At 71.9% G+C, this 57671-nt stretch carries 46 protein-coding genes and 2 pseudogenes (1 of these 48 only partly in view); 16 read left to right on the top strand and 32 right to left on the bottom strand.

The window, feature by feature from the left end:
- Positions 1 to 120: the start of a UPF0182 family membrane protein gene (locus ACWGI6_RS11925; protein ID WP_453267419.1), read on the bottom strand. Its footprint begins 2766 nt before the window's first position; the window shows 120 of its 2886 coding nt (coding positions 1-120); it begins with the start codon at positions 118 to 120; its stop codon lies off the left edge, out of view.
- A 136-nt stretch (positions 121 to 256) separates the two neighbouring features.
- On the opposite strand from ACWGI6_RS11925, the gene ACWGI6_RS11920 reads away from it, so the two are divergent.
- Positions 257 to 811 carry a PPA1309 family protein gene (locus tag ACWGI6_RS11920; protein ID WP_393907646.1) on the top strand — a complete coding sequence of 185 codons (555 nt, stop codon included), beginning with the start codon at positions 257 to 259 and terminating at the stop codon, positions 809 to 811.
- A gap of 106 nt (positions 812 to 917) precedes the next feature.
- On the opposite strand, the gene ACWGI6_RS11915 is transcribed toward ACWGI6_RS11920, so the two are convergent.
- From ACWGI6_RS11915 to ACWGI6_RS11900, 4 genes are all read right to left on the bottom strand, one after another.
- Positions 918 to 2015: a YlbL family protein gene (locus ACWGI6_RS11915; protein WP_453267362.1), complete on the bottom strand. Its 1098-nt coding sequence runs from the start codon at positions 2013 to 2015 to the stop codon at positions 918 to 920.
- Positions 2016 to 2141: 126 nt separating this feature from the next.
- On the bottom strand, positions 2142 to 2324 hold the full coding sequence (locus ACWGI6_RS11910) for a hypothetical protein (RefSeq protein WP_393907648.1): 183 nt from the start codon (positions 2322 to 2324) through the stop codon (positions 2142 to 2144).
- A gap of 279 nt (positions 2325 to 2603) precedes the next feature.
- Positions 2604 to 3083 (bottom strand): molybdenum cofactor biosynthesis protein MoaE, encoded by a 480-nt coding sequence (locus ACWGI6_RS11905; protein WP_453267361.1) that lies wholly within the window; start codon positions 3081 to 3083, stop codon positions 2604 to 2606.
- Positions 3084 to 3186: 103 nt separating this feature from the next.
- Complete coding sequence (locus ACWGI6_RS11900) at positions 3187 to 4338, bottom strand: SDR family oxidoreductase (protein ID WP_393907650.1); 1152 nt, start codon at positions 4336 to 4338, stop codon at positions 3187 to 3189.
- Positions 4339 to 4530: 192 nt separating this feature from the next.
- Between ACWGI6_RS11900 and ACWGI6_RS11895 the strand changes: the two genes are divergently transcribed.
- On the top strand, positions 4531 to 5994 hold the full coding sequence (locus tag ACWGI6_RS11895; RefSeq protein ID WP_453267360.1) for a zinc-dependent metalloprotease: 1464 nt from the start codon (positions 4531 to 4533) through the stop codon (positions 5992 to 5994).
- Positions 5991 to 6521: an NUDIX hydrolase gene (locus ACWGI6_RS11890; protein ID WP_453267359.1), complete on the top strand. Its 531-nt coding sequence runs from the start codon at positions 5991 to 5993 to the stop codon at positions 6519 to 6521. The genes ACWGI6_RS11895 and ACWGI6_RS11890 overlap by 4 nt, the downstream gene beginning before the upstream one ends.
- A gap of 85 nt (positions 6522 to 6606) precedes the next feature.
- Here the strand turns inward: ACWGI6_RS11890 and ACWGI6_RS11885 are convergent, their stop codons facing one another.
- The 4 genes from ACWGI6_RS11885 to ACWGI6_RS11870 form a co-directional block, all read right to left on the bottom strand.
- Positions 6607 to 7365: an AIM24 family protein gene (locus ACWGI6_RS11885; protein ID WP_453267358.1), complete on the bottom strand. Its 759-nt coding sequence runs from the start codon at positions 7363 to 7365 to the stop codon at positions 6607 to 6609.
- A 20-nt stretch (positions 7366 to 7385) separates the two neighbouring features.
- On the bottom strand, positions 7386 to 8069 hold the full coding sequence (locus tag ACWGI6_RS11880; RefSeq protein ID WP_453267357.1) for an AIM24 family protein: 684 nt from the start codon (positions 8067 to 8069) through the stop codon (positions 7386 to 7388).
- Positions 8070 to 8084: 15 nt separating this feature from the next.
- A complete protein-coding gene (locus ACWGI6_RS11875) occupies positions 8085 to 9785 on the bottom strand; it encodes a TerD family protein (RefSeq protein ID WP_453267356.1) in 1701 nt (566 codons plus the stop codon).
- Positions 9786 to 9897: 112 nt separating this feature from the next.
- Positions 9898 to 10521, bottom strand: coding sequence for a M48 metallopeptidase family protein (locus ACWGI6_RS11870; RefSeq protein ID WP_393907656.1), 624 nt, complete (start codon positions 10519 to 10521; stop codon positions 9898 to 9900).
- A gap of 178 nt (positions 10522 to 10699) precedes the next feature.
- Between ACWGI6_RS11870 and ACWGI6_RS11865 the strand changes: the two genes are divergently transcribed.
- Both ACWGI6_RS11865 and ACWGI6_RS11860 read left to right on the top strand, forming a co-directional pair.
- Positions 10700 to 11827, top strand: coding sequence for a ThiF family adenylyltransferase (locus tag ACWGI6_RS11865; RefSeq protein ID WP_453267355.1), 1128 nt, complete (start codon positions 10700 to 10702; stop codon positions 11825 to 11827).
- A 56-nt stretch (positions 11828 to 11883) separates the two neighbouring features.
- The gene (locus tag ACWGI6_RS11860; protein ID WP_453267354.1) at positions 11884 to 13323 is read left to right on the top strand and encodes an ABC1 kinase family protein; all 1440 of its coding nucleotides are present in this window, start codon (positions 11884 to 11886) and stop codon (positions 13321 to 13323) included.
- Positions 13324 to 13419: 96 nt separating this feature from the next.
- Here the strand turns inward: ACWGI6_RS11860 and ACWGI6_RS11855 are convergent, their stop codons facing one another.
- The 5 genes from ACWGI6_RS11855 to ACWGI6_RS11835 all read right to left on the bottom strand — a co-directional run bounded on the left by ACWGI6_RS11855 (position 13420) and on the right by ACWGI6_RS11835 (position 17264).
- On the bottom strand, positions 13420 to 13617 hold the full coding sequence (locus ACWGI6_RS11855) for a hypothetical protein (RefSeq protein WP_393907659.1): 198 nt from the start codon (positions 13615 to 13617) through the stop codon (positions 13420 to 13422).
- A 102-nt stretch (positions 13618 to 13719) separates the two neighbouring features.
- Complete coding sequence (locus ACWGI6_RS11850; RefSeq protein WP_453267353.1) at positions 13720 to 14037, bottom strand: hypothetical protein; 318 nt, start codon at positions 14035 to 14037, stop codon at positions 13720 to 13722.
- Positions 14034 to 14387, bottom strand: a complete 354-nt coding sequence (locus ACWGI6_RS11845) for a WhiB family transcriptional regulator (protein ID WP_026169602.1) — start codon at positions 14385 to 14387, stop codon at positions 14034 to 14036. The genes ACWGI6_RS11850 and ACWGI6_RS11845 overlap by 4 nt, the downstream gene beginning before the upstream one ends.
- A gap of 119 nt (positions 14388 to 14506) precedes the next feature.
- Positions 14507 to 14833 (bottom strand): hypothetical protein, encoded by a 327-nt coding sequence (locus tag ACWGI6_RS11840; protein WP_453267352.1) that lies wholly within the window; start codon positions 14831 to 14833, stop codon positions 14507 to 14509.
- Positions 14834 to 14978: 145 nt separating this feature from the next.
- A complete protein-coding gene (locus tag ACWGI6_RS11835) occupies positions 14979 to 17264 on the bottom strand; it encodes an ATP-dependent DNA helicase UvrD2 (RefSeq protein WP_453267351.1) in 2286 nt (761 codons plus the stop codon).
- Between the two features lie 230 nt (positions 17265 to 17494).
- On the opposite strand from ACWGI6_RS11835, the gene ACWGI6_RS11830 reads away from it, so the two are divergent.
- Entirely contained in the window at positions 17495 to 17737 is a 243-nt protein-coding gene (locus tag ACWGI6_RS11830; RefSeq protein ID WP_030089449.1) for a mycoredoxin, read from the top strand.
- 278 nt (positions 17738 to 18015) lie between these two features.
- Here ACWGI6_RS11830 and nudC read toward each other — a convergent pair whose 3' ends face one another.
- The 5 genes from nudC to ACWGI6_RS11805 form a co-directional block, all read right to left on the bottom strand.
- Positions 18016 to 18951 (bottom strand): NAD(+) diphosphatase, encoded by a 936-nt coding sequence (gene nudC, locus ACWGI6_RS11825; protein ID WP_393907663.1) that lies wholly within the window; start codon positions 18949 to 18951, stop codon positions 18016 to 18018.
- A gap of 76 nt (positions 18952 to 19027) precedes the next feature.
- The gene (locus tag ACWGI6_RS11820) at positions 19028 to 20428 is read right to left on the bottom strand and encodes a dipeptidase (RefSeq protein ID WP_453267350.1); all 1401 of its coding nucleotides are present in this window, start codon (positions 20426 to 20428) and stop codon (positions 19028 to 19030) included.
- Positions 20429 to 20438: 10 nt separating this feature from the next.
- Complete coding sequence (locus tag ACWGI6_RS11815) at positions 20439 to 24104, bottom strand: UvrD-helicase domain-containing protein (protein WP_453267349.1); 3666 nt, start codon at positions 24102 to 24104, stop codon at positions 20439 to 20441.
- Positions 24105 to 24237: 133 nt separating this feature from the next.
- The gene (locus tag ACWGI6_RS11810; RefSeq protein WP_453267418.1) at positions 24238 to 27819 is read right to left on the bottom strand and encodes an ATP-dependent helicase; all 3582 of its coding nucleotides are present in this window, start codon (positions 27817 to 27819) and stop codon (positions 24238 to 24240) included.
- Positions 27820 to 28035: 216 nt separating this feature from the next.
- Positions 28036 to 28461, bottom strand: coding sequence for an MGMT family protein (locus ACWGI6_RS11805; RefSeq protein ID WP_453267348.1), 426 nt, complete (start codon positions 28459 to 28461; stop codon positions 28036 to 28038).
- Between the two features lie 187 nt (positions 28462 to 28648).
- Here ACWGI6_RS11805 and ACWGI6_RS11800 point away from each other — a divergent pair, with 187 nt between their 5' ends.
- Positions 28649 to 31678 carry a lysylphosphatidylglycerol synthase domain-containing protein gene (locus ACWGI6_RS11800; protein WP_453267347.1) on the top strand — a complete coding sequence of 1010 codons (3030 nt, stop codon included), beginning with the start codon at positions 28649 to 28651 and terminating at the stop codon, positions 31676 to 31678.
- 136 nt (positions 31679 to 31814) lie between these two features.
- On the opposite strand, the gene moeZ is transcribed toward ACWGI6_RS11800, so the two are convergent.
- The 9 genes from moeZ to ACWGI6_RS11755 all read right to left on the bottom strand — a co-directional run bounded on the left by moeZ (position 31815) and on the right by ACWGI6_RS11755 (position 41656).
- Complete coding sequence (gene moeZ / locus ACWGI6_RS11795; protein ID WP_453267346.1) at positions 31815 to 32993, bottom strand: adenylyltransferase/sulfurtransferase MoeZ; 1179 nt, start codon at positions 32991 to 32993, stop codon at positions 31815 to 31817.
- A 96-nt stretch (positions 32994 to 33089) separates the two neighbouring features.
- Positions 33090 to 33911, bottom strand: coding sequence for a spherulation-specific family 4 protein (locus tag ACWGI6_RS11790; protein WP_453267345.1), 822 nt, complete (start codon positions 33909 to 33911; stop codon positions 33090 to 33092).
- Positions 33899 to 34855 (bottom strand): NAD-dependent epimerase/dehydratase family protein, encoded by a 957-nt coding sequence (locus ACWGI6_RS11785; RefSeq protein WP_453267344.1) that lies wholly within the window; start codon positions 34853 to 34855, stop codon positions 33899 to 33901. The genes ACWGI6_RS11790 and ACWGI6_RS11785 overlap by 13 nt, the downstream gene beginning before the upstream one ends.
- Positions 34856 to 35111: 256 nt before the next feature.
- Positions 35112 to 36347: a hypothetical protein gene (locus ACWGI6_RS11780; RefSeq protein ID WP_453267343.1), complete on the bottom strand. Its 1236-nt coding sequence runs from the start codon at positions 36345 to 36347 to the stop codon at positions 35112 to 35114.
- A complete protein-coding gene (locus ACWGI6_RS11775; protein WP_453267342.1) occupies positions 36344 to 36673 on the bottom strand; it encodes a hypothetical protein in 330 nt (109 codons plus the stop codon). The genes ACWGI6_RS11780 and ACWGI6_RS11775 overlap by 4 nt, the downstream gene beginning before the upstream one ends.
- Before the next feature lie 41 nt (positions 36674 to 36714).
- Positions 36715 to 38643 (bottom strand): DUF3492 domain-containing protein, encoded by a 1929-nt coding sequence (locus tag ACWGI6_RS11770; RefSeq protein WP_453267341.1) that lies wholly within the window; start codon positions 38641 to 38643, stop codon positions 36715 to 36717.
- A 282-nt stretch (positions 38644 to 38925) separates the two neighbouring features.
- Positions 38926 to 39117 carry a hypothetical protein gene (locus ACWGI6_RS11765; RefSeq protein WP_453267340.1) on the bottom strand — a complete coding sequence of 64 codons (192 nt, stop codon included), beginning with the start codon at positions 39115 to 39117 and terminating at the stop codon, positions 38926 to 38928.
- A 47-nt stretch (positions 39118 to 39164) separates the two neighbouring features.
- Positions 39165 to 40460 carry a DUF3152 domain-containing protein gene (locus tag ACWGI6_RS11760; protein ID WP_453267339.1) on the bottom strand — a complete coding sequence of 432 codons (1296 nt, stop codon included), beginning with the start codon at positions 40458 to 40460 and terminating at the stop codon, positions 39165 to 39167.
- A 161-nt stretch (positions 40461 to 40621) separates the two neighbouring features.
- Positions 40622 to 41656, bottom strand: coding sequence for an alpha/beta fold hydrolase (locus ACWGI6_RS11755; RefSeq protein ID WP_453267338.1), 1035 nt, complete (start codon positions 41654 to 41656; stop codon positions 40622 to 40624).
- Between the two features lie 172 nt (positions 41657 to 41828).
- Here ACWGI6_RS11755 and ACWGI6_RS11750 point away from each other — a divergent pair, with 172 nt between their 5' ends.
- The 4 genes from ACWGI6_RS11750 (at position 41829) to ACWGI6_RS11735 (ending at position 43792) form a co-directional block, all read left to right on the top strand.
- Positions 41829 to 42047, top strand: a complete 219-nt coding sequence (locus ACWGI6_RS11750; RefSeq protein ID WP_453267337.1) for a hypothetical protein — start codon at positions 41829 to 41831, stop codon at positions 42045 to 42047.
- A gap of 148 nt (positions 42048 to 42195) precedes the next feature.
- Positions 42196 to 42837 carry a TetR/AcrR family transcriptional regulator gene (locus ACWGI6_RS11745; RefSeq protein ID WP_453267336.1) on the top strand — a complete coding sequence of 214 codons (642 nt, stop codon included), beginning with the start codon at positions 42196 to 42198 and terminating at the stop codon, positions 42835 to 42837.
- 141 nt (positions 42838 to 42978) lie between these two features.
- The gene (locus ACWGI6_RS11740) at positions 42979 to 43206 is read left to right on the top strand and encodes a DUF3107 domain-containing protein (RefSeq protein WP_018089430.1); all 228 of its coding nucleotides are present in this window, start codon (positions 42979 to 42981) and stop codon (positions 43204 to 43206) included.
- Positions 43207 to 43501: 295 nt separating this feature from the next.
- The gene (locus ACWGI6_RS11735) at positions 43502 to 43792 is read left to right on the top strand and encodes a hypothetical protein (RefSeq protein WP_453267335.1); all 291 of its coding nucleotides are present in this window, start codon (positions 43502 to 43504) and stop codon (positions 43790 to 43792) included.
- A gap of 24 nt (positions 43793 to 43816) precedes the next feature.
- On the opposite strand, the gene ACWGI6_RS11730 is transcribed toward ACWGI6_RS11735, so the two are convergent.
- Positions 43817 to 44554, bottom strand: coding sequence for a ferritin-like fold-containing protein (locus tag ACWGI6_RS11730; protein ID WP_393906901.1), 738 nt, complete (start codon positions 44552 to 44554; stop codon positions 43817 to 43819).
- 314 nt (positions 44555 to 44868) lie between these two features.
- Between ACWGI6_RS11730 and ACWGI6_RS11725 the strand changes: the two genes are divergently transcribed.
- On the top strand, positions 44869 to 47241 hold the full coding sequence (locus ACWGI6_RS11725) for a DEAD/DEAH box helicase (protein ID WP_453267417.1): 2373 nt from the start codon (positions 44869 to 44871) through the stop codon (positions 47239 to 47241).
- Positions 47242 to 47715: 474 nt separating this feature from the next.
- Here ACWGI6_RS11725 and ACWGI6_RS11720 read toward each other — a convergent pair whose 3' ends face one another.
- Entirely contained in the window at positions 47716 to 47913 is a 198-nt protein-coding gene (locus tag ACWGI6_RS11720; protein WP_199218996.1) for a hypothetical protein, read from the bottom strand.
- A gap of 122 nt (positions 47914 to 48035) precedes the next feature.
- On the opposite strand from ACWGI6_RS11720, the gene ACWGI6_RS11715 reads away from it, so the two are divergent.
- Entirely contained in the window at positions 48036 to 50282 is a 2247-nt protein-coding gene (locus ACWGI6_RS11715; protein ID WP_453267334.1) for a hypothetical protein, read from the top strand.
- A 147-nt stretch (positions 50283 to 50429) separates the two neighbouring features.
- Here ACWGI6_RS11715 and ACWGI6_RS11710 read toward each other — a convergent pair.
- Positions 50430 to 50546, bottom strand: a pseudogene (locus ACWGI6_RS11710) (hypothetical protein); the annotation flags it as partial.
- A 333-nt stretch (positions 50547 to 50879) separates the two neighbouring features.
- On the opposite strand from ACWGI6_RS11710, the gene ACWGI6_RS11705 reads away from it, so the two are divergent.
- Both ACWGI6_RS11705 and ACWGI6_RS11700 read left to right on the top strand, forming a co-directional pair.
- A complete protein-coding gene (locus tag ACWGI6_RS11705; RefSeq protein ID WP_453267333.1) occupies positions 50880 to 51350 on the top strand; it encodes a hypothetical protein in 471 nt (156 codons plus the stop codon).
- Positions 51343 to 51939 (top strand): hypothetical protein, encoded by a 597-nt coding sequence (locus tag ACWGI6_RS11700; protein WP_453267332.1) that lies wholly within the window; start codon positions 51343 to 51345, stop codon positions 51937 to 51939. The genes ACWGI6_RS11705 and ACWGI6_RS11700 overlap by 8 nt, the downstream gene beginning before the upstream one ends.
- 120 nt (positions 51940 to 52059) lie before the next feature.
- Here the strand turns inward: ACWGI6_RS11700 and ACWGI6_RS11695 are convergent.
- Positions 52060 to 52539, bottom strand: a pseudogene (locus ACWGI6_RS11695) (lamin tail domain-containing protein).
- Between the two features lie 744 nt (positions 52540 to 53283).
- Here ACWGI6_RS11695 and ACWGI6_RS11690 point away from each other — a divergent pair.
- Entirely contained in the window at positions 53284 to 57546 is a 4263-nt protein-coding gene (locus tag ACWGI6_RS11690) for a LamG-like jellyroll fold domain-containing protein (protein WP_453267331.1), read from the top strand.
- Positions 57547 to 57671 lie beyond the last annotated feature (125 nt).

Below are 57671 nucleotides of genomic sequence, written 5' to 3'. Positions count from 1 at the left end.
CACAAAGAGCATGGCCAATACGGCCAGCACACCCAATGTCATGAGCAGGGTCCGGATCCGCCGCGATGGTCGGCCGACTCTGATCCGTGGCCCTGTCGGGCCTCCGCCGCGGTCCGGCATCTGGAAAGCCAAGGTGCGCACCTCGAAGTTCGCTGTCGTGTGGAGCAGGCCCGGCGATAGTAGGACCCACCGATGCAACTTACGAAGGCTTTACTCAGTTCCCGCTTTCCGGGGTACACAAGGCACGATGTTGAGCATGACCAACCTCCCCGTTGACGGCACCCCCCTCGCCGCCGACCCCCTGACCCGCGCGGTGCTCGAAATCGACGAGTACAGCGCCGGGCTCGGCTGGGATCAGCCCGCCCGACTGTTCGCCCTCGTCGACACCGCCAAGCTGCGTGCGCAGGAGCCCTCGCTCGCCGCCCAGCTCGGCATCGACGACTCCACCACCACGTCCCTGACCCCCGTGGAACAGGACGAGATCCCGGCGGGCGTCCCGCTGGACGAGTTCCTGGCCACCATTGCCTGGCCGGACGCCGTCGCGGGCTGCGCGCTGACCGTGGAGCGGCTGATGCTGCCGCCGTCCGCCGAGGACTCCGAGCCCGAGGGCATGGACGAGGCGCAGCTCGCCAAGTGGGTCGCCAAGCACCCGGACCGCCAGGAAGTCCGGATGACGGTGGCCGTGCTGCGGGACGGACGGCGTGAGTCGGCACTGCGGCTGCGCGAGAAGGACTCCACGTCCGAGGTGCTCACCGGCTCGGCGCTGGTGCCGGGCCTCGCGGAAGCACTGGCGGCGACGTTCGAGGGCTGACCGCCGCCTGCTGAGCTGACGCCCGGGCCCGGCGTGCGCGTCGGGCCCGGGCGGATTCTCGCTCCGGGCCGGGCCGGCCCTGAACCGTCGGACAGGCTCCAGGAGCCTAGGAGCGACCCGCGGGGCTGCAGCTCGGCAGGCCCGCGGTGTCGCCCTTGCGGATCTTCTCCAGCGCCTTGACGGCGTCGCCTATGGTGCCGACCTTGACCAGGGTGAGCCCCTGCGGGGTGTCCTTGGCCGCTGCGGCGCAGTTCTCCTTGGGCGTCAGGAAGTACTGAGCGCCCTTGTCGTGCGCACCGACCGTCTTCATCGAGATGCCACCGATCGGGCCGACCTTGCCCTTGTCGTCGATGGTGCCCGTACCGGCCACGAACTTGCCGCCCGTCATGTCCCCGGGCGTGAGCTTGTCGACGATGCCGAGCGCGAACATCAGCCCGGCGCTCGGGCCGCCGACATCGGCCAGCTTGACGTCGATGGGGAACGGGAAGATGTGATCCACCCCGGCCTGGATGCCCACGATGGCGCGGCCGTCGTCGGCCTTCTGCGTGGTGATCGTGATCTGCTTCGCGCCGGTCCCGGGCTTCTTGCCCCGCTTCTCCGCCGCGGCGGCGTCCTTGGCGGGGATGATCGTGAAGGTGACCTTCTCGCCCGGCTTGTGCCGGGTGACGAGCTTGGCGACGTCACCGGCCTGCTTGACCTCCGTGCCGTCCACCGCCTTGATCACATCGCCCGCGTGCAGCCGCCCGTCGGCCGGCTTGTTCTTGACGACGGAACCGACGACGGTCTGGGTGGCGACCGGGACGTGCAGCTGGTTGAGGGCGGAGACCTTGGCGCTCTCCTGGGACTGGCTGAACTCCTCGGCGTTCTCCTGGTCGGCCTGCTCGGCCGTCTGCCCCTCGGGGTAGAGCGTCTTGTGCGGCACCACGGCGTTGTCGTGGTCGAGCCAGCCGTACACCGCCTCGAACAGGTTCATGCGGTAGTCGGGGCCGGTGACCCGGACGGTGGTCATGTTGAGATGACCGGTCGTCGGGAACGTCTTGCGTCCGGAGATCTGCAGCACCGGCTCGCCGGCGTGATCACCAAGGGTGTTGACCGTCGGCCCCGGAGACATCTCGGAGTACGGCACGGGGATCAGTACCCCGGCGCAGAGCAGCGCGATCAGCATCAGGGTCGAGGCGAGCAGCGTCGCGGTGCGGCGTGGCATGGAACGACAGTACGGGACGGGTATGACAACCGGCCCGCGGGGCCGTCCGTACGAGGTCGAACACCCGCCCGTGAGCGGCCGTCATCCCAAAGGGTGATGCTTGCTTTCGCGAACCGGCGGGGAACGTCAGACGGGGTCCGAGGCGGGGTCGGGAACGGAGTGCTCTCTCTCCATGGCGTCACGGAACCGTGCATAGCCCGCGAGCTCCGCAACATCCCCGGCCTTGCGGTTCCGTAGGGCCCAGCTGCTCCACACCGCGGCAATCAGCCCGGCACCAACCGGAATCAGCAACCAGAGGAGCGCACCCATCAGCGACCTCCCAACCCCTTGTACGACCGCGATCGACGAATAAGCAGATTAACCATCTGCTGGATAAACGCTCACGCCAGGGGGCGGGTTACGCAACCGGAACACAAGGCACCGGTTCGGCCTCATGTTCGGCGGCCACCACCCCGTGGCTACAGGCCACAGCCCGCCGCGTCTGTCATGTCGCCTGCCCCGGGATCGCGCCGTTACGCACCGGGGCGAGCCTCCGCCCCCGGACGACGGCACGACGCGTCGCCCCGCCCTCCGCGCACGGGAACGGCGCTACGCTCCCACCCACTCTTCGGTGCCGTCGGAGAACGTCTGATGCTTCCAGATCGGCGCCTGGTGCTTGAGATCGTCGATCATCTTGCGGCAGGCCTCGAACGCCTCGCCACGGTGCGGGCAGGACACCGCGACCACCACGGCCAGATCGCCGATGCGCAGATCGCCCACTCGATGGACGGCGGCCAGCGCCCGCACCGGGAATTCGGCGATCACCTTCTTGGCGATCCGGCGCATCTCCGCCTCGGCCGTCGGGTGCGCGGAGTAGCCCAGGCCGTCGACGTCCGCGCCGTTGTCGTGCGAGCGGACCGTGCCGACGAACAGGGCCGTGCCGCCGGCGGCCGTGTCTCCCACGGCCGCGAACACCTCGTCCACGGACAGCGCGCTGTCGCGGATCCCCAGGAGCCGGATCGGGTCCGGCGCGGCCTGCTCACCGGGGTGGTCGCGGCCGGGGGTCGAGGGGGAAGGCATGCCAGACATACCCCCATCGTGCCGTACGCGGGCACGGTGGGGAATGGCCGTTTCCGCCGGTCGTCCCGGCCGCCGTATGGAGACTCCTCCAGCCCGGCGGGCCGGGTTCCGCTCAGATCCGGCGGCGGGCCTTACGGGCGCGCCGGACCAGCGCGGCGGTGCCCAGGAGGGCGACGGTGGCACCGGCGGCACCCGCGGCGGTGGCGTCCTTGCGGCCCAGCCTGCGGCCCGCGACGGTGTGCCGTCCGGCGACCTCCTCCAGGAGCTCGGCGAGCACCTCCTCGTTCGTCCACCGGGGACGCCAGCCCGCATCGTGCAGCCGGCTGCCGCTGACCACCCACGGATGCATCGTGTACGCGAGGTCCCCGGCGGGCGACGGCGTCAGGCCGATGCGGTGCAGGCGGGCGGCGGCGCCCAGGGCCACCGAGGACGGCAGCTCCATGCGCCGGATGCCGGAGAGCTCCTCGACCTCCTCCTGCTCCAGCCAGCCGTCGCAGCCCACCGCCAGCTCGCCGTCGACCTTCTCCAGCGCGGCGAACTCCAGGGCGCTGACCAGGTCCTCGACGTGGCAGAACTGCCAGGCGGGGCGGGATCCGGCGACGACCAGGAGGCGGGGCGACTCGAAGTAGCGGGTCAGCGCGGTATCCGTGCCGCCCACCAGGACGGTGGGGCGCAGCACGGTGACGTTCAGGCCGGGGTGCGCGCGGGGTGCGCGGTGCGCCAGGTGCTCGATCTCCAGGAGGTCGCCGACACCGGTGGCGTCCGCGGTGGCCCGCAGCTCGGAGTCCTCTGCCAGGGGAACATCGTTGTCGGGCAGCGCCCCGTAGACCATGGCGGAGGTACACAGCACCACCCGGTGGATGCCGGCGGCCGCGGCGGCGGTGAGCACGGTCTGGGTGCCGCGCACGTTGTACGCGGTGCGCGCCGCGTCGTCGGTCTCCAGGTCGAGGTCGAGCGCGAGGTGGACGACGACATCGGCGCCGCGCAGCTTGTCGGCGATGGCCGGGTCCCGGACGTCCAGGACGTGCCAGTGCGCCTCGGCGACGTCGCCGCGCCGCTCGTCGATGGCCACCACCTCCTTGACCTCGTCGGATGCGACCAGGGCACGAGTGAGCAGCGCACCGACTCCGGATGCGGCTCCGGTGACGGCGACCACGGGCCGACGCAGCGGCCGGTCCGTGGCCCCGCCTGCGGTGTTGCCTGCCTTCTCGGTCTGGGCCGCAGCGTTTCGCGCTGCGCGAACGGTCGGATCTGGGGAACTCACCGGGCGTCTCCAGCGGTTGTCTTCAGTGCGGACACGTGCTGATACGTCCGCACCAGGTGGCGTCCATCCTGCCGCAGCCACCGGGTCAGCGAAGCACCGAGCCCCGAAGCGGTCCGGGTGTCTACGCTGGAGGTGATGTCGGGCAGCCGCCGTCGGCCACCTGGTCGGCGGCCTTACGAGCCGAGGAAACCCGTGAGTGACACCCCATTTGGATTCGGCCTTCCGCCGGAGGAGCCGGAGGACGGCGACAACGGCAAGAAGAAGGGCGGCCAGGGAGGTAGCCAGGACCCCGCGGACCCGTTCGGGTTCGGCGGCGGGAGCGGCGGCGCGGACAACCCGTTCGCGGCGCTCTTCGGCGGCATGGGCGGCCCCGGCGGCGAAATGAACCCTGGCGACCTGGGAGCGGCCTTCCAGAAGCTCGGACAGATGCTCTCCTACGAGGGCGGCCCGGTGAACTGGGACATGGCCAAGGACATTGCGCGGCAGACCGTCGCGCAGGGCGCCGAGGACGGCAGCAAGGACGCGAGCCTGTCGCCGGGTGAGCGGAGCGCGGTCGAGGAGGCCGTGCGCCTCGCCGACCTGTGGCTGGACGGTGTGACGTCGCTGCCGTCGGGCTCCGGCTCGGTGGTGGCCTGGAGCCGCGCCGAGTGGGTCGAGGAGACCCTCCCGGTGTGGCAGGACCTGGTCAACCCGCTCGCCGAGCGCGTCGGAGCGGCCATGGGCGACGTACTGCCCGGGGAGATGCAGGCCATGGCGGGCCCGCTGCTCGGGATGATGCGCTCCATGGGCGGTGCGATGTTCGGCACCCAGATCGGCCAGGCGCTGGGCGTGCTCGCCGGTGAGGTCGTCGGTTCGACGGACATCGGACTTCCGCTGGGGCCGGCCGGCAAGGCCGCGCTGCTGCCCGGGAACATCGCGGGGTTCGGCGAGGGCCTGGGCGTGCCGGAAGAGGAAGTGCGGCTGTATCTGGCCCTGCGTGAGGCCGCCCACCAGCGGCTCTTCGCCCATGTGCCGTGGCTGCGCTCGCATCTGTTCGGTGCCGTCGAGGGCTATGCGCGCGGCATCAAGGTCGACACGACCAAGCTGGAGGACGTGGTCGGCCAGATCGATCCGCAGCACCCCGAGGAGCTGCAGAACGCCCTTCAGCAGGGCATGTTCCAGCCCGAGGACACCCCGGAGCAGAAGGCGGCACTGGCCCGGCTGGAGACCGCGCTGGCGCTCGTCGAGGGCTGGGTGGACGCGGTGGTGCACGCCGCCGCCAAGCCGCATCTGCCGTCGGCGGACAAGCTCCGGGAGACGCTGCGGCGGCGCCGGGCCAGCGGTGGCCCCGCCGAGCAGACGTTCTCGACGCTGATCGGTCTGCAGCTGCGGCCGCGGCGGCTGCGGGACGCCTCGCGGCTGTGGGCGTCGCTGACGGATGCGCGGGGTCTGGAGGGCCGCGACGGCCTGTGGGAGCACCCGGACATGCTGCCGACGGCGGCGGACCTGGACGACCCGGACGGGTTCGTGCACCACGAGCAGCCCGACTTCTCCGAGCTCGACAAGATGCTCGGCGAGGCCGCGAGCGGCGGCACGCCGGATCCGGGCGGGCCCGCTCGGGGAAACGACGGCCCGGACGAGGCTCCCGGTGAGGGCAAGGGTGACGACGCCACGTGAGTCTGCATGAGGAGGCGGCGCGGGTGCTCAAGGAGTGGCCCGCGCCGTCGGCCGACCAGGAGCAGCTGCGGCTGGCGTATCTGGACCACCTCGCCGCCCATCAGGACGGCATGTGGAAGCCCTGCAAAGACGGACACCTCACGGCCAGCGCGCTGGTGATCGATCCGGTCGGCGGCCGGGTGCTGCTCACCCTGCACCGCAAGCTGGAGATGTGGCTGCAGATGGGCGGCCACTGCGAGCCGGAGGATGCCTCACCGGCCGATGCGGCGCTGCGTGAGGCGCGCGAGGAGTCGGGGATCACGCAGGGGCTGACGCTGCTGCCCGGCGGCCCGGTGCGACTGGATCGTCATCACACACCCTGCGCGGTGCACTTGGACGTCCAGTACGCGGCGCTGGCTCCAAAGGGCGCGGTGGCGGCGATCAGCGACGAGTCGCTGGATCTGCGGTGGTTCGCGTACGACGAGGTGCCCGGCGTCGCCGATGCGTCGGTGGTGCGCCTGGTCGAGCGCACCCGCGCACTCCTCTAGACGGCAGCCCGACAGCACACGCATTCCGGCGCCCGCCCCCTCCCGGGGCGGGCGCCGGAGTACGTCAACGGCGCCTCGGCGGCACTCAGTTGGTGAAGATGTTGCCCTGGTTCATTCCCCGGGCGCCCTGCTGGCCCATGCCGAACTGGGCGGCCGCGCCGGAGCCGACGACGGCATTCTGCGGCGGCAGCAGCTCGCTGGGCTGGACCAGTGCGTAGCCCTGGCCGAGGAAGCTGAGTTCCCAGCCCTCGCCCGTGTTGCCGCGCCGGCGCCACACACCCGAGGAGTGGGTCTGTGCCTGCATCTGCACGCGCAGCGAAGCGGACCAGGCGACCACCGCGTCGGCGTCGGCGTTGACGTACTTGTCGGGCGTGACCTGCAGCATCAGCGGCTGGCCGGAGGTCATCAGAACGACCTTGCCCTGCCCGGAGATGTTGAGCTGGTACTTGCCGGTGCCGGAGATGCCGTACTGGCTGTCGACGGAGACGACCTCCCAGTGGAGGCCGGAGTCCAGGGCCAGGACGTAACTGCTGTCGACGGTCAGGCCGTCGTGGTCGACGTCGACGACATGGACGTACTGGGCGAGGTTGGCCAGATAGACCGTGCCCTGCCCGGAGACGCGCATCAGATCGAGGCCCTCACCGGAGTGCGCGCGGGCGCGCCGCTGGCCGGGCGTCTGGTAGTTGCCGTCGAATTCGAGCAGCCCCTGGTAGGCGACCATCGCACCCTTACGGGCGAGGACGTCCTCGTGGCCCTGGAGGGCGACGCGCAGCAGCTGGCTGTTCTGCAGGGCGTAGCGGTCCTGGGTCTGTGCCTCGGTGAAGGCGAAAAGCGGACTCTGCATGGCGTGTTCGGTCCTCCCCCTCAGCCCCGGGCCCGGAGCCGGTCGGTGCTGTCCTCGCTGGGCTGGACGACGACGAACCCCTGGCCGGAGAAGCCCAGTTGGTATGCCTCGCCGCTGCCGCGTCCGATCATCGAGGACGCCTTGAAGCTGCGCTTGCCCTTCATCTTCAGATTGGTCGACCAGGCGACCAGGGCGTCCGGGTCCACATACGTCTCGTCCTCACCGCGGCCGCAGTCGACGACGATGGGGGTGCCCCGGGAGGTCAGGGCGACCCAGCCGGTGCCGGAGATACCGACGTTGAAGAGCCCCTGGCCGGCGAATTTCGCCATGCCCTTGACGCGCTGCACGCCCCACTGGAGCTGCGCGTCGAAGGCGAGGAGGTTGGTGCCGTTGACGGAGAGCGAGTCGCCGTTGAGGTTGATGCAGACCACGTCGGCCCCGTAGTCGGCGAGGTAGAGCAGGCCGTCCCCGGAGCACTTCATGAGGGGTGCGCCTTCGCCGGTGATCCACTGGGAGGCCATCTGGCGGACGGCGGGCGGGTTCGGCTCGTACTGGACGAAGCCTTCGTAGGCGACCATCGAGCCGGTGCGGGCGAAGACGTCCTGGCCGCTCTGCATGGCGATCTTCACCATGGCGCTGCCGTGGTTCTCCATGCGGACGGCGGGCGGGGTCGGGGCGTAGCCCGACAGCTGCTGCTGGTTCATGACTTACGGGCTCCCTCAGACCTCGTAGGGCTGGACGACGATGAAGTTGCCGGGCGCGCCGCGGAACTGGAGGTTCACGGTCTCGCCGGAGTGGCCGGGGAAGGCATGCCGGCGCAGGCTCACCTGGCTGGAGATGATCACCTGCGAGGCCGCGGACCAGGCCACGATGGCGTTGGCATCGGCGTAGGTGGTCGGGGTGACCGGCAGCACGACCGGAGTGCCCTGGGTCTTGACGACGAGGGTGCCGGTCCCCTGGAACTGCATGGTGAACAGGGCGCCCCCGGGGATGCCGTGGCCCTCGATCCGGCGGACCTCGTGCTGCAGCGACTCGTCGAAGGCGAGGACGCTGTCGGCGGACACACAGATGGCGTCGCCCTGCAGCTCGATGGGGTGGACATGGGCGCTGTTCTCGGCGAAGAAGACCTGGCCCTGGCCGGTGCAGCGCATCAGCTGCATTTCCTGGCCGGTGGCGTTGCCGACGATCCGGCCGCGGAAGCCGGCGCCCTTGTAGCCGAAGTCGACCTTGCCCTGGTAGAGCACCATGCTGCCCTGGCGGGCGAGCACCGGCTGGCCGTCGACGCCGAGGTCGACGCGGATCAGCTTGCTGTTCTGCGGGGTCCAGCGCTGGCCGGTGGGGGCTTCCTTGTACTTGTCCAGCACAGCGCCGAGGCCGGGGCCGCCGCCCTGAGGCACGGCCGTGGCCTGGCCGCCCGGATACGGGGCGCCCGGGGGCGGTCCCGGCTGCCCGTACGGGGCGGGCTGCCCCTGCGGGGCGCCGTATCCGCCGGGCGGCGGGGCGGGCTGGCCGTAGGGCGGGGCCTGCGGGACCTGCTGGCCGGGGTAGCCGCCCGGTGCGGTCTGCGGCTGGCCGTACGGGTCCTGACCGGGCGCCGGCTGGCCGTATGGGGCGGGCGGCTGCTGGCCGGGCGGCCCGGGCACACCGGGCGGGGCCAGCGGGGCGGCGATGGTGGGTGCGCTGTGCACCTGCGGGTCGGCGGGCTGCGGCGCGGGGGCCGGCGGCGGCGCCGGCGGCGCGCCCTGGGGCGGGCCGAAGTCGGGCGCGGGCTGCTGCGGTACGGGCGCGGCGGCGGGCGCCCCGAAGGACGGCGCGGGGGCCGCGGCTCCGGGCGGCGGCGCGAAGCCGGGCGCGCCCTGTGCCGTTGCGGGCGGCGCCGGCGCCTCGGCCTCTTCGGCGACCTCGCCGCCGAAGTTCTTCAGCAACGCGTCGAGGCCGCCGTCGAAGCCCTGGCCGACCGCGGCGAACCGCCAGACGTCCTTGAGGTAGAAGTCGCCGAGCATGACGGCGCGTTCGGTGCTGAATTCGCTGCCGTCGAAGGAGTAGCGGGCGACCTCCTCGCCGCCGGCCACGATCCGGAGGTAGCCGGGTCCGATCTGCGAGACCTGGCCCGCCCCGTCGAGCGCGGCGGTGAAGGAGAGCTTCTGGATCTGCGGCGGGATCTTGTCGAGGGTGACCCGGAACGACTCGCTGTCGCCGGCCTGCGCCCCGAGCAGCTGGACCGACTCCTCGGGCGACTTGGGCTGGTTGAAGAAGATGAAGTACCGGTCGTCGGACAACCGCTCGTCGGCGTCCAGACCGAAGCAGCTGATGTCGAAGGTCAGGCCGGGCCCGGCGATCTGCACACCGACGTACAGATCCGTTCCCGCCGTCAGATCACCGATCTTGGCCTTGTGGCCCCGCTGGAATTCCCTGGCCATACGTAACGCCCGTCCCCCGCTCCCGCTGTGAGTTGCTCTGCGCGGCCAGGCTAACCGCTGGCGCCGACAGCAGGCGATGCCGGGGCACTGCGGATCTCATCCGATGCCGCGGTCACTCTCCGCGGGCGGTGGGCAGATGGGGCAGCCGGTCGGCCGCGACCACTCCTTCGAGGTAGCCGCGGGCCCGCTCCGTACGGGGGTAGGCCTCCAGCAGGTGCCAGAACCGGGGGCCGTGGCCGGGGACGAGCAGATGGGCGAGTTCGTGCAGCAGGACGTAGTCGATGACGTACTCCGGCATGCCCTGAAGGCGGTGCGACAGGCGGATGCTGCCCTCTGCGGGGGTGCACGATCCCCAGCGGGTGTTCTGGTTGGTCACCCAGCGCACCGACGCGGGGCTGGCCCGGCCGTCCAGATACTGGCCGGACAGGCGCTCGGCGCGCTCGGCCAGCTCCCCGTCGCCCAGCATCCGCTTGCTTTCCTGGGCGGCGAGCTTGTCCAGCATGACGGTGACCCAACGCCGTTCCTCGGCCTCGGACATACGGGCCGGAATCAGGACAACCGTGCGGTCGCCCTCGCGGTACGCCGAGACCGTTCTGCGCCGCCGGGAGCTGCGGCGCACCTCGACGGCGCTGGTGCCTGACCCGCGGGCCTTCGGGTTCGGGGCAGCCCTGCGCGATGTGTCAGCGGCGCGGCGCAAGGGTGTCTCCCCTGGGCCGTGGGAAGGGTCGGCGGGCACGCGCCCGACGTTACCCGCTGGCAGTGCGGTAAGTCCCGCCCCGCGGACGGTTCGCCACCGAACCACTCCATGGCGTGCACCGCTTGTATGACCGTTGCCCACCGCCTGTGGATAACTTCCGCACGGATCCGCGGCACGGCGCATGCTGAGAGCCGGACGACGAAGGACGGGGGCGGAGATGAGTCATCCGATGCTCAAGCCCGCGCTGCGGCGCGGCTGGCGGGACAGGGAAACCGTGCGGTTCGGCGTGGCGCCGGCGCATGCGATGGTGGTCGGCCCGGTCGACACGGCGACCGGCAGCTTCCTCTCGCTGATCGACGGCACCCGCACCATGGAGCGGTTGATCGAGGAGGCCGCGTTACTGGACCTCCCGCCCGAGCACGTGCGGGGTGTGGTGGGGCGGCTCGGCGCGGCCGGGCTGCTGGAGGCCCCCACCGCCGGCGGCCCGCCGGCCGAGGCGGTACGGGCGGACCACGCCGCCTTCGAACAGCTGCGGCCCGACCTGGCGTCCCTCTCGGTGCGGCATCCGGACCCCGCGGGCGCCCTGGGCCGGATGGGGGCGCGCCGGGCGGTCCGGGCCCGGGTCAAGGGGGCGGGGCGGGTCGGCGCCGCGGTCGCGGCGCTGCTCTCGGCCTCGGGGATCGGCCGGGTGGAGGTGTTCGACGGCGGCATGGTCCAGCCGTGGGACGTGATGCCCGGCGGGCTGCCGGCCGAGCGGATCGGCGAGCGGCGGGACGCGGCCGCGCAGCGGCTGGTCCACCGGTCTTCCCCCTGGGGCCGCACCCCACGGCCGCGGATCCCGGTCAGCGAATCCGGCGAACCCGGGCTGTCCCTGGTGGTGCTCGCCCCGCGCGACGGGCTCGGCGCGTACGCCCCCGACCCCGTGATCTCCGAGCCGCTGCTCACCGCCGGAATCCCACATCTTTACGCGGGGGTGATCGAGGGCACGGGTGTGGTGGGTCCGTTGGTGCTGCCCGGAGGTTCGGCCTGTGCCCGCTGCGATGAACTACGCCGTACGGACGCGGAGCCGGCCTGGCCGCGGCTGCTGGCGCAGTGGCGGTCGGGGCGTGGTTCACCCGCGGTGCCGGCCTGCGATGCCGCGCTGGCAACTGCGGTCGCGGGGGTCGCCGCCGTCCAGGCGCTGACGTTCCTCGACGGTGAACTACCGCCGTGCACAGGGGCCCGGATGGAGTTCGCCTCGCCGTGTGCAAGCGTGCGGACGGCGCGGATCGAGCCGCATCCGGAGTGCGGCTGCGGCGCCGCCGTCTCGCCGAGTGCGGCAGGCGCCTCGGATCCTCGGCCGTGACACGCCACAATGACGGAGTAACCCCGGTTGGGGGACAGTGTGAGTTGGAGGGGCGCATGTCTGATCTTCCCCGCAAGGCGGTCACCCGCACCGCCAAGCTGGCCGCGCTGCCACTGGGGTTCGCCGGCCGTGCCACCTGGGGCCTCGGCAAGCGGATCGGCGGCAGATCCGCCGAAATCGTCGGCCGTGAGCTGCAACAGCGCACCGCGGAACAGCTCTTCAAAGTGCTCGGTGAGCTGAAGGGCGGGGCGATGAAGTTCGGGCAGGCTCTGTCCGTCTTCGAGTCGGCACTGCCCGAGGAGATCGCCGGCCCCTACCGCGCCGCCCTGACGAAGCTTCAGGAGGCGGCACCCCCGATGCCGACCAGCACGGTGCACTCGGTACTGGCAGAGCGGCTCGGCGAGGAGTGGCGGGAGCTGTTCGAGGAGTTCGAGGAAAAGCCGGCCGCGGCTGCCTCGATCGGGCAGGTCCACCGTGCGGTGTGGCACGACGGCCGTGAGGTGGCCGTCAAGGTGCAGTATCCGGGTGCCGGTCAGGCGCTGCTGTCGGACCTGGCCCAGCTGAGCCGGTTCGCCCGGCTGCTGGGCCCGCTGATCCCGGGCATGGACATCAAGCCACTGATCACCGAGCTGCGCGACCGGGTGTCGGAGGAGCTGGACTACTCCCTGGAAGCAGCGGCACAGCAGGCTCATGCCGAGGAGTTCGCCGACGACCCGGATGTGGTGGTGCCGGCCGTGGTGCACCAGTGCGACGAGGTGCTGGTGACCGAGTGGATGGACGGGGTACCGCTGTCGGAGGTGATCGCGGACGGCACCGACGAGCAGCGGGACCGGGCCGGTCAGCTCCTGGCCCGCTTCCTCTTCTCCGGTCCCGCCCGTACCGGCCTGCTGCACGCCGACCCGCACCCGGGCAACTTCCGGCTGCTGGCCGGGGACTTCCCGGACGGCCCGGTCGAGGAGTGGCGGCTGGGGGTGCTGGACTTCGGCACCGTCGACCGGCTGCCCGAGGGGCTGCCGCGGACGATCGGGACCTCGCTGCGGATGACGCTGGACGGCGAGGCGGATGCCGTCTACCAGCTGCTGTGCGAGGAGGGCTTCGTCAAGGAGTCCATCGAGCTGGATCCGGACGCGGTGCTGGAATATCTGCTGCCGATCATCGAACCCGCCCAGGCGGACGCGTTCACCTTCACCCGGGGCTGGATGCGCCATCAGGCCGCCCGGGTCGGTGATCCGCGCTCCCCCGCCCACCAGTTGGGCAAGCAGCTCAATCTGCCGCCCGCCTACCTCCTGATCCACCGTGTGACCTTGAGCACGATCGGGGTGCTGTGCCAGCTGGGGGCGACGGTACGGCTGCGCGACGAGCTGGAGGCGTGGCTGCCCGGCTTTGTGCCCGAGGAGGAGCCGGCCGGCCCGGACGTCACGGGCATCAGCAGCGTCATGGAAAAAGAGATCGGTGCGGACCTCGGCGAGGAAGCCGTCGAGGAGACCACGGCCTGAGCCCGGCCCACCGGGCCGCACGGCCCCTTCCGTTCGCTCCGCCGACCGGAGCGGACGGGAGGGCCTGAGGCCTTCCGGCCTCGGTGGTGCTCGGTCCTACCACCAGCTCGAGTCCAGGCGCCCTTCGATGGCCCGGATGTTCTCCCGCGCGCAGCTGTCGCAGAAGTAGCGGCGCTCACCGTTCTCGACGGAGCAGGTCCAGGTCGGCGGAGAGCCCTCGGCGACCGCGCCACAGCCGGCGCACACCGTGTTTCCGTCGGCCAACTCCGCCTGTTCGTGCGTCTTCTGGTCCACCAGCCGACGATATCCCCGTCAACCCCGTGAATCGGGATACAACGCACCACGGGGCCCGCCCTGTCGGACGGACCCCATGGCCGGCGGCGTCTGCGCGCCGCCTTACTGCATCACGGCCATCGCCAGCGCCCGGCGGGCGCGGAGCGACGCGCGCTCGGCGCGCCGCTGCATACGCCGCGCGGCGGCGAGCCGATGAGCCCTGCGTTCCGATTCAGCCTCCTGAAGGCGTTCGTGCATATGCGCACGCGCCAGGGCTTCTGGGATGAGTTGCATGGCGAGGTTCCTGTTCTGACGCGACTCGATCGCGTCGGTGTTCACGGGGACGGGGGTGTCGGTGAGAGAGGGGTTCATCGTGAAGTCCTGCTTCTGGGGATCCCGTGTGACGGGACGGTCGATCGTTCCTGTGCCGATGGTGTTCATGCCGCGACCGGGTTCTTGCGCGGACGGCCACGCGGACGCTTCCGCGGCACGACGACGCCCTGGACGAAGAGCTCGCCACCCCAGACGCCCCACGGTTCACGGCGGTCCTTGGCACCGGCGAGACAGGCCTCACGGACCGGACAGGTCTGGCACAGCGTCTTGGCGTACTCGACGTCGGCCGGGGACTCGGCGAAGAAGACCTCGGGGTCGTAGGTGCGGCACGGAACGGCAGCGCCGAGGCGGTCGATCTCGTCGTCGAGCTCGGTGAGGGGAAGCAAGGAGTTCTCCTGGGGGTCGGGCGGAGGGATCAGGTCGGTTGCTACGGACGGGGTGTGCGTCTGCAGTTGCACGGTGGTGTGTTCCTCGTCTGTTCGGCCCGGCTGGTGGCGGGCGCGTGGGGCAAACAAAAGGGCCGCGGATCCCGGTGTGGGTTCCGCGGCCCTGGAAGGTGCCGACCTGATCGTGCCGATCAGGCTGGATCTCTCCAGGGTTCGAGGCCGCGGTAGGCCCACATGTCATGCTGCGTCTGGTACTGCTTCCGGGATTCGGCACCGTTGGCCGCCGCGAAGGCAAAGGCATTCACCGATGCCGCCGTTGCTGCTACCGCAGGTGCCTCGGTCGGTCGCGCGGTGCGCTCACTGCGCGTCAGCACAGTGAGGGACTCGGGGCGCGCGACCTCGATACCGGAGAGACGGCCGGAGCCGGACAGACCGGTACCAAGGAGCGAGGAGCCGAGCGGGCAGGTGGCGACGACCGAGAGATCGGTCATTTTGTTGGTCTCGATGATGCTGATCACTGGGCTCGCCTCCTCTCGGCGTCTCGGTGGACCGGGAATCCCGTTCCAGGGTGTTCAAGTACAGCACGGATCCATCGGATCTCGGAAGATTTCCGTTGTCTCCGTTGCTTCCGAAGGCTATGGGGATGCGCTCCGCGCACGCAAACTATTTTTCCGACGAGTTTTCCGCGGCGTCCTCGGACCCGTCTCCCGAGGCCCCCACGAGCTCCTCGCCGGCACAGATTGCCAGCACGTCACTGCCGTAGCGGTCGAACTTCCGCCGCCCCACTCCTGAGATGACCGCAAGCTCCGATTCGGTTCCCGGAACGGCCTCCGCGATCGCCATCAGGGTCTTGTCGGTGAAGACGCAGTAGGCGGGCTGCCGGGAACGCGCGGCCTGCTCCGCCCGCCACTCACACAGCCGCTCATACAGCGCCTCGTCAAGCTCCGAGGGGCAGTCCTCACACCGCATCAGCTTCATCTCGCCCGCGTCCGTGAGGGTTTTGTTGCAGACCCGGCAGCGGGCGGGGCTGCGGTGCTTGGGGCGCCGTGCCACCGCGGCCGCCCCCTCACCGCGCTCGACGCCCCCGGAGAGCGCGCCCGGCGTACGGCGACCGGCCACCGCCCCGGAGCCGGGCCGCAGCCCGCTGAGGAAGCGGCTGGCGCGCCGGGAGGCCCGCCCGCCGGGAGAGCGCGCCAGCGACCAGGACAGGCCCAGATGCAGCCGGGCGCGGGTGACGCCGACATAGAGCAGTCGGCGCTCCTCCTCCAGCTGCTCATCGGTCTTGGCGTAGGTGATCGGCATCATGCCTTCGGTGAGGCCGACCAGGAACACGGCGTCCCACTCCAGGCCCTTGGCGGCGTGCAGGGAGGCGAGAGTCACCCCTTCGACCGTGGGGGCATGCTGGGCGTTGGCCCGCTCGTCCAGCTCGGCGACGAGGTCGGCGAGGGTGGCCGCGGGCCGGGCCTTGGCGAAGTCCTCGGCGAGCCGCACCAGAGCCGCCAGGGACTCCCAGCGGTCCCGCACCGCCCCGGAGCCGGCCGGCGGCCTGCTCGTCCAGCCCATGTCGCTGAGCACCGCCCGCACCTCGGACGGCAGGTCCATGGCGTCGTCGAGCAGCGCGTCGTTGCCACCGAAGCGGGCGGCGCCGCGCAGCTTGACGCCTGCCTCGCGCACCTCCGGCCGCTCGAAGAACCGCTCGGCGCCCCGCAGCTGGTACGGCACCCCGGCGTCGGCCAGCGCCTGTTCGTAGACCTCGGACTGGGCGTTGATACGGAAGAGCACGGCGATCTCGCCGGCCGACACCCCGGAGGCGATCAGGTCACGGATCCGGCGGGCGGTGCCCTCGGCCTCGGCGGGCTCGTCGGTGTACTCCGTGTACACGGGCTCGGGGCCGGCGTCGCGCTGCGAGATCAGCTCCAGGCGCTGTTCGGCGGCGCGCCCCTTGGCCTGGGTGAGCAGACCGTTGGCGAGGTGCACGACCTGCGGGCTGGAGCGGTAGTCGCGGACGAGCTTGACGACCGTCGCGTTCGGATGGCGGGTGCGGAAGTTGAGGAGGTGGTCCGGGGTCGCGCCGGTGAAGCTGTAGATCGTCTGGCTGGCGTCGCCGACCACGCAGAGGGTGTCGCGGTCCCCCAGCCACAGCTCCAGCAGCCGCTGCTGGAGCGGGCTGACGTCCTGGTACTCGTCGACGACGAAGTGCTGGTACTGGGTACGGACCTGCTCGGCGATGTCGTGCCGGTCCTGCAGCACACCGACCGTGAGCAGGAGCACGTCCTCGAAGTCGATGCTGCCGCGCTCGCGCTTGAGCTGCTCGTACGTGCGGTAGATCTGACCGATCTCGGCCGGGTCACGAGGGGCGTCGCGGCCGGCCTTGGCGACCGCGGCCGGATAGTCGGCCGGCACGGTCTGGGTGACCTTGGACCATTCGATCTCGGCCGTGACATCGCGCAGCTCGTTGCGGTCGAGCCGGATGCCGCAGCGCGCGGCGGCCTCGGCGACCAGCTGGATCTTGCGCTCCAGCAGTCGCGGGACCTCACCGCCGACGGCCTTCGGCCAGAAGAACTGGAGCTGCCGCAGGGCCGCGGAGTGGAACGTCCTGGCCTGGACCCCGCCCGCGCCGAGCTGGCGCAGCCGGCCGCGCATCTCCCCGGCCGCGCGGGCCGTGAACGTGACCGCAAGCACACTCGCGGGCTGCAGGATCCCCGCCCGTACCCCGTAGGCGATCCGGTGGGTGATCGCGCGGGTCTTGCCCGTACCGGCACCGGCCAGCACGCAGACGGGACCGTGCAGAGCCGTGGCGACCTCGCGCTGCTCGGGGTCGAGCCCGTCGAGCACCCCGTCGGCCGAGTCAGGCACCTGTGGGAAGAGAGAGGAGTCCGTTGCTGCTGTCACCCCGCCATGCTGCCAGGTCCGCAGAGCCGCCCGGGATAGCTGTCCACAGCCTCGCATCCCGGTCGTACACGACGCGTCCACTGTGGATTACGGACGGTGCGCGGCCGCGGCTCATGGTGTGCTGTGTCACGGCGGTCGAGCGGGCGGGACCGTGCAGGAGAGCCGGAAAGGGCCTGGTCACCGGAACCGGGAATGGCCGGGGCCCGATGCTCGTTGTGTTGCTTGGCCGGGCCGAGTACGGCGTCGGGCGGTATGGCATCAAGACTTATCGAAGGAGCGCGGGACGCATGGCGGGCACTGTGACGATGTACAGCACGACCTGGTGCGGCTACTGCCGTCGGCTGAAGGGTCAGATGGACCGCGAGGGCATCACGTACACCGAGATCAACATCGAGCACGACCCGGAGTCCGCGGCGTTCGTGGAGAAGGCCAACGGCGGCAACCAGACGGTGCCGACCGTGCTCTTCCCCGACGGTTCGACGCTGACCAACCCGTCCCTGGCGCAGGTCAAGCAGAAGGTCGGGGCCTGACGGCTTCTCCGGGGGCGTTGCCTGTGTGGTTCTCCGGGGGCGCTTCGCCTTCCCAGTTTTGCGGGGCGCTTCGCCTCGGTGGCGACACGGCGTCCCGGAGGGCAGTGGGGCTTCCCCGGCAGCGGTGGCGTTCCGCGTGAGCGGCCCCGCGCCGCCGCTGGACGTGCGCACAGGGCCGTCGGCCGGATCCACCACGTGGACCGGCCGGCGGCCCGCTGCGTGCCGCGCAACGGGGCGGGCCTGCGGGCGTCGTACAGCCGCCCGCACCCGCCCGGCCCTCACGGCCTGGGCAGCGGCTTGCCGTACCAGAGCTCGATGAGGCGGGCGGCGATGGAGATGCCGTACGGCGGGAGGACCTCGCCGGACTCGAAGGCGGCGCGCAGGTCCTCGCGGGAGAACCAGCGGGCCTCTTCGATCTCCTCGCCGTCGACCTGGATCTCGGAGGAGGTGGCACGCGCCATGAAGCCCAGCATCAGGCTGGAGGGGAAGGGCCAGGGCTGGCTGGCGATGTATTCGACCTCGCCGACGACGACGCCGGCCTCCTCGTAGACCTCGCGGGCCACCGACTGCTCGATGGACTCCCCCGGCTCGACGAAGCCCGCGAGGGTGGAGAAGCGGCCCTCGGGCCAGTGGACCTGGCGGCCCAGGAGTGCGCGGTCCTCCTCGTCGGTGACGAGCATGATCACGGCCGGGTCGGTGCGCGGGTAGTGCTCGGCGCCGCACGCCGGGCAGCGGCGGATGTGGCCCGCCGCGGCGATGACGGTGCGCTCGCCGCAGCGTGAGCAGAAGCGGTGCAGCCGCTGCCAGTTCTCCAGGGCGACGGCGTGGACGAGCAGACCGGCGTCGCGCGGGGACAGCAGCAGACCGGCCTCGCGCAGGCCCGCCGGGCGCGCGGACTGGTCCATGCGGCCGGGCAGCGAGTCCTTCTGGAGGGCGAAGTAGCTGACGCCCTCGTCGTCGGTGCCGAGGTAGTAGCGGTGGGCCTCGGTCAGTGGCGCCTCGAAGGACGGCGTCGTGATCAGCTCGGTGCGGCCGTCCGGGGTGTCGTCGATCAGCGCCTGTCCGCCGGACACCACGAAGACGCGCGTCGTCGGGTGGCTCCAGGCCGCCGCCAGCCAGGCCTCGTCGAGGCGGTGATGGGCGGAACGGTCAATTCCGCTCGGCGCGCTGAAGGTGAGCGGCCGGCCTGCGGTGTGGTCGGTCCAGGTGGTCACTGCTGTTTCCAACTCCCCCTATGGCGTGGGTGATTGCTGCGTACGGGCGCGGAGCGGTACGGCGCTGCGCGCGCGGTCAAGCCGTGCGCCAGGTCTCCGCCAGGTCGCCCCACAGGTGGGCGGCGGTCTCGACGCCCTTCATCAGCAGGTCGAGCTCGACCTTTTCGTTCGGTGCGTGCCAGCCGTCGGACGGCACAGAGATGCCGAGGAAGAGGACCGGGACGCCGAGGACGTCCTGGAGGTCGGCCGCCGGCCCGGAGCCGCCCTCACGGGTGAAACGGATCTTCTGTTCGAAGGCGCGGCCCATGGCGCGGACGACGGACTGGAGCGCGGGGTGGTCGAGCGGGGTGAGGCACGGGCGGGTGGCGCCCCAGAAGGTGATCTGGTGGCGGATGCCGGCCGGGAGACTCGCCGCGACCCAGTCGCGTACGGACTGCTGGACGGCGGCCGCGCTCTGCCCGGCGACCAGCCGGAAGGACAGCTTGAGCTGCGCGGTGGACGGCACGATGGTCTTGCCGCCGGGGCCCTGGTAGCCGCCGCCGATGCCGTTCACCTCGGCGGTGGGGCGGGCCCAGATGCGCTCCAGGGTCGTACTGCCGGCCTCGCCGAGGGAGGCGTGGGAGTGCGCGGTGCGCAGCCACTCCTCCTCGTCGAAGGGCAGCTCGGCGAAGAGTTCCCGCTCACGGTCGGTGAGTTCGATCACGCCGTCGTAGAAGCCGGGGACGGCGACCCGGCGGTCGGCGTCGTGCAGCGCGGCGGCCAGCCGGGCGGCCTCGGTGGCGGGGTTGGGGACGGCGCCGCCGAACGAGCCGGAGTGAATGTCCTGGTCGGGGCCGTAGAGGTCGATCTGACAGTCCGTCAGGCCGCGCATGCCGGTGCACACCGTGGGGGTGTCCCTGGACCACATGCCGGTGTCGGAAACGATCACCGCGTCGCAGGCGAGGCGGTCGGCGTGCTTCTCGATCAGGACCGGGAAGTTCGGTGAGCCGGACTCCTCCTCGCCCTCGATCAGCAGCTTGAGGTTGACGGCGGGGGCGGTACGGCCGGTCGCGGCGAGGTGCGCGCGGACGCCCAGGGTGTGGAAGAACACCTGGCCCTTGTCGTCGGCGGCGCCGCGTGCGTAGAGCTTGCCGTCAACGGTCCGGGGCTCGAAGGGATCGGTGTGCCAGCCGTCCTCGCGGGCGGCGGGCTGTACGTCGTGATGGCCGTAGACGAGCACGGTCGGCGCGGACGGGTCCCCCGAGGGCCACTCGGCGAAGACCGCGGGCAGGCCACCGGTCTCCCAGATCTCGGTGGTGCTGAAGCCGGTGTCGGAGAGCTTCGCGGCGAGCCATTCGGCGCTGCGGCGCACATCGCCGGCGCGCTCCGGGTCGGCGGACACGGAGGGGATGCGCAGCCAGTCGGCGAGGTCTTCGAGGAAGGCTTCGCGGTGGCGGGTGATGTACGTACGGACGGCGCTGTCCGGGGTTGTGCTCATACGACCGAGCCTATCGGCCTTGCGGGGGAGGCCGGTCAGCGGTCTCGCCGAGCAGGATGCGTTCCAGTCCGGCCCGGCCGGGCAGCCGGGCGGGCCGGACCACCTCGCCGCTGCGGACGTAGAGGAACGCGGCGCCGACGGCGGACGGCTCCAGGCCGTGGCGCTCGGCCCAGGCGAGGCGGTAGACGGCCAGCTGGAGGGGGTCGGCGCTGTGGGCCCGGCCGGTCTTCCAGTCGACGATCTCGAAGCGGTCGCCGTCGGGGCCGGGCTCCTTGTAGACGGCGTCGATCCGGCCGCGGACCACCCGTCCCGCGAGGGTCAGCTGGAAGGGGGCCTCGACGCGGAAGGGGGTGCGGTGGGCGTAGGGGGTGCGGGCGAAGGCTTCCTTGAGGGTGGCGAGGTCGTGCTCGTCGACGATCTCGGCCTCGCCCGGTTCGGCGCCGGGCAGCTCGTCGGGGCCCAGCAGCGGCAGCGTCAGCTCTTCGAAGCGGGATTCGACCCAGGCGTGGAAGCGGGTGCCGCGGCGGGCACCGGGCTGCGGCGGGCGCGGCATGGGGCGGGCCAGTTCGCGGGCGAAGCCGTCGGGGTCGGCGGCGAGACGGAGCAGCTGGGTGGCGCTGAGCGCGGAGGGCAGCGGGACGTCACGGACGGTGGCGCGGGCGCGGCGCAGCTCGGCGGCGAGCGCGTCCAGATCGCGGTCCCAGGACCCGATGGTGCGCCGCTCCTCGGGGAGGAGGGTGTGCGGCGCGGTGTCGCCGGGGTGGGCGGTGCCGGGGCCGGTGGGTGCCGTCAGGTCCGGCTCGGTGGCGCGCTGGGCGACGATATGGGCACGGAGCGGGGCCGGCTCGGCCTCGGGGGTGTCGGGCACCGGGGCGCCGTCGACGGGGCCGGCTTCCGGGTGGGCGTAGGACGCGGTCTCCTCGAACCGGCCGGGGCCGGGCACGGTGTACGGCGGGACCTCGTCGAACGGCGCCGCATCGTCGAACGGCGGGGCCTCGTCGAACGGGTCGGCTTCGGAGAGGTCGTACGGGTCGGCGTCCCATGCGTCCTCCGCCGGGGGCGGCGGCCAGTCGGGGTCGTGGGCGGACAGGGACGGCGGGGCGGCGGCGACGACGGTCCCCTCTTCCGTCCGGCGCTCCAGATGGGCGCGGACCGTGGCCGCGGCGGCGCGGCGGCGGGCCGTGGCGGTGGGGTCGAGGGGCAGCGGCCAGGCCTGTTCCCCGGCGGCCTCGGAGAGGGCCGGGTTCTCCTCGCCGTCCTCGGGGGCCTCGGCCCAGTGCTCGATCTCGCCGTGTCCCGCTTCGCAGTGCTCGCGCAGCGCCTCCAGGAAGGCGGACGGGCCGCGCGGTCGCTTCTGCTGGGGCCCCCACCAGTGGCCGGAGCCGAGCAGCAGGGAGCGGGGGCGGGTGAAGGTGACGTAGCCGAGGCGGAGTTCCTCGGTCTCCTGGTGCTGCTTCATCGCCTCCTTGAAGGACTTCAGGCCGCGGGCGGCCCACTCCCCGACGTCGGGGAGGGTCGCGGCGTCGCCGCGCAGGGCGTGCGGGAGGACCTTGGACCGGCTGGTCCACGACTCGCGGGCCTGTTCGCTGGGGAACTGCTTGGCGACCAGGCCGGGTACGGCGACCACGTCCCATTCCAGGCCTTTGGACTTGTGGGCGGTCAGGACCTTGACGGTGTTGTCGCCGCCGGGAAGGGAGCTGTCCAGGCCCTTTTCGAACTGGACAGCGGTGCGCAGAAAGCCGAGGAAGGCGAGCAGGGTGGCGTCGCCGTCGAGGGATTCGCCGCCCTGTTTGGCGGCGAATCCGGCCGCGATGTCGAGGAAGGTGCCGAGCGTTTCGCGGCGGCGGGCGGCGAGGGCGTGCGGTGACGCGGACAGCTCGACCTCCAGGCCCGTGGCGGCGAGCACCCGGTGGAGCACGTCCATGAGGGGGTCGCCGAGGGAGCGGCGCAGGTCGCGCAGTTCGGTGGCGAGGTAGGCGAAACGCACCCGGGCCTCGGAGGAGAACGGGAGCCCGTCGTCGGGTCCTTCGGCCTCCAGGAAGGTGTCGAGGGCGTCGGCGAGCGAGATGGTCTCGGCCGGGTCGACGCCTTCGACGGCCTCGGCGAGGCGCTGCCCCGGGTCGTCGGACGGGGCGCCGTGGTGGACGAGGGTGCGGGCGCGGCGGCCCAGGAGCGCCAGGTCGCGGGGGCCGATCCGCCAGCGCGGGCCGATCAGCAGGCGGACCAGGGCGGCGTTGGCCGTGGGGTCCTGGAGCACCTCGCAGACGGCGACGAGGTCGGCGATCTCCGGCAGATGCAGCAGCCCGGAGAGGCCGACGACCTCCACGGGGACGTCCCGGTCGACCAGTTCGCCCTGGATGCGGGCGAAATCACCGGCGGTGCGGCACAGCACGGCGATCTCGCCGGGTGGGGTGCCGGTGCGGACGAGGTGGGCGAGGGAGTCGGCGAGCCAGCTGAGCTCTTCGGCGTGGGTGGGCAGCAGGGCGCAGCGGACGATGCCGTCGCGCTCGGCGCCGGGGGCGGGGCGGAGCGCTTCGACGCCCTCGTGCATCCGGCGGAGTGGTGCGGCGAGGCCGTTGGCGAGGTCGAGGAGGCGGCCGCCACTGCGGCGGTTCTCGCTGAGCGCGTACCGGCGGGCGGGGGTGCCGTCCTGGAAGGGGAAGTGGACGGGGAAGTCGTCGAGGTTGGCCACGGAGGCGCCGCGCCAGCCGTAGATGGCCTGACAGGGGTCGCCGACGGCGGTGACGGCATGCCCCGTGGCGGTCCCGGTGGCGGTCCCGGTGCCGACGCCGAAGAGGCCGGACAGCAGCAGTCGTTGGGCGACGGAGGTGTCCTGGTACTCGTCGAGCAGGACGACACGGAATTCGTCGCGCAGGATCCGGCCGACCTCCGGGCGGGTGGTGGCGAGGGTCGCGGAGTGGGCGATCTGGTCGCCGAAGTCGAGGAGGTCGCGGCGGCGCTTCTCGGCCCGGTAGGCGGCGACGAGATCGAGCAGTTCCAGGCGGCCACGGGCGGTTTCGGGGACCTTGCGCAGGTCGGCGTTGGTGAGTTTCACACCGTCGAGGGCGGCGAGCAGCTCGGTGTCGTACGTGCGGAGCGCGGTGGGGTCCACAAGGTGTTCGGCGAGCTCGGCGTCCAGGGCGAGGAGGTCCTCCACGAGGGAGGGCAGCGAGGTGGTGAGCGCCGGGTAGGGGCCGGGGGCGGCACGGAGGGTACGGGCGGCGAGCTGGAAGCGGGTGGCGTCGGCGAGGAGCCGGGCGCTGGGTTCCAGGCCGATGCGCAGGCCGTGGTCCTTCAGGAGCTGGCCGGCGAAGGCGTGGTAGGTGGAGATCCGCGGCTCGCCGGGGGGCTGGTCGGTGGCGGTGCCGCCGGCGTCGGGCGGGAGCGCGTCGGGGTCGGTGACACCGGCGGCGAGGAGCGCGGCCCTGACGCGTTCGGCGAGTTCGCCGGCCGCCTTGTTCGTGAACGTCAGCCCGAGGACCTGTTCGGGGGCGACCTGGCCGGTGCCGACCAGCCACACCACGCGCGCGGCCATCACCGTGGTCTTGCCCGAACCGGCTCCGGCCACGATGACCTGCGGGGCGGGCGGGGCGGTGATGCACTCCGTCTGCTCCGGCGTGAACGGGATGCCGAGGAGCTCCTTGAGCTGCTCGGGGTCGGTGAGGTGAGCTGACACAGCGAAAACCGTAACGGGCGCCACTGACAACCGCCGTCGTCCCCGGCATCCGCGCAGGTCACAGGGGCAGGAACGGCAGCAGAGCCGACGGCCCGTGGCTCTCCTGCGCCCGCTCACCCACGACCGGCGCCGCTCACTCCACGACGTGCCGCCCCTCCGGCTGTGCGCTGCACGACGCCCGGAACGCGCAGTGTGTGCAGTGCGTGCCGGTCGTCGGCGTGAACCGCTCCTCCAGTACACGGCCCGCGGCGGAGGCGAGCAGTTCGCCGACCCACTCCCCCTCCAGCGGCTGCTGGCCCTGTACGGCGGGCAGCGCGTCGCCGCCTTCCTTCTGGGCGGCGCCCAGCCGCAGATGCACCAGTTCGGCGCCGCCCGGCTCCGGTGTGCGGCCGTCGAAGGCGTCGTCGACCGCACCCTCGCGCACCGCGAGCTGGTAGACGGCGAGCTGGGGGTGGCGGGCGACCTCGGGTCCGGTCGGTTTCTGTTTGCCGGTCTTGAAGTCGACGACGTACGCCCGGCCCTGCGCGTCCCGGGAGACGTGGTCCATGCTGCCGCGGATACGGACCTCGTAGGCGCCGGCCCGGAGGGTGAGGTCGAAGCCGTGCTCGGTGGCGACGGTGTCCCGGCCGCGGGTCTCGCGTTCCATGACGTGCCAGCGCAGGAAGCGCTCCAGGGCAGCGCGCGCGGTGTCCTTTTCCTGGCGTGACTTCCAGGGGGCGTCGAAGGCGAGGGCGTCCCATACGGAGTCCAGACGCTCCATCAGGACACTCAGATCGGCAGGTGTGCGGCCGGAGGCGACCTCGTCGGCGAGCACATGCACCACGTTGCCGAAGCCCTGGGCGGCGGTGGCCGGAGCGTCCGCCTTGACCTCGCGGCCCAGGAACCACTGGAGGGAGCAGGTGTGGGCGAGCTGGTAGAGGGCGCTGCCGGAGAGGACGACGGGGCGGTCGCGGTCGCGCAGCGGGACGGTGCTGTGGGTGGGTTCGTGCAGGCCCCACCAGTTGTCCGGGTGGGCGGCCGGTACCAGCGGGTGGTGGTCGTCGTCGTGCAGGGCCGCCAGTTTCGCGAGCCGCTGGGCGGCGGCCTCGCGCAGCGCCGGGGTGGCGGCCGGGTCGACGGTGGTGGCGCGCAGCTCGGCGACGAGCGCGGCCACCGAGAGGGGGCGGCGCGGCCGGCCGGTGACGTCCTGAGGGGCGACGCCCAGCTCGGTCAGGAAACGGGAGGGCTGGTCGCCGTCGTCGGCCGCGGTCTTCACGGCGGTGACGACCAGGCGTTCGCGGGCCCGGGTGGCCGCGACGTAGAACAGCCGGCGTTCCTCGGCGAGCAGCGCGCCCGGGGTGAGCGGCTCGGCCAGGCCGTCGCGGCCGATCCGGTCGGCTTCCAGGAGCGAGCCGCGCCGGCGCAGGTCGGGCCAGAGGCCCTCCTGCACTCCGGCGATGACGACGAGCCGCCATTCCAGGCCCTTGGCGCGGTGCGCGGTCATCAGCCGTACGGCGTCGGGGCGCACCGTGCGCCGGGTGAGGGTGTCGGCGGCGATGTCCTGGGCGTCGAGTTCCTCCAGGAAGTTGAGCGCGCCGCGGCCACCGGTGCGTTCCTCGGCGCGGGCCGCGGTCTCGAACAGTGCGACGACGGCGTCCAGGTCCCGGTCGGCGTTGCGCCCGGCGGCACCGCCGCGGTGGGCGGACCGCTCCAGACGCTGCGGCCAGGGGGTGCCGTCCCACAGCTCCCACAGCGCCTGCTCCGCGGTGCCGCCGCCGGCCAGCAGCTCCTGGGCCTTGCGCAGCAGCAGCCCGAGCCGCTGGGCGCCGCGCGCATAGGCGGGGTCGTGGGACACCAGGCGCTGCGGTTCGGCGAGCGCCTGGGCGATCAGCTCGTCGGAGGGCCGCGGCAGTGCCTGCCCGGCGGCCCGTTCCTCCTCACGCAGGGCGCGGCCCAGCCGCCGCAGATCGGCGGAGTCCATTCCGCCCAGGGGGGAGGTCAGCAGGTCCAGAGCGGTTTCGGCGTCGAGCCGGTGGCGGGCGGTGTCATCGGGGGCGGCCTCACCGGAGGGGGTGCGACCGGACGGGGCGTCACCGGGGGCGGCCTCGACGGATTCCGTCCCACCGGATGAAGCGTCATCGGAGTCCAGCTCACCGGACCGGTCGTCACCGGGGCCGGCGTCATCGGATTCCGTCTCACCGGACCGTCTGTCATCGGGACCGGCCTCACCGGAGTCCCCCTCACCGGACCGGCCGCCACCGGGACCCTCCACCGCAGGATCCTGCGCCAGTGCGGCCCGTGCCGCCGCCCGCAGCGCGGTCAGCAGGGGGGCGACCGCGGGTTCGTGGCGCAGCGGCAGATCGTCGCCGTCGATGTCGAGCGGCACCCCGGCGGAGGTGAGCGCGCGGCGTACCGGGGGGAGCGAGCGTCCCCCGGCGCGGACGAGGACGGCCATCTCGCCCCAGGGCACGCCGTCTTCCAGATGGGCGCGGCGCAGGATGTCGGCGATGTTGTCGAGTTCGGCACCGGGCGTCGGGTACGTATACACCTCGACGCGGCCGCCGTCCCGTACGGGCGCGGGCTCGCGGTGGGCCCGTACCTTCCGGGCCGGGAGGCGGGTGAGCGGCATCCGGCGGGTGAGCAGCCGGGTGGCCGCGAGCAGGGTGGTGCCGGAGCGCCGGGAGGTGCCGAGGACGGCCACCGGGGCGGGAGTTCCGTCTCCGCGGCGGAAGGTCTCGGGGAAGTCGAGGATGCCGTTGACGTCGGCACCGCGGAAGGCGTAGATCGACTGATCGGGGTCGCCGAAGGCGACGAGCGTGCGTCCCGGGGAGCCCGGTCGGCCCGCCGCTCCCTGGTTGCCCGCGAGCGCGCTCAGCAGCCGTACCTGGGCGACGTCGGTGTCCTGGTACTCGTCGACATAGACCGCGTCATAGGCGGCGGCCAGCTGCGCCGCGACGTCGGTGCGTTCGGCGAGCAGCACCGCGCGGTGCACCAGCTCGGCGTAGTCCAGTACGCCCTGGCCGTCCAGGACGTCGAGGTACTCGGCGAGGAAGCCGGCCGCGGCGCTCCAGTCGGGGCGTCCGGTGCGCCGGGCGAAGGCGCCGAGGGCGTCCGGGCCCAGGCCCAGTTCGCGGCTGCGGGCGAGCACCGCACGGACCTCGTCGGCGAAGCCTCGGGTGGTCAGACAGGCCCGCAGCTCGTCCGGCCAGCTCACCCGGGCGCGGCCGGCCCCGGCCAGCTCCGCCTGTCCTTCGAGGAGTTCACGGACGACGAGGTCCTGCTCGGGTCCGGACAGCAGCCGCACCGGGTCGGCGAAGAGGTCGGCGTCCTGATGGGCGCGGACCAGGGCGTAGCAGAAGGAGTGGAAGGTCGTCGCCTGGGGGATGCCCGCCCGTGGCCCGCCGCCCCCCGTGCCGGGCTGTCCCTCCAGATCCGCCAGCCGGGCCGCGAGCCGGTCGCGGAGTTCGACGGCGGCCTTGCGGCTGAAGGTGAGGACGAGGATCCGCTCGGGGTCGCCGCCGGCCCGCACCCGGCGGGCCACCGACTCCACCAGCGTCGTGGTCTTTCCGGTGCCCGGCCCGGCCAGCACCAGCAGCGGCCCGTGCCGGTGGTCAACCACGGCGCGCTGGGCTGCGTCCAAGACAGGAGGAGCCACCCGCCCCGGCGGGGTACGCACCAGTCGGTACGCGCCTGCGGCACCCCGCGGCGCCGCCCGGTGGGGCTGCGTCGACGGGATGGCCGAGAAGGAGGAACTCACGTGGATCGCCGGTCCTGAGGAGGTGCTCGTCGTGGTGCGTAGGTGGTGCGCGGCGCTGCGGGCCGCCGGCCGGGCCGGTGGCCCGGCTGCGCGGTGCGCGGCGGGGCCGTCCTCGTGACGGCAGTGCCCGACGCTACGCCAGGTGGCGCCCGAGCCGCAGCGCGTCCCCCGGCCCGCCGCGCGAGACCGAGGGGGCTACGGGGCGCCGCCGTCCTGGTGCCCGTCCCAGCGGGCCCGCCGCATATCGAGCCGCGGTATGTGGTCCTCGGCCTCCCGCGAGGCCGTACGCAGGGGTGTGTCCTCGTCCCGGTAGTGCGCCAGCGCGCGCAGTTCGCTGCCGGGCAGCAGCCGGCCGTCCGCGCGCACCACCCGCCACCAGGGCACCGCGGCGCCGTAGAGCGCCATCACCCGCCCCACCTGCCGCGGACCGCCCACCCGTCGCCCGTCACCGCCCTTCGCCGGAAGCCCTTCGGGCTGCCCCTCGTCCTGGAGCCACTCCGCGACATCGCCGTACGTCATCACCCGGCCCGCCGGGATCAGCTCGGCAACGGCCAGGACCCGCTCCGCGTACTCCGGGTATGCGGGGAGTTCACCCGCCGCCGTATCTCCGGTCCCACTCATTCGGTCCATCCTGCCGCACGGCACCGACAATGGGACCGGACACACGGTCCCGCACCCCCGGGAGGTCGGCGGCAGGGCGCCGTCAGCCCCGGTGCGGGAGGGGCGTTCCGCTTCCCGCACCCCCGAAATGCACCCTGATGCCCCCCTCCACCGGTCGTCCGTGCCACCATCTTCCGGACGGTGACTGGTGATACGAGATCAAGAAGAGACGGCCGAGCAGCAGGGTGCGGTGCCTCCACGGGAGGCGGGCACCCCTGAAGCGCTGGTCGTCGACGCCGTCGGCACCGCACCCGGACCGGCCGCGCCGACCGAGCGGCCGCAGCGGAGCCAGGCGTCACCACAGGGGAAGCACCAACGGAGGCCGGGCACGGCCTCCGCTACCGAAAAGGCGAGCACGATCGAGAAGGCCGAACCACCCGGGGCGTCCGAGAGGCCGGAAGAGCCCAAGGAGCCCGAGCCAACCGAGCGGCACGAGGAGGAGCGGAACAGCAAGGAGCCCGAGCAGGAGCAGGACGGACCGGCCGCGCGCGACCAGCGCAAGGAGCCGGCCTCCGGCGCACCCCCGGGCACGCCCCACACGGGCTCGCACCGTTCCGACCTGAGTTCCGACGAGTACGGCGAGTTCCACGTCGACCGGGTCTCCGGCGACGAGCCGCTGCTGCCCGCCCGGGTGCACCGCCCGGCCGATCTACTGCGGCTGCTGCTCGGCATCGCCGGGATCGCCCTCGTCCTCGGACTCGCCACCTTCGCCCACGGCACCACCCAGGGCCTGGCCCGGGACATCGGCACGGGCGCGAAGGCGGCGCCGCCGCTGCTGATCAACCTGGCGGGGCTCACCTCCAGCGTCGCGGTGCTGATCGTGCCGGTGGCGTTCGCCGTCGAGCGGCTGATCAAGCGCGACGGGCTGCGGATCGCGGACGGTGTGCTGGCCGCGGTCCTCGCCCACGGGGTGTCGCTGGCCGCCGATCTGTGGGTGGCCGAGGCCGCCCCCGCCTCCATCCGGGACGCGCTGACCCAGCCCCTCGAAAACGGTGCGCTCTCCGCTCCGGTGCACAGCTATCTGGCACCCGTGATCGCCTATATGACGGCGGTGGGCATGTCCCGGCGGCCGCGCTGGCGGGTCGCGATGTGGTGCGTACTGCTGCTGGACGCGTTCGCGGTGCTGGTCGGGCGGTACACCACACCGTTCGCGATCATCACGACCGTGCTGATCGGCTGGACCGTCGCCTACGGCACCCTCTACGCGGTCGGCTCCCCCAACGTCCGCCCCACCGGCCAGAACCTCCTCGCGGGGCTGCGCCGGGTCGGCTTCCACCCGGTCTCCGCCCTGCGCGCGGAGGACGCCACCACCACGGAGCACTCCGAGCACCCCGACCGCGGCCGCCGCTACCTCGTCACCCTGGAGGACGGCCCGCCGATCGATGTCACCGTCGTCGACCGCGAGCAGCAGGCGCAGGGCTTCTTCTACCGCGTGTGGCGCCGGCTCTCGCTGCGCGGCATCAACCAGCGCCGCAGTCTGCAGTCGCTGCGCCAGGCGCTGGAGCAGGAGGCGCTGCTGGCGTATGCGGCCATCGCGGCCGGTGCCCATGCCCCCAAGCTGATCGCCACCTCCGAGCTCGGCCCGGACGCGGTGATGCTGGTCTACGAGCACATCAGCGGCCGGACCTTCGACTCACTGGCCGACGACGAGATCACCGACGCGCTGCTGCACAGCGCCTGGCGGCAGGTCGAGTCGCTGCAGTCACGAAGGATCGCGCACCGGCGGCTGGTCGGGGACGCGCTGCTGATGGATCGTTCCGGCAATATCGTCCTGACCGAGCTGCGCGGCGGCGAGATCGCCGCCGGTGATCTCGTGCTGCGGATGGACATCGCCCAATTGCTGGCCACCTGCGGTCTGCGGGTCGGTGCCGAGCGCGCGGTGGCCGCGGCCGTCGAGGTGCTAGGCCCGGACGCGGTCGCCGACAGCCTGCCGCTGCTGCAGCCGATCGCGCTGAGCCGCACCACCCGCGCGACGCTGCGCCAGCTGGCCCGTGAGCGCTCCAAACGGGAGCGCGAGGCGGTGCTGGAGGCGTCGCAGGCCGCCAAGGAGGCGCGGGAGGCACGCGAGGCGGGGGGCCCCAAGGACCGCAAGACGATGCGGGCCGAGCGGCATGCGGAGAAGAACGCCGAGAAGCGGGCCCTGGACGAGGCGTCGGAGGAGGCCCGCGAGGAGGATCTGCTCGCCCAGATCCGCCGGCAGGTGTTGCTGATCCGTCCGACGGCGGTGATCGAACCCGCCAAGCTGGAGCGGCTCAGCCCACGCATCCTGATCAGCTGGATCGCCGGCGCCTTCGCGGTGTATCTGCTGTTGTCCCAGCTCACCAACTTCAACCTGGGCGATGTGGTCAGCGAGGCCCGGTGGGAGTGGGTGCTGGTCGCGATGTTCTTCTCGGCGCTGACGTATATCGCGGCGGCGATGAGCCTGCTGGGATTCGTCACGGAGCGGGTGTCGTTCGTCCGGACGGTCATTGCGCAGATCGCGGGCAACTTCGTGAAGCTGGTGGCGCCCGCGGCGATCGGCGGTGTGGCGCTCAACACCCGCTTCCTGCAGCGCGCCGGGGTCCGGCCCGGACTGGCGGTGGCGAGCGTCGGGGCGTCCCAGCTGTTCGGTCTGGGCAGCCATGTGCTGCTGCTGATGATCTTCGGCTATCTGACCGGCACCCAGGAGCAGACCCCGACGATCTCGCCGTCCCGTACGGTCATCGCCGGGCTGCTGACCGTGGCCGTGCTGGTCCTGATCGTCACCGCGGTGCCGGCCCTGCGGAAGTTCGTCTCGACCCGGGTGCGGTCGCTGTTCGCGGGAGTGGTCCCGCGGATGCTGGACATCCTGCAGCGGCCCGGGAAGCTGGTCACCGGCATCGGCGGGATGCTGCTGCTGACGGCGGCGAACGTGATGTGCCTGGACGCCTCGATCCGGGCGTTCGGCGGCGGCGAGACGATCAGTTACGCCAGTATCGCGGTCGCCTTCCTCGCCGGTAACGCGCTGGGGTCGGCCGCGCCGACGCCGGGCGGTGTGGGTGCCGTCGAGGGCGCGCTGATCGGTGCGCTGACGTTCGCCGGGCTCGCCGCCGATACGGCCTTCCCGGCGGTGCTGCTGTTCCGGCTGATGGTCTTCTGGCTGCCGGTGCTGCCGGGCTGGCTGGCCTTCACGTATCTCACCCGCAAGGGCGAGATCTGAGCGGAAGCCGCCGCCGTACGGGCCGGGAGCGCCCGCCTGTACGCACTGCACACAGCGCAAAGGCGCCGGTCCGTGGTGCACGGACCGGCGCCTTTGCGCTGGGCTCGGAGGCCTCGCAGGAGGCCCCGGCGAAGACCTAGTAGACCGGCTTCTCCGGCTCGACGGTGTTGACCCAGCCGATGACGCCGCCGCCGACGTGCACGGCGTCGGCGAAGCCCGCGGACTTCAGCACGGCCAGGACCTCGGCGGAGCGGACGCCCGTCTTGCAGTGCAGGACGATCTTCCGGTCCTGCGGCAGGTCCTGGAGGGCGGTGCCCATCAGGAACTCGTTCTTCGGGATCAGCCGGGCGCCGGGGATCGAGACGATCTCGAACTCGTTCGGCTCGCGGACGTCGATGATCTCGATCTTCTCGTCGCCGTCGATCCACTCCTTGAGCTGCTTGGGAGTGATCGTCGAGCCGGCCGCCGCCTCCTGGGCCTCCTCGGACACGACACCGCAGAAGGCCTCGTAGTCGATGAGCTCGGTGACGGTCGGGTTCTCACCGCAGATGGCGCAGTCCGGGTCCTTGCGGACCTTGACCTGACGGTAGGTCATCTCCAGCGCGTCGTAGATCATCAGCCGGCCGAGGAGCGGCTCACCGATGCCGGCGAGCAGCTTGATGGCCTCGTTGACCTGGATGGAGCCGATGGAGGCGCACAGCACACCGAGGACGCCGCCCTCGGCGCAGGAGGGCACCATGCCGGGCGGCGGGGGCTCCGGGTACAGGCAGCGGTAGCAGGGGCCGTGCTCGCTCCAGAACACCGACGCCTGGCCGTCGAAGCGGTAGATCGAACCCCAGACGTACGGCTTGTTCAGCAGCACGCAGGCGTCATTGACCAGGTAGCGGGTGGCGAAGTTGTCGGTGCCGTCGACGATCAGGTCGTACTCGGCGAAGAGCTCCATGACGTTCGTGGAGTCGAGGCGCTCTTCGTGCAGGTTGACGGTGACGTACGGGTTGATGCCCAGCACCGTGTCCTTGGCGGACGCGGCCTTGGAGCGGCCGATGTCCGCCTGGCTGTGGATGATCTGGCGCTGCAGGTTCGACTCGTCGACCTCGTCGAACTCCACGATGCCGAGCGTGCCGACACCGGCCGCGGCCAGGTACATCAGCGCGGGCGAGCCCAGGCCACCGGCGCCCACACACAGCACCTTGGCGTTCTTCAGCCGCTTCTGCCCGTCCATCCCGACATCAGGGATGATCAGGTGGCGGGAGTACCTGCGGACCTCATCGACGGTGAGCTCGGAAGCGGGCTCGACCAGGGGTGGCAGCGACACGGGGACTCCGTTGGTCGGTCTTGATGGGTTCCCCCCGCCCGAGCGGAGCCGAGAGTGGGGGAGATTGCTCTCCCCGTAACACTGCCACGCCCGTCTTCATTCCGAGACTCCCGTTCCGATGCGCGAGACGATGTCGTCCCAGTAGCCGGGCAGCGCTTCCCAGGCCCCGTCGGCAGTACCTGCCGCCGCGGCGGCCCGGCGGTCGGTGACGTACACGGTGCCCGCGCCTTGCCAGCGGGCGATCCGCAGCGCCTCGTCGAGATGCGTCCGGGGCACGCTGTGGACGAGGTGGCAGAACCTCTCCGGAGGGTGGTCGGCGGTCCACTCGGCCACCTGCGACCAGCGGTAGTCGGCCCAGGAGCCGGCGAAGGTGACGAGCTGGTCGGCGGACTCGGCATAGCCGGGGTGGGGGTGGCTGCCGTGTCCGAAGACGAGATAGCCGGCGCCCAGGGCGCGCAGGGTGGTGGCCAGCCGCCGGGTATCGGGCAGCAGCGTCCGGTCCGTGGGACAGCGGTCCAGCCAGAAGCCGTCGGCTTTGTACCACTCCAGGTAGCGGTGGGCGTCGGAGAGCAGCTCGCCGAAGGGGCGCGTACCGCGCCCCATGTCGAGGTGTCCCAGCAGGCGGACACCGGTCTCCCGCAGCCGGGCGGCGGCCGGCAGACAGTGCGGGTCGGGGCGGGCACCGGGCCCGTTGGACACATTGAGCACCGCCCAGTGCAGCGGCCCCGTCCGCAGCGGGGCCCGGGGACCGCCGTGCTCCGCGTCCTGCCGCAGGACGATCCCGCCGGAGCAGCGCAGCAGTTCGGCCCATTCGGTGGGGGCCAGCAGCGGATGGGCGAAGCCCGGCACGCCGATCCCGCGCGGTGTCGACCCGTGCGGGGCGTGGGCGGTGTCGGTGGGACTGGTCAGATACGACATGCGGCCTCCATCCAGATGTCGGCCAGGGACTCCTCCAGCCCGATCCGGGGGCGCCAGCCGAGCCGGTCGCGGGCGGTGCGGACATCCGCCTGCTGCCAGGTGCCGCAGCCGTCCGGATACGGGTAGGTCGCGGGCGGTGAGCCGGCCGGGTGCTCGGGGGACGGGCCGGGGATGACCAGCCGGGCCGGCGGGGAGTCGAGCTCGTGGAGCGCGCCGCCGAAGCCGGCGACCCGGGCGAGCACGGAAGCGGCCTCGCGCAGCCGTACGGCCCGGCCGGTCCCGATGTTGACGACGCCCTGGGCGGCGGACAGCGAGGCGGCGTGCACCGCGCGCGCGACATCACGGACATCGACGAAGTCCCGCTGCACGCCGAGCCCGCCGAGCTTGAGCTCGTTGTCGCCGGACTGCATGGCGCGGCGCATCGCCTCGGCGAGCCGGCCGAGCGGCGATCCGGCCGGGGTGCCGGGACCGACCGGCGAGAAGATCCGCAGCACGACGGCGTCGAGTCCGGAGCCCAGGACGAGTTCGGTGGCGGCGAGCTTGCTGACGCCGTACGGCCCCCCGGGGCGCGGCACCGCGTCCTCGGCGGTGGAGGAGCCGGGCTGGGAGGGCCCGTACTCGGAAGCGCAGCCCAGTTGGACGAGCCGGGCGCCGCAGCTGCTGCGCCGCAGCGATTCGCAGATGGTGGCGACCGCGACGGTGTTGTGCCGGGTCAGCTCGCGGGCACCGCCACGGGTGGCGCCCGCGCAGTTGACGACGACACCGGGGTGGACCGCGTCGAAGAAACGGGTGAGCGCCCCGGGGCTGCCGGTGGCCAGGTCGAAGCGGACGTCGGCGTCGTCCCCCCGTCCGAGGGCGGTGAGCTGGACGGCGGGGTCGGCGAGCAGGCGGTCGGCGACATAACGGCCCAGATAGCCGTTGGCACCGATGAGCAGCACCCTCATCGTGCGACCCCCCGGTCCGCGTGGCGTGTGGTCGGCTGGACGTTCATGTGTCGTGCTCCTAAAGCGGATCGAGGGAAGTACGTCGGCTTCGGCCGCGGAGTGGGTGCCCGCCCCGGGGGCGGGGTCCACGTGGGGGGCGAGGTCCGCGGGGAAGGGGCCGAAGCGGCCGTTTCGGGGTGCCGCTTCGGGGGTGGTGCGTGGTGGGGGTGCCCGTGTGGGGGGACGGGAAGTCGGGGGCCGGGGGGCGTCCGGGGGGTCACGGCCGGTGCGCCTCCGCCGGGCCGGCGGGAGCCGGCCAGTGCGCACAGGCGCCGGTGAGCACCCGCAGGCCGTACACCAGGAGGCCGAGGGCGGCGGCCGTGCAGGCCACGGCGGGTACGGCGGCCGGGCCCACGGCGGTGGTGAGCGCCTCGACCGGGACGTCGAGCGGCGGCAGACCGGGGAGCCGGGCGATCAGCACCAGGGACAGGGCGAGGGCTTCCAGGGCGGCGGCCGAGGCCAGGCCGGTCGCGGCCGCCCCGGGGAAGCCGTGCACGGCCAGCAGCCGGGCGAGGAAGAGCAGCACACCCAGCGCGGCCGCCGCGGCCACCGCCGTCGTGCCGTCGCCCCCGAAGGCCGCGTCCGCGCCGAGGAGCAGCGCCACCAGCGCGCCCAGGAAGAGCAGGGTGGTGGCGAGCAGCAACGGCCGGACCCGGGCGGCGAGTTCTTCGAGGCCGCGGCTGGCGGCCAGGCCGCGCCGCCCGCGCGCCGCGAACCAGCGGGCGCAGCCGGCCGCGGGGGCGAGGGCGAAGGCCAGGGCCACGGTGGTGGCGACGGCGGCCCGGGGAGCGGCATGCGGCAGATCGGGGCCACCGGCCAGCAGTTGTCCGAGCAGCCAGTCGCCGTACACCGCATATCCGGCCGTCCAGCACGCCCACAGGCCGGCGGTCCACGCTCCGGCGCCCCGGTGGCGCAGGCGCAGCGGCCCGGACCGGACGGCCAGCCGGACGGCGAGGGCGAGCAGCACACCGCCCGCGGCGGCGACGGCGGTACGTACGGCGGGAGTTGCCGTGCCGACCGAGGCGAGGGCGGCGAGCGTCGCGACGCAGACGGCACCGGGCAGCAGCTGCAGCACCCCGCGCACGCCCAGGGAGCCCCGCGCGGGGTCGGGCGCGGGCGGGCGCCCGTCACCATCCGGCCGGGCCTCCTCCGGGTCGGCGCGGGGCACCCGGGCGTAGAGCTCCTCGGCCAGCGAGAAGACGTCACGGTGCCGGAAGCGTGCGGCCGTACGGTCGGTGACACCGTGCGCCTCCAGGCCGGCCGCGATCTCCAGCGCGTCCACGGCGCGTGCACACAGCTCCTGGTGACGGTGCATCAGGGACCGTACGGGATCGGCGGGCCCGCGGCGCGCGGGGCGGGCGGCGGCCTCCTTGGGCGGCGGCACGGTACGGGCGGCGGACCCGTCCTCCATGGCCGGTACGGCGTGGGTGGCGCCACCGTCGGGTGTGGTCACAGCCCGTCCCCTCTCCTCCGGGCCGCCGCGCGGCCGCCCCGGTCGGGGCGGGTGTGCGGCATGCGCCGCCGGGCCGGGCGGCAGCGGCCGCTGGAAGCGGTGTGGCCGGCGGAAGCGGTGTGGCCGCCGGAAGCGGTGTGGCCGCCGGAAGCGGTGTGGCTGCCGGAGGCGGTGTGGCCGCCGGAAGCGGTGTGGCCGCCGGAAGCGGTGTGGCCGCCGGAAGCGGTGTGGCCGGCGTGCGCCGGGCCGCCGGGACGGCCGGCGCGCCGGAGTCCTTCCCGGCTCCCGCCGTGCGCCACGTCCGCCATGCCCGTCACCGGTGCCACGCCCACCAGGCACCTCGCACACATCACGTCCCGCACAGCCGTCACCACTGCCCTCTCTCCCTCACTCCGGTCACACCGGACTGATCGGCGGACCTTCCCCATCTCACCGGCCGTCTCGCCCCTCGGACGCCGGCCGCTCCCCCGGTCTCCGCGCGCGGGGCCTGCGGCGCGGCGGCCCGCTCCTCCTCGGGGACCGCCCAGCTCGGCGTGCGGCCGGCGGGCACGGCGGCCCGGGTGGCGGCGCCGGTAGCGGCCCAGCGGCCGGGGACATGGGACTCGGCGGGGCGGGCGAACGGCTGCGGTACGCCCCGTGCGTCCCGCTCGCGGCAGGCGGCCGGACGGGCCGGGGCGTGGGAGATCAACTCCAGATAGATGCCACGAAATGCCGCGACATTCTGCTCGACGGTGAACAGTTCCAGCGCCCGCGCCCGGGCCGCCGCGCCCAGCCTGGCCCTGCGGTCCGGGTCGCCGAGCAGCGCGGTGCAGGCCTCGGCGAGGGCGCGGGGGTTGCGCGGCGGGACGACCAGGCCGGTGCCGCCGATGACTTCGCAGACCGCGCCGGCATCGGTCGACACCGTGGCGCGGCCGCAGAACATCGCCTCCACCAGGGAGCGCGGAAAGCCCTCGATGACGCTGGAGAGCACCACCACGGCGCCGGAGGCATAGGCGTCCTCCAGGGCCGGCACCTCCGGGCTGCCGATCTCCTCGAAGCTGACCGGGTTCTCCCCGACGGTGCGGGCATCGGCCGCCTCGTCGGGGAAGAGCTGGGCGGCCAGCGCCCGGCAGTGCCCGAGATATCCGGGCGCCTGCGGATCGCGGCCGACCCCGCCGATGATCCGCAGCGTGGCCTCCGGCTCGGCCTTGCGGATCTCGGTGAAGGCGTGCAGCAGCGCGACGAGGTCCTTCGCGGGCTCGACGCTGCCGACCCACACCAGCGTCTTGGTGTCGTCCGCCGCCGCGTCCGCGACCGCGGCGAAGGGGGCGGCGTCCATGCCCGGGTAGACCGTGCGCAGCCGGGCGCGGTCGGCGCCGCAGCGCTCCTGCCAGCGCCGGGCGTGGGTGTTGCCGGGGGTGATCAGCGCGGCCTGCGTATAGGTCTCGGCGGCCAGCGCGCCCTGAAAGGCGGCGAGCAGTGCGCGCACCGGCGCACTCAGCGGCGAGGCGGTGCGCGCGAGGTAGTGCTCGCGCAGCCGTACGCCGTACTCGGTGACCAGGAGCGGGGTGGCGAAGAAGCGCTTGGCCAGCAGTCCGGGGAGCGCGGCCGCGCCGCCCGACGTGGCATGGCAGAGGTCCACACCGCCGAGCCCGGGAGTCTGCCGGTCGCCGTACCAGTCCAGGGACAGCGGTCGTAGCGCACGTGCGAGCCGGGCGGTGGCGGCGAGCAGATCGTCGACCTGTGCGCCCTGGGCGGCGGGCAGCGCGTGGGGGCCGTGGCAGGCGGCCTCCAGGATGCGTACGGCGTCCTCGGAGTGCAGCAGCGCGGGCAGCCCTCCGTGCTCCCGGGCGAAGTCGGCGAGCCCGTAGAGACCGCTGGCGAAACGGTCCGCCTTGCTGGTCACGGGGGAACGGAGGGCCCCCTGCGGCACGGTCGGCGGATCCCCGGCGGGGGCGCCCCCGTGGGAGGCCCTGGAAGGCTCGCCTCCCGGAGGCGCCGTGGCGAAGGCCGTCACGAGATCGTCGAAGCGCTCGACGAAGCGGCGACGTGCGCGGCGTCCGGGGGTGCGGCCCGTGCGCGGCGCGCCGGCCCGGCGGCGCCCGGCGGGGAAGTCGTCCCCCAGCGGAGCGCTGCGTACCAGCCGCACGTGGCGCGGCAGTTCGGGCCGGAGGTGCGCTTCCTGGCGGGGGTCGGCGCTCAGGGCGTAGACCTCGAAGTCATGGCCGGTGAGCCCGCGCACGAGCCGGTCGCACCACGCGTGCGCCTCACCGGACGCATACGGATAACCACCTTCGGTGAGCAGTCCAATACGCACGAGTGCACCTCCGTCCTCCCATATCGGCGTCCCTGTGGGCCGGTGGCACGGCCGCCACCTGCGGCAAGAAGCTATGCAAAGGGCCGGTGACGCGATGGACGGTTGTCCATCGCGCCACCGGAAGGGGTGAACGCACGTAACTTTCCGCCCCCGGAGGCGTTTCGACGCGCTATGTGATCGCTACACCACCGCCCGTAGCGCCCGCCGCTGCGCCGCGACCTGCGGATCGAGCACCGGGACCACCGCCAGGAGCCCTTGGGTGCAGGGGTCTTGCGGATGGTCTTACACGGAGTCGACCGGTCCCTGCTCCACGATCCGGCCGGAGCGCAGCACCGCGGCCCGGTCGCCGACCGCCCGTACGACCGCCGGATCGTGGGCGATGAAAACCAGCGAGCGGCCCGCCTCCCGGCGGAGTTCGCCGGGCAGCCCGATGATCTGCGCCTGGGTGGTGACGTCCAGCGGTGGTCGGCTCATCGGCCCGTCTCACACCGGGTGCCCGCCTTGCCGGGCGCCCGGTCGGGTCACCGCTGGGTGGGGAACGGCCAGGAGTTGGGCCGGCAGGTCGCCCCGTCCGTCGTCAGGAACTTCGTCTGCTGCATCATCACCGGGGCCAGCGCGCCCTGCCGGGAGCAGACCTCGTGGTTGTGCCCGAGGCGGTGGCCGACCTCGTGATTGATCAGCATCTGGCGGTAGGCGAGCATCTTGTCGTGGCCGTAGGTCTGCGCGCCCTGCGCCCAGCGGTAGGCGTTGATCATGACCCGGTCGGTCGCCGCCGAATCACAGGAGACATTGTCCTCGCGGGTGTCGAGACCGGACTTGGCGCACCACGTCGCCGTGGTCCCCGGGCTCGCCAGCGTGATCACGAAATCGGCGTCGCCGGACCCCACCCGCTGGAAGGTCCGCTGTCCGCCGTGTGCCCAACTGCGCTCATCGTTGAGGGTCTTGTGCACCGCCTCGGCGAACAGCTTGCCGTCCAGCGGCAGCCCCTCCTCGATGTCGACGCGGTAGCGCAGCACCTTGCCGTGTCCGGGCGCCTTGGCGTCGCCGCCGGTCGGCGTGAACCGGCCGCCGGCCGTCAGATGCGCATCCAGCGGGAAGACCTGCGTCATCCGCTCGTCGTAACTGGCGGGCTTGGCATCCTGGGTGGGCCTGGCATGCGACCTGGAGGCCTCGTCGCCGTCCCCGTCGGTGCGGTCGTTGCCGCTGCGGGTCTGCGGGTCGCCGCCGTCCTTGTGCTGTTCGGCGACCTGGCCCGCGATGACCACGGCGAGCACGGTGGTCACCGCCGCGGCCGCCGCGCCGGTGAACGTCCGGCCCATGCCGCCCTTCTTGCTGCCGTGCCGCGACTCGTCCGCCGCGCCTGTGCCGTCCGGATCCTGGTCCGCCGGGTCACCCGGCTCGCCACCGTCCGCGCCGGATTCGGCCCGCCGGTCCGGCCCGTCGTCCTCCTCGCGCTCGAAGACCACCGACCGCCCGGTGAAGCGGCCGCCGGGGGGCACACCGTCCGCGCCGGGCCCGTACGGACCGGACGCCGGGCCCGCCGTCCGGGGCGCACCGGCCCGGAACACATCGTCGTCGGGGTCGTCCGCGCCCCTCGCACCGCCCGGGAACGGCCCGGCATCGAAGGCGTCCACATAGTCGCGCCGCGGCCCCGGCCCGCTGCCCGGTGCGGCGACCGGCGGTGCGCCGAACATCTCCGCGCGCGGCCGGGGAATCCTCGGCGTGCCCGGACCGGACGCCACCGGGGAATCCGGTGCCCCGGGGAACGTGCCCCAGCCACCGCCCGGCTCGCGCTGTTCGGGGTGTCCGCCGCGCACCGCATCGCCTTCGAACGGCTCGCGTCTGCGGCGTCCCGGGCCCGGCCCGGCGCCGGGGTCACTGCCCCCCGAGGGGCCGTTGACGGGCGGACCTGCCGTCTCAGGGGTCTCCGCAGCGGTCTCCGGCCGGCCTCGGCGGCTATGGCGTCCCACGGGGCGTGTCAGCTCCTGCCCGCATCAGCGGTCACATCGGTCACTTCACTGTCGAGCAGCTCGCGGACGGCCCGCGCCACTGTCTCCGGGTACTCCATCATCGCCACATGCCCCGCCTCCGGCAGCGTCAGCAGTCGCGAACCGCGGAACGCCGCGGCCGCCCGCCGCGCCATCCGGAAGGAGACCAGGCGGTCGCGTCCACCGTAGACGAGAAGGGTGGGGGCGAGCACTCTCTCTGCCTGACGCCACAAATTATGCTGTCCGCCGAGCGTGTAGGCGTTCACCAGGCCGCGCGCCGAACGCTCCATCACCTCCCAGAAATAAGGGAGTTCCAGCCGTCGCGCATATTCCTCGGCCGCGGCGTTGAACCCTTCCGGGCTGACCCGGCCGGGGTCGCCGTAACAGAGCGCCAGCACCTCGCGGGTGCGGCGCTCGGGCGTCCAGTCATGGGTGAGCCGGCCGAAGAGCCCGGCGATTCCGGGGACGGCGAGCAGTGCCGTGGGCACCGCCGTCAGCTGCGGCCGCAGCTCGGGAAGCGCCGGGGAGATCAGCGTCAGGGTGCGGACGAGATCCGGACGCACCGCCGCCACCCGGGTCGAGGCGGCACCGCCCATGGAGTTGCCGATGAGGTGGACGGGGCCGCGCCCGGCCGCGTCGAGGTGGCGGATGACCGCGCGGGCCTGCGCGGAGACGGAGTAGTTGCCGTCCTCGGGCGGCGGTGACTGCCCGAACCCGGGCAGGTCGATCGCCTCGCCGTCCACGCGGTCGGCGAGCAGCGGCATCAGGTCCGACCAGTTCTGCGAGGAGCCGCCGAGGCCGTGGACGTAGAGCGCGGGCTCGCGGTCCCGTCCGGCGCCGTCCTGTGCGGCATCCTCCGGCCCGTCGTCCGGCCGCGCGGGCTGCCCGTCCGGTGCCCGTACGGTCAGCGTCAGGCCCGGCAGGGTCACGGTGCGTACCGTCTCCGCCCCGCCGTGCCGGCCGGGGCCGGCCGGTGGCACCGGGAGGGCGGCGGTCGCGGTGTCCGGCGACTCGGTCGAAGACATGGGCACGATGTTACGAGACGATCACACCCCCGATCGTGTGTCCGCGGTCACACACCACATCGCGCTGCCACGACGACTCTCCTAGGCTCGTAGGCGAGGGCAGCCGCCCCCGGCCACTGCTTTCATGCCAGGCACCAGCCGACGAAACGAGCACTCGGGAAAGGGAGCCACCATGCGCGTCGACCCGACAGACCCGGAGACCTTCGTGGACGAGAGCGACGCCACCGACATCGACGTCGAAGCGCCGGAAGCGGACGCCGCCGAGCAGCACGCCGATCTCGCACCGCAGCGTGACGAGGAGCTGGGCGATCTCGATCCGGACGAGGCAAACGAGGCAGATCTCGCCGAACAGGCCCGTGTCGTGGAGCTCAACGAAGACGAATACCGATGACCTGGGAGGTTATGTCGGCTTCCGGGCGGGGTGCCGACCAGAAATTCTCGGCCTCGAACGCGCACAGCCGGGTTACCCAAAAGTACGATGGCGGGCGCGGTGCACCACCTTGTACGGGCCGCGTACGGAACAACTTCTGGGAGGCAGCGTGAGCGCCATCGAGCAGACCGAGGCGGCGCGCCCGCGGGGCACACGCCTGCCACGCCGAGCCCGGCGCAATCAGCTTCTGGGCGCCGCCCAGGAGGTTTTTGTCGCACAGGGCTACCACGCGGCCGCGATGGACGACATCGCCGAGCGGGCGGGCGTCAGCAAGCCCGTGCTCTACCAGCACTTCCCGGGCAAGCTGGACCTCTACCTCGCCCTGCTCGACCAGCACTGCGAGGCGCTGCTGCACTCGGTGCGTTCGGCACTGGCGTCGACGACCGACAACAAGCAGCGGGTCGCGGCGACGATGGACGCCTACTTCGCGTACGTGGAGGACCCGGGCGGCGCCTTCCGACTGGTGTTCGAGTCGGACCTCACCAATGAGCCGGCGGTCCGCGAGCGCGTGGACAAGGTGTCGCTGGAGTGCGCCGAAGCCATAAGCGCGGTGATCGCCGAGGACACCGGCCTGTCGCGGGACGAGTCGATGCTGCTCGCCGTGGGCCTGGGCGGTGTCTCCCAGGTGGTGGCGCGGTACTGGCTGTCCTCGGCGAGCAAGGTGCCGCGGGAAACCGCGGTGCAGCTGCTGACCTCGCTCGCGTGGAAGGGCATCGCCGGCTTTCCGCTGCACGGCAGCGACGCGCACTGACCGTGTTCGCTGCGGGCGTGGTCCATGGCGTCCTGCCCGTCCCCGTACCGGGCTAATGTGTGCTGCGTACGGCGCGGATGACCGCGCACCCTCCCCCAGCTGACACTGGGGGACCCCCAGACCGTCGGAGGGACATAAGCCGTGGAGGTCAAGATCGGCGTGCAGCACGCACCCCGCGAGATCATTCTGGAGAGCGGGCAGTCTGCCGAAGAGGTCGAGAGCGCGGTGTCCGACGCGCTGGGCGGCAAGTCACAGCTGCTGAGCCTGGTGGACGATCACGGTCGCAAGGTCCTGGTCCCGGCGGACCGGCTGGCCTATGTGGAGATCGGCGAGCCGACCGCCCGCAAGGTCGGGTTCGGCGCGCTCTGAGCAGGGGCGCCGGATGCGGCGCCCGCACTCAGGTGACAAGGGCGGCGGCCCGGAGGTATCGCTCCGGGCCGCCGCCCTTTTCCTGCCGGTTTCGCGCGCCGGCCCGCCACCGCTTTCCCGTCCGTTCCGGGCCCCGGCCGCCGCTTTTCCGCAGATCAGGCCGTTCGAGTCGGTCCGGCTGGGCTGATCGGGCAGGGGACCGGCGCCGGGAGGGTTGCTGCCGGTGCCCCATGGGTACGACCGCCTACGACCGATTTGGTCGTCCGACCGGTCTCGTCACACGGGAGGGAACAGCATGATCTGGGAAGCGCTCGGCGCCGTGCTCATCGGATGCGCCATCGCCCTGTCCGCCATGCGCTGGCTGCCCGACCGGTTCCCCGCACGCGCCCTCACGCTGGCGACCGGCCCGGTCGCGGCGCTGCTCGGCGCACTGCTGACCCGCTCGATCCTCGGCGCCGGCCATCCCGTCCAGGTGATGGTGGCCGCGATCGCCGTGGGGGCGGCTCTGCTGTCGGTCCTCGCGCGCCCGCCGCGCCGGCGTCTTCGACGGCCGGCCACGGCGCTGAAGGGGCACCGGACGGCCTGAGCCGCCCGGTACGCCCGTCGTACGTCAGGCCGCGAGCCCCAGCGCCGCCATCCGCTTGGTGTGCGCCTCGGTGATCCGCGAGAACATCCGGCCCACCTCGGCCAGATCGAAGCCGTCGGCCACACCGCCCACCAGCATCGTGGAGAGCGCATCGCGGTCCGCGACGACCCGCTGCGCCTGCGAGAGCGCCTCGCCCATCAGACGGCGCGCCCACAGCGCCAGCCGCCCGCCGACCCGTGGCTCGGCCTCGATGGCCGCGCGCACCTTCTCCACGGCGAACGTCGCATGCCCGGTGTCGTCCAGCACGGCCAACACCAGACCGCGACTGTCGGAGTCCAGCCGGGCCGCGACCTCGCGGTAGAAGTCACTGGCGATCGAGTCGCCGACATAGGCCTTGACCAGGCCCTCCAGCCAGTCCGACGGCGCGGTCTGGCGGTGGAACTCGTCCAGGGCGGCGGCGAACGGCTCCATCGCCTCGTTCGGCTCCGCCTCGATCTGCGCGAGCCGCTCGCGCAGCCGCTCGAAGTGGTGGAACTCGGCCGAGGCCATCTTGGCCAGTTCGGCCTTGTCGTCCATCGTCGGCGCGAGCTTGGCGTCCTCCGCCAGGCGCTCGAAGGCGGACAGCTCGCCGTAGGCGAGCGCGCCGAGCAGATCGATGACGGCGGCCCGGTACTGCGGGTCGGCGGATGCCTGCGCCCAGTTCTGGGCGGCGATCCCGGTGTGTTTTTGCGCGTCAGCCGCGGCGTTGTCAGGCGTTCCCATGACGGGCACAATAGCCCGCTCGGCCGCTCGGGGAAGGCCCTGGTCAGCCACTCCCGTTCACCCGTACGAACGGCGGTCCGGCCCCGTGTCCCGGTGCCGCATCTGCCGTGATGTATTCCTCACTCATACAAGCCTTCGGATGAGCGCGCCGTATCCGGGGTACAGTGGTATTTGGACCTGCCGAGTATCGGTGGGTCGTTCCACGAAGCGGATGCCCGGTCGGTGGCCCGATCGGCTCCAAACCGACCGCCCTCTTTTGCGGCGCGTAGCAGACATACGCACGGCAGGAGGGACACCGCTCGCGGCAGGAGTGCCTGAGCGTTGGCAGTGGTCCCGCCCCACCGGCCGCATCATCAGGCCGGCCCCGTACGAACCAGTACGAAGGTGCGGTACGACCCCCTTCGCCGCCTCACGCCGCGTCTCACAGAAGAGGCAAGATTCTGTCTACATTTCGAGACCTTGGGATTTTCCCCGAGACGGCCGAGGCCCTGGAAGCCGTCGGCATCATTTCCCCCTTTCCCATCCAGGAGCTGACGCTCCCCGTCGCCCTCTCCGGCAACGACGTCATCGGCCAGGCCAAGACCGGCACGGGCAAGACCCTGGGCTTCGGTCTGCCGCTCCTGGAGCGCGTGACGGTCCCCGCCGATGTCGAGGCGGGCCGCGCGAAGCCCGAGCAGCTGACCGAGGCGCCGCAGGCCCTGGTGGTCGTGCCCACCCGCGAGCTGTGCCAGCAGGTCACCAACGATCTGCTCACCGCCGGCAAGGTGCGCAATGTCCGAGTACTGGCGATCTACGGCGGCCGTGCCTACGAGCCGCAGGTCGAGGCGCTGAAGAAGGGCGTCGACGTCATCGTCGGCACGCCCGGCCGGCTGCTCGACCTCGCCGGCCAGCGCAAGCTCAACCTCTCCCAGGTCAAGAGCCTGGTCCTGGACGAGGCCGACGAGATGCTCGACCTGGGCTTCCTGCCCGACGTCGAGAAGATCATCCAGCTGCTGCCGGCCAAGCGCCAGACGATGCTGTTCTCCGCGACCATGCCCGGCCAGGTCATCTCCCTGGCCCGCCGCTACATGTCGCAGCCCACGCACATCCGCGCCACCGCGCCGGACGACGAGGGCCAGACCGTCCGCAACACCACCCAGCACGTCTTCCGTGCCCACTCCATGGACAAGCCGGAGCTGGTCTCCCGGATCCTGCAGGCCGAGGGCCGGGGTCTGGCGATGGTGTTCTGCCGTACGAAGCGGACCGCCGCCGATATCGCCGACCAGCTCTCGCGCCGCGGCTTCGCGTCCGGCGCGGTGCACGGCGACCTCGGCCAGGGCGCCCGTGAGCAGGCGCTGCGCGCCTTCCGCAACGGCAAGGTCGACGTCCTGGTCTGCACCGACGTCGCCGCCCGCGGCATCGACGTCGAGGGCGTGACGCACGTCATCAACTATCAGTCCCCCGAGGACGAGAAGACCTACCTGCACCGCATCGGCCGTACGGGCCGGGCGGGCGCCAAGGGCACCGCGGTCACCCTCGTCGACTGGGACGACATCCCGCGCTGGAAGCTGATCAACAAGGCGCTGGACCTGGCGTTCGACGAGCCGGAGGAGACCTACTCCACCTCGCCGCATCTGTACGAGCAGCTGAACATCCCCGCGGGCACCAAGGGCGTGCTGCCGCGCACCGAGCGCACCCGGGCCGGGCTGGCCGCCGAAGAGGTCGAGGACCTGGGCGAGACCGGCGGCCGCGGCCGTGGCCCCCGTAAGGCCGCCGTCGTCGAGGAGGAGCGCCCCCAGCGCACCCGTACGCCGCGGCAGCGCCGCCGTACCCGTAACGGCACACCGCTGGACGGGCCGGCCGCCGCCGAAGCACCGGCGACCGGTTCGCCCGCCGCCGCCGAAAACACCGAGGGCGCGGAGGCCGCCGGGCCGCGTCAGCCGCGTCGGCGTCGCCGTACCCGCAACGGCAACGGACAGTCCTCCGGTACTGCCGCCGCCGTGACGGCCGCCGAGGACGCTCCCGCGGATGCGGTGGCCGACGCCGCCACGATCGCTCCGGCTGCCGAGGTGGCGGAGGCTCCGGCCGCCGCACCGCGGCGCCGCCGGACACGTGCCGCCCGGCCGGCGGTCACCGAGGCCGCCGATGTGGTCGCCACCGCGGAGGGCGCGGCGGTCGCCGCCGAGGCCGCGGCCGTGACCGAGCCCGCCGAGGCGCAGGCCACGCCGCGCCGCCGGACCCGCAGCACCGCCAAGGCCGCCGCGGCGACGGCGCCGGCCGCGGTGACGGAAACCGTGGCGGACGCCGCGGTGGCGGCGCCCGCCAAGCCGAAGCGGACCCGCAAGGCGGCCCCCAAGGCCGCCGAGGTCGTGCTGGACGCGGCCGAGGCCGCCGTGGAGGCGCCGGCCAAGCCCAAGCGGACCCGCAAGGCCGCCGCCGCCAAGCCGGCCGCCGAGAGCGCCGTCGACACCGCCGAGGGCACCGAGGCCGCACCGGCCAAGCCCAAGCGCACGCGGAAGACCGCGGCCGCCGCGAAGTCCACGGCGGACGCACCCGCCGCCGAGGACGCCCCGGCCAAGCCGAAGCGGACCCGCAAGGCCGCCACGGCGAAGCCGGCCGCGGAGGCGACGGACACCGCCGAGGCCAAGCCGGTGCGCCGCCGCACCCGCGCCAAGGCTCCCGCCGCGGAGGCGACGCCCGAGAGCTGAGCCTCCCCGGCCCCGGGGGCCCCGCCCCCCCCCCCCCCAGCTCTCTCGGGTGGGGGGGCCCCCCCCCCCCAACGCCCGGGGCTCGGCAACCCCGCCCCCTCGGCCTCCTCACCCGCACCCGGGTCCGCGAAGGCACCCCCGACTGGTGACCACCACACCCCGGCCGGACCACTGGGCACCACGGCCGGCTCTGAGCGCTGGGGCGCGTACACGGGGGCGCGGGAGCCCGCCGGGCACCACCCCGTCGGCGGGGGGCGAGTTGTGTAACGCGCAGGATGTACCGGCGAAAAGATGTAACGCCCGCCGGAAGTATCTACCCTTCAGCGGAAATACGTCCCGGCTGACACGGCGCCGGGACGGCCGACGGCCCGTCACCTCGCGCCCCCGTCCAGGGTGCCAAGCATTGCAATGTCCAGGCCGACGACGGTGAAGACCGTGTCCTATGACGCGGGGTCGCTGCACCGGTGGACCCGCTCATGTACAGACAGCGGCGAGGGCTGCAGTCATCGCTGCGGCAACAGTGATGACCGCAGCAAACGTGGTGGCGGCCTGCTTGAGGGCAGTGGGGTAGCTGGCGCCGTCCAGGCGAGCGAGTACGGCGGCACCGACGGCGGCCAGCAGCGCGATCACGACGACCAGGGCGGTGGTGAGCAGTACGACGGCGACGTTCACGGCAGGCTCCCTGCGCACGGTGAGGTGTTGACATGGTTGAAGGTCGCGGAATCGGTGTGCGCCGGGGTTCGCCGGAAGGAAGATGAACAGCGGCGAACACATCACGGCCCGGGGGCGAGCACGTGCACGACGAGCAGAGCGAACACCATCCGGCACTGACCGAGCTGCGCAGGAGACTGAACGGCGGACTGGCCCGGGCCCGGCTCGACAAGACGCAACTCGCCACCCGGGCACAATTGGGGCGTACGACCGTGTCGGAGGCGTTCGGGGCCGACGGGCGGGTGCCGTCCGAAAAGACGGTGGCGGCACTGGCCCGCGCGCTGAAACTCCCCGTGCAGGAGCTGCTGGAGCTGCAGCGGACCGCGGCGGCCTCGGATGCGGGGTCCGGGTCGGGGCCGGGCAGGCCGATCGGTGAGTGGGAGCCGCACGCTCTGGAAGTCCACCCGGCCGGTCCCGCCCCGGCCGGTCCCGGTTCCGGCTCGCCGGAGCAGCGAGCCCTGCCCGGCTATGTGCCCCGCGAGCACGACCGGATCCTGGCGGACGCCGTGCGCGAGGCCGGCGAGGGCCACAGCCGGATGCTGATTTTGGTCGGCACATCCTCCACCGGGAAGACACGGGCCTGCTGGGAAGCCATCCAGTCGCTGGCCGAGAAGGGGTGGCGGCTATGGCATCCCTTCGACCCGACCCGCGCCGAGGCCGCGCTCGACGACCTGCACCGCGTCCGGCCACGGACCGTGGTCTGGCTGAACGAGGCCCAGCACTACCTCGGCGACCCGAGGACCGGCGAACGAATCGCGGCCGCCGTGCACAGTCTGCTCGTCCAGCCGGAGCGTGGGCCGGTGCTGGTGCTGGGCACGCTGTGGCCCGAGTACGCCGCCCAGTACACCGCGCTGCCCACCCCAAACGGGCCGGACCCGCACAGCCGGGTCCGGGAACTGCTTACCGGCCGCACCCTCACGGTCCCCGACACGTTCGACGCTCCGGCTCTGGCCGCTGCGAACGTCCTCGCCAAGGGCGGCGACCGGCTGCTGGCCGACGCCCTCAACCGCGCCAGTGCCGACGGACGCCTGACACAAGACCTGGCCGGAGCCCCCGAACTCCTGCACCGCTACCAGAGCGGCACCCCGGCTGCCAAAGCCGTACTGAAAGCGGCGATGGACGCACGCCGCCTCGGCGTCGCCCTCCACCTCCCCCAGGCATTCCTCACCGACGCCGCCCTCGACTACCTCTCCGACATCGACCACGACCAGCTCACCGACGACTGGGCAGAAGCTGCCTTCGCTGAACTCGCACACCTGGTTCATGGGAAGCAAGCCCCCCTACGCCGCGCCAGCCCCCGCCCCCAGCGCCGCACGCCCGGAACCCCACCAATCGCCACGCCCTCCCACCCGACAGCGGCGCCGGTATTCCGACTTGCTGACTACCTCGAACAACACTGCCGCGCCACCCGCCGACGCCTGTGCCCACCCGCCTCTTTCTGGCAAGCTGCCCACACCCATCTCACCGACATGGACGACTTGCTAAATCTCGCTGAAGCAGCGCGATTCCGTTACCGCAACCATTGGGCATTGCACCTCCGACATCAGGCCCGCAGGCACGGGCCTACTCTCGCTGCACAAGCCGAGAATCTCGCCAGCATCGTGGTGGCACCTGAACGGAGAAGGCCACACGAAGAGAGCACAACCGAAAGCTCCGGTGGACAAGTCGCGGACGCCAGCGAGGTGCCTCTCTTTTTGCTCGCGCAGCTGCACGAGAGGGCCGGAGACCAGGAATCGGCCGAGGTTTTACTTCTGCAGGCCGCCGACGACGGCGCCCCGGAGGCACTGTTTGCCTTGGCAAGACGGCGAGAGCGTACCGGGGATATAGGCGCTGCCGAGGCCTTCTACCAGCGCGCCGCGGATGCCGGCTACAGAGTCGCACTGGTGACGCTGGGATGGATCCGCGAGACTTCTAACGACCTTGTCACAGCTGAAGCCCACTATCAGAGGGCCAGCGACGCTGGCATTCCGGACGGCCGAATGAACCTGGCACGCATGCGCGAGCAAGCCGGAGACCGAGATTCGGCCGAAGCCCTGGCCCGACAAGCCGCAGACGCTGGCGACACCAGCGTTCTGGTCGCCCTGGCACGCATGCGCGAACAGGCTGGAGACAAAAAGGCCGCCGAGGCCCTCGCTGTGCAGGCCGCCGAGGCTGGGAACACCAGCGCTCTGGTCGCTGTGGCGCAGATGCGCGAGGCTTCAGGAAACCAAGACGCCACAGAAGTCCTCTATCGATGCGTTGCCGACTTCGGCGGGCTCTGGCAGTTCCTGCAGGAGCGATGGCCACATGGGTTGGACCCGGATGGCACGCCCGCACAGCCATGGGAATGAACAGCTGGGGCCTTGGGCCTCGCCGGAGGCGGGTTTCCGGCTGCCCACGGAGGTGAACGGGTGCTCGCGGCGCTCACCCCGGGATATCTCCCCGCAACCGTGGTAGGTGAGCTGCTGGCGCAGGTCCAGGTAGCAGAGCAACCGAACGCCGGGCTCGCCCGCGTTCCGGGTCGTGTACTCCGCTGCTCGCCGCCGCCCACCGGTCGGCGAGCAGCTGCTGGAAGGCGAGCGCGGGGCGTCGGCGGCGGCCGCGACGTCGACCAGGCCAGCCGGCTTACGTGCACTTCGTTCATGTACGGCACTACGCCGGGTGTCCCCGGGAGGGTTCCGCCGCAGTGTGTCTTCACCCGACCGAGTGGCAGGCCGTCAGGGGCCGTCGCCGCCCCAGTCCAGCCACGCAGACATAGGGAAATCCCGCGCCGATCACTGCATTCCGAGACGATCACTGAACTCGCACTTCAGGACCTCTCCAGCTTCTACAGCTCCACAAACCCCCAGCTCAGAGCCGCGCCACACCACGGCCAAAAATCCGGAAATGATCACCAGATCCCAAGGTCAGCGCTTCGCTCATGGAGTGATCGGCAACGGATTTGTCACATGGACGGCCGGGTCTCCAATGCCGTGCACCCCGGCGCGACCATCGCGGGCATCATGAGCCAGGCCCGCGGCGAAGCCGTCCATGACACCCACACCGCCGACGACAAGGACTTCAACGACCACGTGGACGCGGTGAACAGAGCAGTCAGCAAGGGCATCCTGATAGGCACCGGCTCGATCCCGGGCAACGTCGGCGGCAATGTAGTGGGCTGGGGCGTGGGAGAGATCCAGGAACAGGTCGTGGACAGCATCAAGCAAGACACCACCGCCGACGCGCAGCACGACGCCGGCCAGAAGTACAGCGGAGGAATGAAAGCAGCCCAGAGCTCAGCGCAGGCAGCTATCGACCAAGCTGCCCGGCACGGTCACTTCAGCGGCTCGACTTTGAGGGACCTCAAGAACGCCGCGGCGGACGCCGCCACGGACGGACACACCGCGGGGGCCCAGTGGGAGGACTCACGTCATGGCTGACCGCTCAGACACCGTCCGCGATCAGAGGTCACACGCGCCGGCATGGCGAAGAGCGGCGGCGTCGGCTGCGGCCGCGCTCTCGCTCGCCCTGGCCGCTTCCGGTTGCGGTGGACCGGAGGTCAACTACGCCATACCGAGCAACATTTGTGGTCTGTCCGTGGGCCGCGACCTGCTGCAGCCCTTCTTTCCCCCGGGAGACCGGGTCGAGTTCGACGGTGACGCCTTCGACGGCAGGAAAGCCAAGTCTTTCTGCCAGTACTACGTGGACGGGAACACCGCGCTGGCCGTGGACGGTAGACGCAGCTCGCAGGACGAGACTGCGGCACTGCTCGCAAAGCGCTACGCCGACCCCGCCCACCTCAAGTCCTGGGCGCAGTCCGGCGGACGCATTGCCGGCTATGCCGGCACCGTCTACGGCACCGCCACCTGCTCCGGAAACCCGTCCGACAGTGACGGTCAACCGGCCCGCAGCTACTCCCTGGAAATCTCCGTCAACCACTACACCAATACGAAGACGGTCCGCCCTGAGCTGGCGAAGCTCATGAGCGCTCTACTTCCCCAAGCAGCTCGTGCAAGAGGCTGCCAATGACACGACCCGCCGTCATCAGGCTCGGCCGGGTACCTGAACACCGCGGTGCGCCGCAGGCGCAGGGCCTGCGGCGCACCGTGTGTGGCCGGTGAGCGGCGCAGCTCACGGGCCGGTCAGGGTTCAGTGTCCGTGGCGTCCCCAGCTTTCGGCGTCGACGATGCGCGCCGGTGGTCGTTGCGCGGGGTGGCGGTGTCGCCGGTGTTGTCCCAGACGTAGGCGCGGCGGTTCTGGTAGACGTCGCGGCGGTTGTCGTGGCCGATGCCGGTGTGAATGCGGAGCTGGCTGTGGCCGTTGAGGCGGAGGTTGCCGAAGCGGTAGCTGTGGCCGGACTTGTCGGACAGGGTCCAGCCCTTGACGTTGACCGGGAGGCGGCCGGTGTTCTTCACCGTGCCCCACTCGGCGTTCAGGCTTCGGTTGGAACGGTCATCCCGTCCGGGGCTGTCGTACTGGATCGCGCCCAGGGCCACAGCGGAGCGGCTGCGGTGCGGGGCCGGGGCGTGGTGGCCGTGGCCGGCCGCAACGGCAGGCAGCGCGACGGTGGCGGCGAGCACCGCAGCACCGGGCGACGGCAACGGCGATACGCGAGATGTGACGGGACACAGACACCCCTGAAAGGGACCCACGAAAAGGGTGCCGGAATCCGGAAGTCCGGCCGGTTTGACCGGACCCCCGCACAGTGACCCGCCGTCACGCCTTGGTGGAGAAATCCAGTCTGGAGTTACAAAACACAGATATCGACACAACCGCACCACGCAAGGCGTGCATTCCCCCGCGCCCGCCAGCACCAACACAGCACCCCTTACATCCACCCAGACACCCCAAGGGGTTACCGCCGGTGCACAACTCAAGAATGGCCGGTGTCCCCTCCCGATCGGCGAATTGGATGCACTGGCGGAGCAACGCGGGCGGCCGTGGAAATCCGGTGACGCCTTCCGGCCGTGAGTCCGCTTCAGCAAGAGGATGGCGCCGCCCCGTTACTGCCGTCCGGCAATGGCTGTGCGTGCGACCGACCCGACAAGCCGCGTCAGCCGCTCGGTCTGGCCGCAGAGGCGGAGCACCTACTGCTCACCTCTTGGGCGCCCGTCGCTGGCGAATTCTCGCTCTGGATACGGCTTGAAGCCGTACAACCCTATAGCGTAGTGATGCCTGTCACGTAGCCATCTATGCCGGAATGTCAGTTTCACTCCATAGGTGCCGTTTCGTGGAGGTACCCAGGCGAACGCACTTGCGTATACGTTCCCGCCCACGACTTCTTCATGGAATCTTCATTTTTGTGGGCGGGGGATGACGGGGATGCCTGTCTCGGTGGGTCGAAGACGCGTTCATCGGGTGTTATCGGCGGGGATGGGCGGGCTGCTGGCAGCAGGCCTGCTGCCTGCGGTCCTCGGCCACTCCGCCTGGGCCGCGCCTCGCTCGTCGGAAGGTGCCGCGGCCACTGCTGCGGCACAGGATTCGGACGGCCAGGCCCCTACCGAGGATGCCGCCCTGGAGCAGGCCAAGCGCACGGGGCGGGAAGTCGAAGTCGCTTCGCTGCGCGGTGAGTCGGCCGATGTCGTGGCCACGGCGGAGGGCAAGCTCCAGGCCCGGCAGTATCTGCGTCCGGTCCGCACCAGGGTCTTTGGCCAGTGGAAGGACATCGACACCGACCTTGCCGAGCAGAGCAATGGGACGGTGGCGCCGAAGGCCACAGCCGTGGGCCTGACGTTCTCGGGCGGCGGCGACAAACCGCTGGTGACGATGCGCAAGGCGGGGCGCGAGCTGGCGCTGTCCTGGCCGGGGGCGCTGCCCGCTCCGGTGCTCGACGGCGCGCAGGCCACGTATCGCGACGTACTGCCCGGTGTGGACCTGCGGATGGGTGCGCAGGCGGACGGTTTCACCCAGCTGTTGATCGTCAAGTCGGCTCAGGCCGCCAGCAGTTCGGAGCTCGGGCAGCTTCGGCTGAAGCTGGCGGCGGACGGCGTGGACGTCAAGGAGACCGCTGCCGGTGGTCTGAACGCGGTTGACCAAGGCGCCGGCTCGTCGGTTTTCGAGGCGCCGACGCCGCTGATGTGGGACTCCAGCACGGGCACCGGTTCCAGTGCTTCCCACAAGACGCTCAAGTCCCGGAAGGCTGCTGGGAAGGCGAGCCGTTCCGGCGCGGACGGCGGCGAGGGTGATGAGCCCTCGGCCGGCGAGTCGGGCAAGCTCGCAGCTGTGGGGGTGGACGTCCCTGCGGGCCAAGGCCAGGTCGTCCTCAAACCCGACGCCGAGGTGCTCAAGGGCAAAGACACCGTCTACCCCGTCTTCATCGACCCTCAGTGGTCCACTCCGCGGGCGACGTCGTGGACGATGACGTCGAAATACTGGGCGTCGTCCCCGCAGTGGAAGTTCAACGGCGATCACGACGCAGGCATGGGCTACTGCAACTGGAACTACTGCCAGCCCAACGACACGAAGCGGCTCTTCTACCAGGTGCCGACGTCCGCCTTCGCCGGCAAGTCGATCCTGTCGGCGGAGTTCGTGGTCCGTAACACCTGGTCTGCCTCCTGCAGCAAGAGAGAAGTCGAGCTGTGGCGCACCAAGGCCATCTCCTCCTCGACGACCTGGAATTCGCAGAACGAGTCCGGGTTCTGGCAAAAGCACCTGACTTCCGACAGCTTCGCCTACGGCTATGAGGGGTGTGCTGCCAAGGACGGCGAGTTCAACGTCAGGCCGGCGGTGCAGGAAGCCGCGGACAGCAAATGGCCGACGCTGACCTTCGGGCTGAAGGCCGGCAGCGAGAGCGACGGATACGCGTGGAAGAGGTTCTCGGACAAGGCGTATCTGCGGGTGACCTACAACCGGCCACCGCCGCAGGTGAAGCCGTCGCAGCTGGTGATGGAGTACGGCGGCACCTGCAAGAAGCCGAGTGCTCCGGCTCGGATCCACACCCGGGGCAAGATCTACGCCAACAACATCACCGACCCCGACAACGACAGCGTACGCGTCCAGTTCCAGGCCAGTTGGGATGCCGGTGACGGCAAGGGCACCATCGCCCGCTGGAAGCCCGGTCTGACGACAGCGAAGAAGTCCAGGCCTGCGGATTTCGCCCTCGGCCTGCCTGCCACGATTCCGTCGAACAAGACGGTGAGCTGGGCCGTGCGGACCTACGACGGCGCGCAGTACTCCCCGTGGTCCTACACCGGGTCCGCCGAGGCGTGCTATTTCGTCCTTGACACCCAGGTGCCCGCGGCTCCCACGATCAGCTCAGGGGAGTACCCCTCCTCCGACCCCGAGAGCCCGGACGATCCCTGGTACGACGGGGTGGGCCAGTACGGCACCTTCACGGTGGCGGACAGTCATCGTGACGTGAACCGCTACGTGTACGGCGTCAACGGCGACCCCTCCAGCAGGAACACGGTGACGACCAGTGCCGGCGCCGCGCGGAACATCCCGGTCCAACCGGAGAAGCCGGGGCTGAACTTCGTAACCGTCCAGGCCTTCGACACGGCCGGCAACAACAGTGAGATCCGCACCTACCGGTTCCGGGTCAAGGCCGGGCAGCCCGAGCGCGCCACCTGGCAGTTCGACGAGCCGGCCGGCGCCAGCGAGGCCAAGGGGTCCACCCCGGCACGGACCGCAGACCTGCACGGCGGCGCCACGCCCGGTGCGGAGGGAGTGGCGGGCACCGCCCTGGTCCTCAACGGCACCGACGGCTACGCGGCAACCGACATACCCGTCGTGGACACCTCCAGGGGCTTCTCCGTCTCCGCCTGGGTGCGCCCCACTCAGATCCCCGACCATCCGGCGATCGTTGCCACCCAGCCGGGCAACAACCGGCCGGGCTTCGAGCTGTACTACTCCTCCGACCTCAAGCGGTGGGTGTTCAACCAGTACACCTCCGACAGCCCCGACGCCGGCATCGCCCGCGCAATGGCCCCCCAGCCGGGCGGAGTCACCGCCGACGAATGGACCCACCTGGTGGGCGCCTACGACAGCACCGCCAAGGTGCTCCAGCTGTATGTCAACGGCAAGCTCGTCGGGCAGACGCCGTACAGCACCGCGTGGAACGCCCGCCGCGGCCTGCAGCTGGGGGCCGGCTCCTACGGTGGTACACCCGGCTCCTTCTTCCCCGGATCCCTCGACGAGGTGCAGGTCTTCGACAGACCCGTCTCGGCCGGCGAGGTCACCCGTCTGTACAACAAGGAGCGCATCCACGGCCCCGGGCGCCCTGCGCGCGCGGTCTTCCCGCTCGACGAGCAGGCCGATGCCCAGCAGGTAACCGGTCACGGCGACGTCATGCCGGCCGCCCTCCACGGCGGCGCCGAGCCCGGAAAGGCGGGGGTGGCGGGCAACGCCCTGACGCTGGACGGCAAGGACGACCACGCCTCGGTGGACGCGGCGCACTTCAACACCGAACGGTCCTATGCGGTCACCGCCTGGGCCCGGATCACCGACGCCGACCGCAATCAGACGGTCGTCGCGCAGGACGGCGGCTTCCTGGGCGCCTTCTACCTGTCGTACGAGGCCTCCGGCGGCGTGTGGAGCGCGCGTCTGGCGACCAAGGACGCCACCGACGGGAACCTCACCCAACAGCGCATCGCCTCGAAGCAGAAGGCGGCCATCGGCAAGTGGGCGCACCTGGCCGCCGTGCACGACACGGTGGACAACACGGTGAGCCTGTACGTCAACGGCATCCTTCAGGGCAGCGCCTCCGCGCCGCAGTCCTGGTACGGCGACGGTGCCCTGCAGATCGGTCGGGCTCTCTACCGGGGCGAGTACACGGACTACCTCACCGGACAGATCGATGACGTCCGTGTCTTCGACCGCCCGGTCTCCGAGGGGGAGATTCACCAGCTCGTGCAGCGGCGACCGGTCCTGACCGGCCGCTGGCAGTTCGACCAGTCAGCCGATCCCGGATCCAACTCCGTCGCGCGAGGCGCGGCCATGACGCTGGGAGGCAGCGCGAAGCAGGTGCCCGGTGCGGGTTTCCTGGGTGAGGGCGGTCTGGTTCTGGACGGAAAGCAGCAGGACTACGCCTCCAGTGCCCTGCCGTTCGACACGAGTGAGAGCTTCACGGTGACGGCGTGGGTCCAGGCGGCGTCGGTGCCGTCCCGTCCTTCGGCGCTGGTCAGTGCCGAAGGAACCCATGCCAGCAGCTTCGTCAGTGGCTTCATCCCCCATCCCAAGGACCCCACAGCGGAGGGCTTTTGGACTCTGGCGATGCCGCGGGCGGACACGGTGGACGCAGAGCTTGACTGGGCCGGCAACGCGCAGTCCTTCAACAGCGTCACGGACTGGAATCACCTCGCGATCGTCTACGACGGCTTCGCCAAACAGGCACGAATCTACGTCAACGGGCAGCTTGGCGAAGCTGCCTGCATCGACGGCAACGACGACGGACAGGCCGACGACGCGGCCTGCACCGAGGCGGTCCCCTGGGCGGAGAACGTCATCTCCTTCAAGGCGCTGAAGTCCCTGCAGCTCGGGCGGGACAAGGGCCATGGCTCTTTCGGGGACTACTGGCCCGGAGCGATCGACGACGTGTGGACGTTCCAGGGTGCGCTCAGTGACACGCAGGTCAGCCGGATCGCAAGCGAGATGGACGGCTTGCCGACCGAAGTGCCCGACGTGCCCGGCGAGGGCTGACCGTGGGGCGGGGGGCCCGGGGCGCCCCCCCCCCCCAACCCCGCAGGCAAAAGAAGTGGTCGGGCGCACCCCGGGGCCCCCGGCGCTCCGGGGGGGTGCGGCCAATGGGGGGGGGGGAAGTAAGG

It is taken from the genome of Streptomyces sp. NPDC054786 (genome assembly GCF_053611685.1).
The sequence above is the reverse complement of the archived record's forward strand: the minus strand, read 5'-3'. Positions and strand labels throughout refer to the sequence as shown.

Coding starts and splice junctions, on each gene's coding strand:
- ACWGI6_RS11920 (WP_393907646.1), top strand. CDS start 257: ATGACCAACCTCCCCGTTGACGGCACCCCCCTCGCCGCCGACCCCCTG.
- ACWGI6_RS11915 (WP_453267362.1), bottom strand. CDS start 2,015: ATGCCACGCCGCACCGCGACGCTGCTCGCCTCGACCCTGATGCTGATC.
- ACWGI6_RS11910 (WP_393907648.1), bottom strand. CDS start 2,324: ATGGGTGCGCTCCTCTGGTTGCTGATTCCGGTTGGTGCCGGGCTGATT.
- ACWGI6_RS11905 (WP_453267361.1), bottom strand. CDS start 3,083: ATGTCTGGCATGCCTTCCCCCTCGACCCCCGGCCGCGACCACCCCGGT.
- ACWGI6_RS11885 (WP_453267358.1), bottom strand. CDS start 7,365: ATGCAGAGTCCGCTTTTCGCCTTCACCGAGGCACAGACCCAGGACCGC.
- ACWGI6_RS11880 (WP_453267357.1), bottom strand. CDS start 8,069: ATGAACCAGCAGCAGCTGTCGGGCTACGCCCCGACCCCGCCCGCCGTC.
- ACWGI6_RS11875 (WP_453267356.1), bottom strand. CDS start 9,785: ATGGCCAGGGAATTCCAGCGGGGCCACAAGGCCAAGATCGGTGATCTG.
- ACWGI6_RS11865 (WP_453267355.1), top strand. CDS start 10,700: ATGAGTCATCCGATGCTCAAGCCCGCGCTGCGGCGCGGCTGGCGGGAC.
- ACWGI6_RS11860 (WP_453267354.1), top strand. CDS start 11,884: ATGTCTGATCTTCCCCGCAAGGCGGTCACCCGCACCGCCAAGCTGGCC.
- ACWGI6_RS11850 (WP_453267353.1), bottom strand. CDS start 14,037: ATGAACACCATCGGCACAGGAACGATCGACCGTCCCGTCACACGGGAT.
- ACWGI6_RS11835 (WP_453267351.1), bottom strand. CDS start 17,264: ATGCGAGGCTGTGGACAGCTATCCCGGGCGGCTCTGCGGACCTGGCAG.
- ACWGI6_RS11830 (WP_030089449.1), top strand. CDS start 17,495: ATGGCGGGCACTGTGACGATGTACAGCACGACCTGGTGCGGCTACTGC.
- ACWGI6_RS11820 (WP_453267350.1), bottom strand. CDS start 20,428: ATGAGCACAACCCCGGACAGCGCCGTCCGTACGTACATCACCCGCCAC.
- ACWGI6_RS11805 (WP_453267348.1), bottom strand. CDS start 28,461: ATGAGTGGGACCGGAGATACGGCGGCGGGTGAACTCCCCGCATACCCG.
- ACWGI6_RS11790 (WP_453267345.1), bottom strand. CDS start 33,911: ATGTCGTATCTGACCAGTCCCACCGACACCGCCCACGCCCCGCACGGG.
- ACWGI6_RS11785 (WP_453267344.1), bottom strand. CDS start 34,855: ATGAGGGTGCTGCTCATCGGTGCCAACGGCTATCTGGGCCGTTATGTC.
- ACWGI6_RS11765 (WP_453267340.1), bottom strand. CDS start 39,117: ATGAGCCGACCACCGCTGGACGTCACCACCCAGGCGCAGATCATCGGG.
- ACWGI6_RS11755 (WP_453267338.1), bottom strand. CDS start 41,656: ATGTCTTCGACCGAGTCGCCGGACACCGCGACCGCCGCCCTCCCGGTG.
- ACWGI6_RS11750 (WP_453267337.1), top strand. CDS start 41,829: ATGCGCGTCGACCCGACAGACCCGGAGACCTTCGTGGACGAGAGCGAC.
- ACWGI6_RS11735 (WP_453267335.1), top strand. CDS start 43,502: ATGATCTGGGAAGCGCTCGGCGCCGTGCTCATCGGATGCGCCATCGCC.
- ACWGI6_RS11730 (WP_393906901.1), bottom strand. CDS start 44,554: ATGGGAACGCCTGACAACGCCGCGGCTGACGCGCAAAAACACACCGGG.
- ACWGI6_RS11705 (WP_453267333.1), top strand. CDS start 50,880: ATGGACGGCCGGGTCTCCAATGCCGTGCACCCCGGCGCGACCATCGCG.
- ACWGI6_RS11700 (WP_453267332.1), top strand. CDS start 51,343: ATGGCTGACCGCTCAGACACCGTCCGCGATCAGAGGTCACACGCGCCG.
- ACWGI6_RS11690 (WP_453267331.1), top strand. CDS start 53,284: ATGGGCGGGCTGCTGGCAGCAGGCCTGCTGCCTGCGGTCCTCGGCCAC.